At 35.6% G+C, this 57,671-nt stretch carries 58 protein-coding genes and 1 pseudogene (1 of these 59 running past the window's edge); 32 read left to right on the top strand and 27 right to left on the bottom strand.

Going from position 1 to position 57,671, the window contains the following annotated elements:
• From Q4493_RS17270 to Q4493_RS17260, 3 genes are all read left to right on the top strand, one after another.
• Nucleotides 1-757: the 3' portion of an aldo/keto reductase gene (locus Q4493_RS17270; protein ID WP_303455373.1), read on the top strand. It extends 296 nt beyond the left edge of the window; the window shows 757 of its 1,053 coding nt (coding positions 297-1,053); the start codon falls outside the window, past its left edge; its stop codon occupies nucleotides 755-757.
• A 202-nt stretch (nucleotides 758-959) separates the two neighbouring features.
• Nucleotides 960-2,063 carry a c-type cytochrome gene (locus tag Q4493_RS17265; RefSeq protein ID WP_303455371.1) on the top strand — a complete coding sequence of 368 codons (1,104 nt, stop codon included), beginning with the start codon at nucleotides 960-962 and terminating at the stop codon, nucleotides 2,061-2,063.
• Nucleotides 2,064-2,255: 192 nt separating this feature from the next.
• On the top strand, nucleotides 2,256-2,450 hold the full coding sequence (locus tag Q4493_RS17260) for a DUF1289 domain-containing protein (protein ID WP_303455369.1): 195 nt from the start codon (nucleotides 2,256-2,258) through the stop codon (nucleotides 2,448-2,450).
• A 144-nt stretch (nucleotides 2,451-2,594) separates the two neighbouring features.
• Here the strand turns inward: Q4493_RS17260 and yegD are convergent, their stop codons facing one another.
• On the bottom strand, nucleotides 2,595-3,953 hold the full coding sequence (gene yegD / locus Q4493_RS17255) for a molecular chaperone (RefSeq protein WP_303455367.1): 1,359 nt from the start codon (nucleotides 3,951-3,953) through the stop codon (nucleotides 2,595-2,597).
• A gap of 219 nt (nucleotides 3,954-4,172) precedes the next feature.
• Between yegD and Q4493_RS17250 the strand changes: the two genes are divergently transcribed.
• Nucleotides 4,173-4,553 (top strand): YkgJ family cysteine cluster protein, encoded by a 381-nt coding sequence (locus Q4493_RS17250; RefSeq protein ID WP_303455365.1) that lies wholly within the window; start codon nucleotides 4,173-4,175, stop codon nucleotides 4,551-4,553.
• 59 nt (nucleotides 4,554-4,612) lie between these two features.
• On the opposite strand, the gene Q4493_RS17245 is transcribed toward Q4493_RS17250, so the two are convergent.
• From Q4493_RS17245 to Q4493_RS17230, 4 genes are all read right to left on the bottom strand, one after another.
• On the bottom strand, nucleotides 4,613-6,442 hold the full coding sequence (locus Q4493_RS17245; RefSeq protein WP_303455363.1) for an SLC13 family permease: 1,830 nt from the start codon (nucleotides 6,440-6,442) through the stop codon (nucleotides 4,613-4,615).
• A gap of 254 nt (nucleotides 6,443-6,696) precedes the next feature.
• Nucleotides 6,697-7,881, bottom strand: a complete 1,185-nt coding sequence (locus Q4493_RS17240; RefSeq protein WP_303455361.1) for a DEAD/DEAH box helicase — start codon at nucleotides 7,879-7,881, stop codon at nucleotides 6,697-6,699.
• A gap of 4 nt (nucleotides 7,882-7,885) precedes the next feature.
• The gene (locus tag Q4493_RS17235; protein ID WP_303455359.1) at nucleotides 7,886-8,344 is read right to left on the bottom strand and encodes a DUF1456 family protein; all 459 of its coding nucleotides are present in this window, start codon (nucleotides 8,342-8,344) and stop codon (nucleotides 7,886-7,888) included.
• 30 nt (nucleotides 8,345-8,374) lie between these two features.
• Nucleotides 8,375-9,979: an ABC-F family ATPase gene (locus Q4493_RS17230; protein ID WP_303455357.1), complete on the bottom strand. Its 1,605-nt coding sequence runs from the start codon at nucleotides 9,977-9,979 to the stop codon at nucleotides 8,375-8,377.
• A 576-nt stretch (nucleotides 9,980-10,555) separates the two neighbouring features.
• Between Q4493_RS17230 and Q4493_RS17225 the strand changes: the two genes are divergently transcribed.
• Nucleotides 10,556-10,987, top strand: coding sequence for a hypothetical protein (locus tag Q4493_RS17225; RefSeq protein WP_303455355.1), 432 nt, complete (start codon nucleotides 10,556-10,558; stop codon nucleotides 10,985-10,987).
• A 257-nt stretch (nucleotides 10,988-11,244) separates the two neighbouring features.
• The gene (locus Q4493_RS17220) at nucleotides 11,245-11,559 is read left to right on the top strand and encodes a GIY-YIG nuclease family protein (protein WP_303455353.1); all 315 of its coding nucleotides are present in this window, start codon (nucleotides 11,245-11,247) and stop codon (nucleotides 11,557-11,559) included.
• Nucleotides 11,560-11,566: 7 nt separating this feature from the next.
• On the opposite strand, the gene Q4493_RS17215 is transcribed toward Q4493_RS17220, so the two are convergent.
• The 3 genes from Q4493_RS17215 to Q4493_RS17205 all read right to left on the bottom strand — a co-directional run bounded on the left by Q4493_RS17215 (nucleotide 11,567) and on the right by Q4493_RS17205 (nucleotide 14,985).
• The gene (locus Q4493_RS17215; RefSeq protein WP_303455351.1) at nucleotides 11,567-12,205 is read right to left on the bottom strand and encodes an FMN-binding negative transcriptional regulator; all 639 of its coding nucleotides are present in this window, start codon (nucleotides 12,203-12,205) and stop codon (nucleotides 11,567-11,569) included.
• A 22-nt stretch (nucleotides 12,206-12,227) separates the two neighbouring features.
• Nucleotides 12,228-14,249 carry a methyl-accepting chemotaxis protein gene (locus tag Q4493_RS17210; RefSeq protein ID WP_303455349.1) on the bottom strand — a complete coding sequence of 674 codons (2,022 nt, stop codon included), beginning with the start codon at nucleotides 14,247-14,249 and terminating at the stop codon, nucleotides 12,228-12,230.
• A gap of 136 nt (nucleotides 14,250-14,385) precedes the next feature.
• Complete coding sequence (locus Q4493_RS17205; RefSeq protein WP_303455347.1) at nucleotides 14,386-14,985, bottom strand: GNAT family N-acetyltransferase; 600 nt, start codon at nucleotides 14,983-14,985, stop codon at nucleotides 14,386-14,388.
• Between the two features lie 131 nt (nucleotides 14,986-15,116).
• Between Q4493_RS17205 and Q4493_RS17200 the strand changes: the two genes are divergently transcribed.
• A complete protein-coding gene (locus tag Q4493_RS17200; RefSeq protein ID WP_303455345.1) occupies nucleotides 15,117-16,523 on the top strand; it encodes a PLP-dependent aminotransferase family protein in 1,407 nt (468 codons plus the stop codon).
• Between the two features lie 80 nt (nucleotides 16,524-16,603).
• Entirely contained in the window at nucleotides 16,604-17,548 is a 945-nt protein-coding gene (locus Q4493_RS17195) for a response regulator (RefSeq protein WP_303455343.1), read from the top strand.
• Between the two features lie 63 nt (nucleotides 17,549-17,611).
• On the opposite strand, the gene Q4493_RS17190 is transcribed toward Q4493_RS17195, so the two are convergent.
• Together Q4493_RS17190 and fadR are read right to left on the bottom strand one after the other, a co-directional pair.
• A complete protein-coding gene (locus Q4493_RS17190; RefSeq protein WP_303455341.1) occupies nucleotides 17,612-18,145 on the bottom strand; it encodes an NUDIX domain-containing protein in 534 nt (177 codons plus the stop codon).
• Between the two features lie 142 nt (nucleotides 18,146-18,287).
• Entirely contained in the window at nucleotides 18,288-18,998 is a 711-nt protein-coding gene (gene fadR, locus Q4493_RS17185; RefSeq protein WP_303455340.1) for a fatty acid metabolism transcriptional regulator FadR, read from the bottom strand.
• 209 nt (nucleotides 18,999-19,207) lie between these two features.
• Here fadR and nhaB point away from each other — a divergent pair, with 209 nt between their 5' ends.
• Together nhaB and dsbB are read left to right on the top strand one after the other, a co-directional pair.
• Nucleotides 19,208-20,797, top strand: coding sequence for a sodium/proton antiporter NhaB (nhaB, locus tag Q4493_RS17180; protein WP_303455339.1), 1,590 nt, complete (start codon nucleotides 19,208-19,210; stop codon nucleotides 20,795-20,797).
• A 217-nt stretch (nucleotides 20,798-21,014) separates the two neighbouring features.
• On the top strand, nucleotides 21,015-21,533 hold the full coding sequence (gene dsbB / locus Q4493_RS17175; RefSeq protein WP_303455337.1) for a disulfide bond formation protein DsbB: 519 nt from the start codon (nucleotides 21,015-21,017) through the stop codon (nucleotides 21,531-21,533).
• Nucleotides 21,534-21,604: 71 nt separating this feature from the next.
• On the opposite strand, the gene Q4493_RS17170 is transcribed toward dsbB, so the two are convergent.
• Nucleotides 21,605-22,246: a LiaF domain-containing protein gene (locus tag Q4493_RS17170; protein WP_303455335.1), complete on the bottom strand. Its 642-nt coding sequence runs from the start codon at nucleotides 22,244-22,246 to the stop codon at nucleotides 21,605-21,607.
• Between the two features lie 185 nt (nucleotides 22,247-22,431).
• Nucleotides 22,432-22,581, bottom strand: a complete 150-nt coding sequence (locus tag Q4493_RS17165; RefSeq protein WP_303455333.1) for a DUF2986 domain-containing protein — start codon at nucleotides 22,579-22,581, stop codon at nucleotides 22,432-22,434.
• Between the two features lie 213 nt (nucleotides 22,582-22,794).
• Between Q4493_RS17165 and Q4493_RS17160 the strand changes: the two genes are divergently transcribed.
• The 5 genes from Q4493_RS17160 (at nucleotide 22,795) to Q4493_RS17140 (ending at nucleotide 29,307) form a co-directional block, all read left to right on the top strand.
• Nucleotides 22,795-24,090, top strand: a complete 1,296-nt coding sequence (locus Q4493_RS17160; protein ID WP_303455331.1) for a dipeptidase — start codon at nucleotides 22,795-22,797, stop codon at nucleotides 24,088-24,090.
• A 282-nt stretch (nucleotides 24,091-24,372) separates the two neighbouring features.
• Nucleotides 24,373-25,161, top strand: coding sequence for a type I methionyl aminopeptidase (gene map / locus Q4493_RS17155; RefSeq protein ID WP_303455328.1), 789 nt, complete (start codon nucleotides 24,373-24,375; stop codon nucleotides 25,159-25,161).
• A 62-nt stretch (nucleotides 25,162-25,223) separates the two neighbouring features.
• The gene (glnD, locus tag Q4493_RS17150; RefSeq protein WP_303455325.1) at nucleotides 25,224-27,848 is read left to right on the top strand and encodes a [protein-PII] uridylyltransferase; all 2,625 of its coding nucleotides are present in this window, start codon (nucleotides 25,224-25,226) and stop codon (nucleotides 27,846-27,848) included.
• 30 nt (nucleotides 27,849-27,878) lie between these two features.
• Entirely contained in the window at nucleotides 27,879-28,709 is an 831-nt protein-coding gene (dapD, locus tag Q4493_RS17145) for a 2,3,4,5-tetrahydropyridine-2,6-dicarboxylate N-succinyltransferase (protein WP_303455323.1), read from the top strand.
• A 250-nt stretch (nucleotides 28,710-28,959) separates the two neighbouring features.
• A complete protein-coding gene (locus tag Q4493_RS17140) occupies nucleotides 28,960-29,307 on the top strand; it encodes a hypothetical protein (protein WP_303455321.1) in 348 nt (115 codons plus the stop codon).
• A gap of 19 nt (nucleotides 29,308-29,326) precedes the next feature.
• Here the strand turns inward: Q4493_RS17140 and truC are convergent, their stop codons facing one another.
• Nucleotides 29,327-30,091, bottom strand: coding sequence for a tRNA pseudouridine(65) synthase TruC (gene truC / locus Q4493_RS17135; protein WP_303455318.1), 765 nt, complete (start codon nucleotides 30,089-30,091; stop codon nucleotides 29,327-29,329).
• A gap of 74 nt (nucleotides 30,092-30,165) precedes the next feature.
• Here truC and Q4493_RS17130 point away from each other — a divergent pair, with 74 nt between their 5' ends.
• From Q4493_RS17130 to Q4493_RS17120, 3 genes are all read left to right on the top strand, one after another.
• Nucleotides 30,166-31,194: a DUF3549 family protein gene (locus Q4493_RS17130; RefSeq protein WP_303455315.1), complete on the top strand. Its 1,029-nt coding sequence runs from the start codon at nucleotides 30,166-30,168 to the stop codon at nucleotides 31,192-31,194.
• A 6-nt stretch (nucleotides 31,195-31,200) separates the two neighbouring features.
• Nucleotides 31,201-31,500, top strand: coding sequence for a DUF3301 domain-containing protein (locus Q4493_RS17125; protein WP_303455312.1), 300 nt, complete (start codon nucleotides 31,201-31,203; stop codon nucleotides 31,498-31,500).
• Between the two features lie 776 nt (nucleotides 31,501-32,276).
• Complete coding sequence (locus Q4493_RS17120) at nucleotides 32,277-33,401, top strand: hypothetical protein (RefSeq protein ID WP_303455310.1); 1,125 nt, start codon at nucleotides 32,277-32,279, stop codon at nucleotides 33,399-33,401.
• Between the two features lie 681 nt (nucleotides 33,402-34,082).
• On the opposite strand, the gene Q4493_RS17115 is transcribed toward Q4493_RS17120, so the two are convergent.
• The gene (locus tag Q4493_RS17115; RefSeq protein ID WP_303455308.1) at nucleotides 34,083-34,721 is read right to left on the bottom strand and encodes a GNAT family N-acetyltransferase; all 639 of its coding nucleotides are present in this window, start codon (nucleotides 34,719-34,721) and stop codon (nucleotides 34,083-34,085) included.
• A 225-nt stretch (nucleotides 34,722-34,946) separates the two neighbouring features.
• Between Q4493_RS17115 and Q4493_RS17110 the strand changes: the two genes are divergently transcribed.
• Entirely contained in the window at nucleotides 34,947-35,747 is an 801-nt protein-coding gene (locus Q4493_RS17110; protein WP_303455306.1) for a hypothetical protein, read from the top strand.
• Nucleotides 35,748-35,761: 14 nt separating this feature from the next.
• On the opposite strand, the gene Q4493_RS17105 is transcribed toward Q4493_RS17110, so the two are convergent.
• Both Q4493_RS17105 and Q4493_RS17100 read right to left on the bottom strand, forming a co-directional pair.
• Nucleotides 35,762-36,304: a sigma-70 family RNA polymerase sigma factor gene (locus Q4493_RS17105; protein WP_303455304.1), complete on the bottom strand. Its 543-nt coding sequence runs from the start codon at nucleotides 36,302-36,304 to the stop codon at nucleotides 35,762-35,764.
• A 329-nt stretch (nucleotides 36,305-36,633) separates the two neighbouring features.
• Nucleotides 36,634-37,767, bottom strand: coding sequence for a ketoacyl-ACP synthase III (locus tag Q4493_RS17100; protein WP_303455301.1), 1,134 nt, complete (start codon nucleotides 37,765-37,767; stop codon nucleotides 36,634-36,636).
• A 152-nt stretch (nucleotides 37,768-37,919) separates the two neighbouring features.
• Between Q4493_RS17100 and Q4493_RS17095 the strand changes: the two are divergent.
• From Q4493_RS17095 to Q4493_RS17080, 4 genes and pseudogenes are all read left to right on the top strand, one after another.
• A pseudogene (locus Q4493_RS17095) lies at nucleotides 37,920-38,183 on the top strand (hypothetical protein).
• Between the two features lie 22 nt (nucleotides 38,184-38,205).
• On the top strand, nucleotides 38,206-38,421 hold the full coding sequence (locus Q4493_RS17090) for a dodecin (protein WP_303455299.1): 216 nt from the start codon (nucleotides 38,206-38,208) through the stop codon (nucleotides 38,419-38,421).
• Nucleotides 38,422-38,534: 113 nt separating this feature from the next.
• Entirely contained in the window at nucleotides 38,535-40,400 is a 1,866-nt protein-coding gene (locus Q4493_RS17085) for a bifunctional acetyl-CoA hydrolase/transferase family protein/GNAT family N-acetyltransferase (protein ID WP_303455296.1), read from the top strand.
• A 27-nt stretch (nucleotides 40,401-40,427) separates the two neighbouring features.
• Nucleotides 40,428-41,351, top strand: a complete 924-nt coding sequence (locus tag Q4493_RS17080; protein ID WP_303455294.1) for a histone deacetylase family protein — start codon at nucleotides 40,428-40,430, stop codon at nucleotides 41,349-41,351.
• A 108-nt stretch (nucleotides 41,352-41,459) separates the two neighbouring features.
• On the opposite strand, the gene raiA is transcribed toward Q4493_RS17080, so the two are convergent.
• Nucleotides 41,460-41,795 (bottom strand): ribosome-associated translation inhibitor RaiA, encoded by a 336-nt coding sequence (gene raiA, locus Q4493_RS17075; protein WP_303455292.1) that lies wholly within the window; start codon nucleotides 41,793-41,795, stop codon nucleotides 41,460-41,462.
• Nucleotides 41,796-42,019: 224 nt separating this feature from the next.
• The gene (locus Q4493_RS17070; RefSeq protein ID WP_303455289.1) at nucleotides 42,020-42,907 is read right to left on the bottom strand and encodes a LysR family transcriptional regulator; all 888 of its coding nucleotides are present in this window, start codon (nucleotides 42,905-42,907) and stop codon (nucleotides 42,020-42,022) included.
• Nucleotides 42,908-43,079: 172 nt separating this feature from the next.
• On the opposite strand from Q4493_RS17070, the gene Q4493_RS17065 reads away from it, so the two are divergent.
• The 4 genes from Q4493_RS17065 to lnt all read left to right on the top strand — a co-directional run bounded on the left by Q4493_RS17065 (nucleotide 43,080) and on the right by lnt (nucleotide 46,115).
• A complete protein-coding gene (locus tag Q4493_RS17065; protein WP_303455287.1) occupies nucleotides 43,080-43,565 on the top strand; it encodes a VOC family protein in 486 nt (161 codons plus the stop codon).
• A 191-nt stretch (nucleotides 43,566-43,756) separates the two neighbouring features.
• Nucleotides 43,757-44,287, top strand: coding sequence for an archaeosortase/exosortase family protein (locus Q4493_RS17060; RefSeq protein WP_303455284.1), 531 nt, complete (start codon nucleotides 43,757-43,759; stop codon nucleotides 44,285-44,287).
• Between the two features lies 1 nt (nucleotide 44,288).
• Complete coding sequence (locus Q4493_RS17055) at nucleotides 44,289-44,486, top strand: hypothetical protein (RefSeq protein WP_303455281.1); 198 nt, start codon at nucleotides 44,289-44,291, stop codon at nucleotides 44,484-44,486.
• 9 nt (nucleotides 44,487-44,495) lie between these two features.
• Nucleotides 44,496-46,115 carry an apolipoprotein N-acyltransferase gene (gene lnt / locus Q4493_RS17050; protein WP_368506792.1) on the top strand — a complete coding sequence of 540 codons (1,620 nt, stop codon included), beginning with the start codon at nucleotides 44,496-44,498 and terminating at the stop codon, nucleotides 46,113-46,115.
• Here lnt and Q4493_RS17045 read toward each other — a convergent pair.
• The 5 genes from Q4493_RS17045 to Q4493_RS17025 all read right to left on the bottom strand — a co-directional run bounded on the left by Q4493_RS17045 (nucleotide 46,112) and on the right by Q4493_RS17025 (nucleotide 49,603).
• Nucleotides 46,112-46,285, bottom strand: a complete 174-nt coding sequence (locus Q4493_RS17045) for a DUF3545 family protein (protein WP_303455279.1) — start codon at nucleotides 46,283-46,285, stop codon at nucleotides 46,112-46,114. The two genes, lnt and Q4493_RS17045, sit on opposite strands and share 4 nt — an antisense overlap.
• A gap of 104 nt (nucleotides 46,286-46,389) precedes the next feature.
• A complete protein-coding gene (locus Q4493_RS17040) occupies nucleotides 46,390-47,226 on the bottom strand; it encodes an HDOD domain-containing protein (RefSeq protein ID WP_303455276.1) in 837 nt (278 codons plus the stop codon).
• Between the two features lie 156 nt (nucleotides 47,227-47,382).
• Nucleotides 47,383-48,066 (bottom strand): glutathione S-transferase family protein, encoded by a 684-nt coding sequence (locus Q4493_RS17035; RefSeq protein WP_303455271.1) that lies wholly within the window; start codon nucleotides 48,064-48,066, stop codon nucleotides 47,383-47,385.
• 117 nt (nucleotides 48,067-48,183) lie between these two features.
• Nucleotides 48,184-48,507 (bottom strand): DUF6172 family protein, encoded by a 324-nt coding sequence (locus tag Q4493_RS17030; protein ID WP_303455268.1) that lies wholly within the window; start codon nucleotides 48,505-48,507, stop codon nucleotides 48,184-48,186.
• 139 nt (nucleotides 48,508-48,646) lie between these two features.
• Nucleotides 48,647-49,603 carry a DUF808 domain-containing protein gene (locus Q4493_RS17025; RefSeq protein ID WP_303455266.1) on the bottom strand — a complete coding sequence of 319 codons (957 nt, stop codon included), beginning with the start codon at nucleotides 49,601-49,603 and terminating at the stop codon, nucleotides 48,647-48,649.
• Nucleotides 49,604-49,749: 146 nt separating this feature from the next.
• Between Q4493_RS17025 and Q4493_RS17020 the strand changes: the two genes are divergently transcribed.
• Nucleotides 49,750-50,127 carry a GntR family transcriptional regulator gene (locus Q4493_RS17020; RefSeq protein ID WP_303455263.1) on the top strand — a complete coding sequence of 126 codons (378 nt, stop codon included), beginning with the start codon at nucleotides 49,750-49,752 and terminating at the stop codon, nucleotides 50,125-50,127.
• Nucleotides 50,128-50,136: 9 nt separating this feature from the next.
• The gene (locus tag Q4493_RS17015) at nucleotides 50,137-50,991 is read left to right on the top strand and encodes a hypothetical protein (RefSeq protein ID WP_303455261.1); all 855 of its coding nucleotides are present in this window, start codon (nucleotides 50,137-50,139) and stop codon (nucleotides 50,989-50,991) included.
• A gap of 88 nt (nucleotides 50,992-51,079) precedes the next feature.
• Here Q4493_RS17015 and yeiP read toward each other — a convergent pair whose 3' ends face one another.
• From yeiP to Q4493_RS17000, 3 genes are all read right to left on the bottom strand, one after another.
• Nucleotides 51,080-51,652 (bottom strand): elongation factor P-like protein YeiP, encoded by a 573-nt coding sequence (gene yeiP / locus Q4493_RS17010; protein WP_303455259.1) that lies wholly within the window; start codon nucleotides 51,650-51,652, stop codon nucleotides 51,080-51,082.
• 117 nt (nucleotides 51,653-51,769) lie between these two features.
• On the bottom strand, nucleotides 51,770-52,696 hold the full coding sequence (locus Q4493_RS17005) for a M14 family metallocarboxypeptidase (protein WP_303455256.1): 927 nt from the start codon (nucleotides 52,694-52,696) through the stop codon (nucleotides 51,770-51,772).
• 276 nt (nucleotides 52,697-52,972) lie between these two features.
• Complete coding sequence (locus tag Q4493_RS17000) at nucleotides 52,973-53,164, bottom strand: hypothetical protein (RefSeq protein WP_303455253.1); 192 nt, start codon at nucleotides 53,162-53,164, stop codon at nucleotides 52,973-52,975.
• A gap of 241 nt (nucleotides 53,165-53,405) precedes the next feature.
• Here Q4493_RS17000 and Q4493_RS16995 point away from each other — a divergent pair, with 241 nt between their 5' ends.
• Nucleotides 53,406-54,317: a LysR substrate-binding domain-containing protein gene (locus tag Q4493_RS16995; RefSeq protein ID WP_303455251.1), complete on the top strand. Its 912-nt coding sequence runs from the start codon at nucleotides 53,406-53,408 to the stop codon at nucleotides 54,315-54,317.
• Nucleotides 54,318-54,724: 407 nt separating this feature from the next.
• Here Q4493_RS16995 and Q4493_RS16990 read toward each other — a convergent pair whose 3' ends face one another.
• Entirely contained in the window at nucleotides 54,725-55,741 is a 1,017-nt protein-coding gene (locus tag Q4493_RS16990; RefSeq protein ID WP_303455249.1) for a WD40 repeat domain-containing protein, read from the bottom strand.
• A 146-nt stretch (nucleotides 55,742-55,887) separates the two neighbouring features.
• On the opposite strand from Q4493_RS16990, the gene Q4493_RS16985 reads away from it, so the two are divergent.
• Both Q4493_RS16985 and Q4493_RS16980 read left to right on the top strand, forming a co-directional pair.
• Entirely contained in the window at nucleotides 55,888-56,373 is a 486-nt protein-coding gene (locus Q4493_RS16985) for a VF530 family DNA-binding protein (protein ID WP_303455245.1), read from the top strand.
• Nucleotides 56,374-56,453: 80 nt separating this feature from the next.
• Nucleotides 56,454-57,311 carry a PA4780 family RIO1-like protein kinase gene (locus Q4493_RS16980; protein WP_303455243.1) on the top strand — a complete coding sequence of 286 codons (858 nt, stop codon included), beginning with the start codon at nucleotides 56,454-56,456 and terminating at the stop codon, nucleotides 57,309-57,311.
• Nucleotides 57,312-57,671 lie beyond the last annotated feature (360 nt).

Here is a 57,671-nt window from a genome sequence, read left to right as displayed (position 1 = left end):
TAATAGTGAAATCAGTAGTAAAACTATCACAGAAGCGGTTGATGCTTCATTAAAGCGTTTACAAACTGATTATATCGATTTATATCAATTACATTGGCCAAACTACACCTCACCCCACTTTGGCAATCACTGGCCTAACAACATTGATTACACGAGCTTTAACGCTGAACAACAAACCGAAAAAATGCTTGATATTTTACAAGGGCTATCAAATTGCATAACGGCAGGTAAAATTCGTCACTGGGGGTTATCAGATGATACACCATGGGGAATAAATCAGTATTTACGTTTGAGTGAACAACATAATTTGCCGCGTTTAGTTTCAATTCAAAATGAGTTTAGCTTATTACATACCAAAGATTGGCCATATCTGATTGAAAATTGTGTTCATGAAGATATTGCCTATTTACCTTGGTCGCCTTTAGCCACTGGTTTACTTACCGGAAAATATCTCAATGGCAATATTCCAGAAGGTAGTCGTTGGACTTTTATTCAACGCAATGGCTTGTTTAGAGATACACCAAATTCACATAAAACCGTACAAGCGTTTGTCGATTTAGCCAAACAACATAATATCTCGCCAGCGTCATTAGCATTAGCTTGGGTCGACCAAGTAAATGGCGTAACATCCACCATTATCGGCGCGACAAGTATGCCGCAACTAAAAGAAAACATTCATGCATTTAAAACCCCTCTATCCGATGAAGTAATAAATGATATTGGTGACATACTAAAACAATATCCGTCACCTTTTTAAGAGTAGTCGATTCACTTTTTTTCTATCTATAAGCGAGTCCTTAATCTTGAAAACCTGTTAAGGACTTTTTCTTCAGCTTTCCTCAAATGATGCTATTCACATTCTTTGTTACTAAATTTATCACCTGCCCTTGTCTATTTGCTTAGACACAGAATACTTTGTAACCTAGAATGATAATCATAAAAACCAAATAATTTTAATTATGAATCACAAAATAACCTTATTATTCTGCACTGCTTTACTCATCGTTACACCTACTGTAACCGCGTTTCAACATAATGGTGAAACATTGCCTCCGCCAAGAAAACTAACAGAAGAACAAGCAAAAGTTGCCGCTGATAATTATCAAAAATATTGCGCCTTGTGTCATGGTGAAGATAGACAAGGTCATGTTAATGATCATGCTCCATCGTTACGCAGTAAAAGCCTAATGGAATCAGGCGTTGCTCATCAAATATTAAGACCTATGTCTTACGGTAGAAAAGGCACCGCAATGGGCGGCTATCTTGATGAAGTAGGTGGACCAATGACATTAGACGAAACCTGGGATCTTACCTATTGGTTATTTGAGCAAGCGGGAGTCGAACGTCTAAAATTTTCTACTAATCCTGTGACCGGTGATATTAAAAAAGGTGAACAAGCCTATCTTGAAAACTGTACAACTTGCCATGGTGTTAACGGTGAAGGAGTTACCGCTCCCGCGTTGGGAAACCAATCTGCACTAGCGCATAATACGGATGAGTTTATTCGTCATGCGATCAGAAACGGGCGACAAGATACGCCTATGATAGCCTATAAAGATAAGTTGCCTGCTGAAACTATTGATAACATAACTGCATTTTTACGTAGTAAAGCACTAGGCTGGAAAGATGAAAAAACTATTTTAAAAGCCTTACCTAAACCAGAAGAATATGTGATTAATCCAACGGGTGAAGATCCTCAGTTCACCCTGACAGAAGGAAAATATATTACTTCAGATGTCTTACACAAGGCTTTATTAGCGAAACAGAGAATGGTGTTAATTGATACGCGAGTGACTTCTGTTTGGCAAAATGCTCATATTGAAGGCTCGATTCCCTTTCCATATTACACAGACACGGACATCAACAACACCGTCGCAGGTATTCCTAAAGACGTGCAAATAGTTGCATATTGCTCATGTCCTCGTGCCGCTGCGGACTATACCATTAAAAAATTAGCTAAATTAGGTTACACCAGAACCGCGGTGCTTTATGAAGGAATATTTGGTTGGATGAATCAAGGATTTCCTGTAATGCGTGGTGATATAAAAGGCATTCATGATTAACATAAGATTTCTGTAACGCCTATTATTACCGCTTTAGATGATTATTTTTCTTTTAACGCTTTTTTGGACGCATAAATAGATGAATAATCTCTAAGATAATCACTTTCACACCCTATCAATAAACTGCTATCATGCCGCCGTATAAAATAGTGGTTTATATATTGGTTCGAGAGAAAATAGAGTTAGCCTTGTATGTTTGTCGGAAATAATAATCGAGTTATCACCCCTTGTATTGGTCAGTGTCACTTAGACATCTCAAATGTATGTACCGGTTGTTATCGAACCTCGTCAGAAATTACCACATGGATAGATAAATCTGAAGACGAAAAAATAGCCATTGTTATTCGTTGTAAAAAACACATTGAAGCTAAACGTTCAGAAAACTAATAACGACAAAATAGCTATGCTCAACTATGTACATATTAGCCCAACTAAGTTCATATAAACCCAACTAAGTTCATATAAACCCAACTAAGCTCATAAAAACCCAATTAAACTCATAATGGCTAAAAGGTTCATCAGGGGCTTATTTTAAGCAAAAATCCTTTGTGCCCATCGTGCTAAGCCAACAGTAACACTGCCAAAATGATCGCCAATGATTAAAGGAATGCCTGGCATTTGTGCACTTAAATAATCATTTAACACGGGAGATTTCGCCGTTCCTCCCGTAACAAAAATCACATCCGGCTCACAGCCTGCTTGCGTGACCGCTTCTGACATCATTTGACTAATTTGTTTAAGTTGACTGCTGCTGGACTCAAGCATTAAGCCACGTGAAACTTCCACACCTAATTGCTCGTCTATTTCATCTAACGCTATTTTTGCTTTGCTTGCTTCTGTTAAGGCGATTTTTGCTTGCTCTGCCCCATTGACTAAACAATAACTTAACTTTTGGTCATGAACTTTTATTAATCGTTCAAATATATCAGGCTCCGCAGCGTCTCGTTTTAATTGCGCTAAAAATCTGCGATTAGCTTGGCTATAAAACTCGGTTTGTTCATTAACATTATTAATCGCTATCGCTTGATTAAAACTATTCACTGGCATAGGTTTACCCGTTTTAAGTAAACTATTCATACCTAAGCTTGGCATAATACCTTTTAAAGCGAGTTGAATATCAAAATCATTACCACCAATACGAACACCGCTATGTGACAATAAATGTGCACTTCTATCGGTACTATCTCTAAATTCTGGCCCCATTAATAGCATTGAGCAATCGGTTGTTCCACCGCCAATATCCACCACTAAAACTTTAGTTTCTTGACTAAGCGAGGCTTCATATTCAAACCCTGCCGCAACAGGCTCAAACTGAAATTCAACGTCTTTAAAACCGACCCGTTTTGCCGCATTCGTTAAAACGTTTATGGCTTGGCGATTACTCTCTTCGCCTTTTAAGCCTTGAAAATTAATCGGTCTGCCGATCACTGTTTTAGTCATATCTTTTTGCTCAGCATCTTCAGCTAACATTTTGATATTCAACATCATTGCCGCAACAATATCTTCAAATAAGTTAATTTGCGCGTCAACTAAACCACTTGCCCCTAAAAAAGATTTCGGCGATTTAATGTAATAACCTTCTTCTGGATCATCTAAATAATTATTCAGCGCAGTTTGGCCAAATGAAAGCTCTGGTGAAATACCATCAAGTTGTAGCTCTCTAATAATGTTTTGACTACGCTGTAAAGGTAACGCCCTTTTCGCTTTAAATTCAGCTTGGGAACTTTCAGGCAAACGTTGATAAAGCCAATGGCTAATAATATCGCGACTTGGTGCATATAATGTAGAAGGTGTAAAACGGCCATGTTCACCCAGGGATAGAATTTTTGGTTGATCATTTTTCATAACACCTACAGCACAGTTAGATGTCCCATAATCAAAACCTATCATATCGTTTATTCCACATTACTAAATAAAAAAAGGCTGCGTAGAATACTGGGGAATAATGATAAGTACAAGCCACGTTTTTAAGTTAACTGACTCGTTATTACATTTTTTAAGCAATTTAGACGCTTTTTAATCCGTTACGAGATTAGGCTTTTCAAGCAAGAAAAATTAAACGTGTTAGATATGATATAGTTTGAACAAATAATGAGTTAGGTGTATTAGTTGAAAGCCTGTAATCAATGTGGAAAATGTTGTATCAAGTATGGTGATGGCGGTATAGAAGCAACAGTTGAGGAAATTGACCTTTGGGAAATTTTTCGCCCTGATATTTATCAATTTGTCCGAGATTATAAAATTTGGTATGAACCAAACACTCAACAACCATTAAATCAATGCCCATTTTTAGAAATAGTCTCCACTGAAAATACAACTAAGCAGGTAAAATATACCTGTGGTATTTACGAAGATCGCCCAGAAGATTGTCGATTATACCCTAGCAGTATTACTGAAATGATCCGTGATGAATGTGAAATGATAGAAATCATTGATTTATCTCACCCTAAACAAGCAAAAATAGCCTTTGGTAAATTAATAAATCAGTAAACACTGATTGTTTTATAACCGTTATTAGGTCAATAGTCTTATTCAGAAAATAAATTCTGTTATAAATATATCCAGCTTAATAAAAATGACAGCGTCACCCACATTAATAAAATTAATGGCACACCAACGCGAATAAAATCAGAAAATTGATAACCACCGGCATTCATCACCAAAATATTAGTTTTATACGCCATAGGCGTGGCGTAACTTAAATTTGCACCAAATAGCACGGCTAAAATAAAGGGTTCTACCGGCAAACCCAGTTGAGTGGCCACTGAAATGGCAATTGGGGTACCGATAACCGCTGCAGCATTATTTGAGACAACATTTGTTAATACCGCTAACATCAACATCAAAGCAGAAAGTACTCCCGCAGGTGGCAAATCATACGCCAAGGCGACAAACATTTGCGCAATATAATCTGCTCCGCCTGTTTGCATCATTGCCGAACCTAACGCTAAAGAGGCAACAACAATCAATACTACTTGACTGCTTAGCGCCACCGACAAATCTCGCCAATCAAGACACTTAGTGACTAATAAAAATAATGTTCCGCACATGGCACTTATGGCGATAGGTAATATACCAAAAGCAGCAACAGCAACAACGAAAAATAAGACCGCTAAGGCCAAAGGTGCTTTTTGTGAATAAGGTAACTCAGCCGCGCCATCGATAATTAAAAACCCCTGATTTTCTTTTAATTCATCAATTTGTTCAGCTTCTCCTTGTACTAATAACACATCACCCGTTTGAATCGGCACATGTCCTATACTTCTGCGCCCTATTTCCATGGCATTGCCACCACGGTGCAAAGCAATAACCGATATACCATAACGCTTGGCAAACTGAACTTCCTTTAACGTTCGCCCGACTAAACCTGACTGTTGCACAACAACGATTTCTGCCAAGGTTTGTTTCTCAGCATTTAAAGGGTGGTTTTCATCAACTTTATGACTCCCCGAAAAAAGGGTGGTATGTGTGGCTGATTCAAATTCTTTTAATTGATCCGGATAATCTTTTACTAATAAACGGTCGCCAACTTTTAATACAGTATCAGGAAAAGGCACAATATTTTGATATTCAGGACTTCGCTGCACCGCTTGAATATTCATTTGACCGTCGGTCATTTTTAATACTTCAGCCACCGTAGTACCGTTAGCAATACTTTCTTCATTGATATTTAAATAAGCACTGAAAATACGCGGAGAGGTATCCGGTAATGAAGGTGTTCGTTTAGGTAGTAATTTAGGCGCTATCAACCATAAATAGGCTATGGCAATACTCGCAGCAATGAGCGCCGGAGTAGCGAAAGCAAACATGCTGATACGAGGTAAACCCATATCACTAGCAACACTGACCACTAATAAATTTGTCGAGGTACCTATGGTGGTTGTCATGCCTCCTACTAATGTTGCTAAACCCATTGGTAATAACATCCCTGAAGTATCAGTACGGGTTCTTAAAGCAACATTAGTTAGTATAGGTAAAAACAAAACGACAATCGGAGTGTTATTGACAAAAGCACTTAATAAGCCAGCAACAATCAAGGTGATCAGTAATGAAAGGCCAGGACTTATTTTCCATAACTTCGCTAAATAACGCCCAACAGGTACTAACGCCCCTGTTCTCACTAAAGCATGACCAATAATCATTAAACCACAAACCGTGATTAAGGCTTCATGACCAAAGCCAAAAAATAAAGAAGAGGCTTCTAAATGAGTACCGTTAATTTCAAAAGGAAAAATAGTAAACAATAAGCATAAAATGACTAAAACAGCCAAAGATGAGGTTTCAAGCGGAATATCATCGCGACGAAAAAAATATAAAGCAACAACGGTAACTAACAACATGGCTAAAGCATGATTATTTGGGATATCAGGTATATTCACTATTTTTCAACTTACGCTAGCATCACGAAAATAATTCGCTAAATTACCAATAACGTTAGCATTACCTTATTTAAAAAGCGACGCTGTTGCAAAAAAAAGAATCAATTCACATAAAGCAAATTGAAAACAAGTTGATAAAAGTTAGATAAAATGAAGAGTTAAAAAGGTATATAAAAAGTCATTATTCCTTTATTTATCTAGCGAAATTCTATAAAAATAAAAGCAAAATCCAAGGATAAGCTTTATCAAATAAGTTAATGACGATTTTTGGGTTTATAATTTAATATCGATACTGGAACGGCTTTTTTCACGGGAAATTCATCAAAAGCTCTGCGTGAAATGATATGACCTAAGCGGCTTTCAATGGCACATAATTCTCGAAAGTTATCTTTTGAAACTAATGAAATAGCTTCGCCGCTTTCGCCTGCACGACCGGTTCTGCCAATTCGATGTATGTAATCCTCAACTTTTGCCGGTAAATCATAATTTACCACGCGAGCTAAATCGCCGATATCAATACCACGTGCAGCAATACCTGTTGCCACTAAGTAGTCAATTTTTCCGGCTTTAAAGTCGTTTAAAATGCGCTCTCTTATTTCTTGCGTGCGACCACTGTGAATACATTCGGCTTTAATACCACGTTTTTCTAATTGACTAACAAGCTTTGCCGCACCATGTTTTGTTTCAATAAAAATCAGCGCTTGTTGCCAGTTAAGTGCTTGAATTAAATAACTGAGCAAGGCTGATTTATTGCTTTTATCAGTCGTAACTAACCATTGATCAATTTTCGGTTGCGAAGCATTATCGTGATGAAGAGAAATCTCACAAGCCTTGTCGTCAATGGCACGCTTTGCCAATGCACGGACATCATTAGAGATAGTTGCTGAAAACAATAAGTTTTGTCTTGTATTGGGTAAGCGCTCAATAATTTTATTAATATCATCGATAAAGCCCATATCTAACATTCTATCGGCTTCGTCTAATACTAAAACCTCTAACTCATCAAAATGCAATAGTCGCTGATGAGCCATGTCTAAAAGTCTACCGGGAGTCGCAACTAAAATATCCACCCCCCAAATCAGGCGCTGCTTTTGTGGCTCGATAGCTGTTCCCCCATAAACCGCCAAGGAACTTACTGCTAAGTACTTTGCATATTGCGCAATACTCGCTTCCACTTGTATCGCTAATTCACGGGTTGGTGTAAGCACTAACGCGCGAATACGTTTACCACGCAAGGTTTTATCGTGATTAAATTTTTCAAGTAAAGGTAAAACAAAACTAGCGGTTTTACCTGTACCGGTTTGCGCCGCGGCAATTAAATCTTTTCCAGATAAAACGACCGGAATTGCTTGTTGTTGAATTGATGTAGGCTTGTTATGTCCCAATTCAGTTAATGCTTCTAACAGCGGTTCAGATAACCCCAATACTGAAAATGACATAGCGTTATCCATGAAACTTCATTTGTAAGCCTTTTAAAAAGGTAGATAACACGTCATCAGAGCAAGTTTTGTAATGTTTATGATTAACGTTTCTAAAGAAAGCACTTAATTCGTATTTACCTAGGGTTAAACCTGCTAAAGATAAAATTTCAATGACCTCATCCGCTTTTAATGCTAAGGCAATTTTTACCTTATTAAAGATAATATTGTTGGTTAATTCGTTTTGAGGTACTGGTTGTGGACCGTCTTTCTCGCCACGTTTTTCAATAATTAAACCGTTTAAAAAACAAGCAAACGCGAGATCTGGAATTTCTTGATAATCAGCTTCATCTTTTTCTTTATAAAAATGTGCTAACTGTTCTTTGGCTACATTGCCTTGGCCGAGCGCAAAGACCGCGATAATTTGCTCGTCAGTGAGAGAAAATATTTTACTGATTCGACGCAGTAGATCGTTGTTTATCATAAGTTACTCTTTTAAAAATCTATATACTGTTTAAGCGACGTTTTTTGCTTGTAGTTGACTGTCTAAATATTCATCTAACGTACCTTGAAAATTTACCAGCTGTTTATCTTTGATATCGATAATACGCGTAGCTAAACTCGAGACGAATTCTCGGTCATGACTAACAAAAATCAAAGTACCTTCAAAGTCTTTCAAGGCATTATTTAAGGCATCAATGGCTTCAATATCCATGTGGTTAGTCGGCTCGTCCATAATTAATACATTAACGTCAGCCATCATTAACATACCAAATAATAAACGGTTCTTTTCACCACCTGAGCAATTGCGTGCTTTTTTATTAGCATCGTCATCGGTAAAAAGCATTCTGCCTAACATGCCTCGCACACTTAAATCATTATGGCAGGGTCTGCGCCATTGCGACATCCAATCCATTAACGTTAAATCGTTATCAAAAAAGGAACCACTATCTTGAGGGCAATAACCTACCGACGCATTTTCAGACCATTTAATGACACCTTCGTTTTGCTTTAATTCATTTACTAAGCAACGTAAAAAGGTGGTTTTGCCAACGCCATTTTCACCAATAATCGCTAATTTAGCGCCGGCTTCTAATAATAAATCACCTTTGCTAAAAAGCGCTTCACCATCAAAGCCATGACCTAAATTTTCAAGTTCTAACGCTTGTCGATGCATTTTTTTACCCGGTGCGAAAGCAATTTTAGGGGTAATTCGACTTGATGACTTCACTTCATCTAATTTAATTTTATCCATTTTTTTAGCACGAGAACTCGCTTGTTTTGCTTTTGAAGCATTTGCGCCAAAACGGTTAACAAAGTCTTGTAATTCTGCAATTTCAGCTTCTTTTTTCTCATTGCCTGATAATAATTGTTCTCTTAATAAAGCAGATTGCGCTAGATAAAATTCATAGTTTCCCGGATAAATACGCAGTTCGCCGTAATCAATATCAGCCATGTGGGTACAAACGGCATTTAAAAAATGTCGATCATGCGAAATGATGATCATCGTACATTTACGTTTATTTAACTCAGCTTCTAACCAACTGATTGTATGAATATCTAAGTTATTGGTCGGTTCATCAAGTAATAAAATATCAGGATTTGCAAATAATGCTTGCGCAAGTAGTACACGTAATTTCCAACCGGGAGCAACTTGCTGCATAGAGCCATAATGAAATGATTCTTCTATACCTGCGTCGAGTAATATTTCACCGGCTCGACTTTCTGCGGTGTAACCGTCCATTTCAGCAAATTCACTTTCTAATTCGCCGGCACGCATACCATCTTCTTCAGACATTTCAGGTTGTGCGTAAATGGCATCTCGCTCTTGCTTAACCTTCCACAATGCCATATCACCCATGATCACAGTGTCGATCACAGAAAATTCTTCAAAAGCAAACTGATCTTGCCCTAAAGTACTAACTTTGTTGCCGGCACTCACAGAAACATTACCTGAACTTGGAACTAAATCACCACTGAGTATTTTCATAAAGGTTGATTTTCCACAACCATTAGCACCTATTAAACCATAACGATTTCCATTACCAAATTTTGCGGAAATGTTTTCAAATAATGGCTCTGCGCCAAATTGCATTGTAATATTAGAAGTAGAGATCAAAAGTGAGTTCCTAAATATTGGCTCGGCTAATAACAGTTAAAAAACGTCAGTCACTAGCAGGAAATGTTTAACTACGTATTGTTTTACTACAACAACGTATTGTTAATTAATGGCAAAACGCTAACAGCTATCAGTATCTAGTTACGCTTTTATTTACCGGTAATTTTGAAGTCGCGCATTATACAGGAATACGCTTCCAAGCTATAGCCTATATTGGCTTTTTATGGATAAATTTTCACCATCACCAAACTTTCAAGTACTGAGTATTGAAATAATCCTCCAAATGCCTCGCTATAAGTCGTGTAACGCACTTTCCTGATAATAAGATACTATCATCCAACTCAAAGCATTGTAATTTTATTACAAAAACTTACTTTCAAATAATAAACCAACGCAAAACTTGCAAAAAAACAAGTGAAAACTATTACAATACCGCAACAAAAATGTAACAAACAAACAAAAATGTAATTTAATTACAGAAATACCTTTACAAGCAAAAATAAATTAGTATAATTACTCTATCTTAAGTGATTGGCACTTAAGCCAATTTATTTCCAACGTGATTTAGAGGTTTATATGAAAAATTTATTAACGGTTTTATCTGTAGTTTTATTCGCTTCAACAGCAAATGCTTCAAATTCAAATGTGAAATTTGTTTCATTAGATAGCTCAGTAGAAAGTAAAATTTGTATTTTAGCGGCAACAGATGGCTATAGAGCTGCGAAAAAGCAAGCTGATAAAATGAATAATGTTTATGCTTTTAACATTACTTGTAACGGTCAAAACATTCGTGATTTTTCAAATTCATTTAAAGCACAGCCTGTAAAATCAAACGTTAAAGCAGTTTTTATCAAACCAGCAAATAACTCTATTGAGTCAAAAATCTGTGCTCAAGCAGTAAAAACGGGTATTGAATCAGTGGTAGGTACTACAAAATATGACGTTAATGAAATGGTTTGTAACGGTTTGAGCATTAGTCAATTTGTTAAGCGTTATAGCAACACTTAATAAAGAAAAGTTTTAGTTTTTTTGTAACTCCCCTTACAAAGACTTTTTAGCCACGTAGTTTACGTGGCTTTTTTTTATCTGAAACTCACTGAACTAGAAAAACAAACATATTCAACTTACCTAAAAGTTTTCAAAATCTGGCAGTTTTATCATTCAACGTTAATGATAATGTTTTGATTTATATATAATAACGAATATACTGTTCAACAAGTTTTGCATATGGAATCAACTCAAAAGATTTGAATAAAAGTGCGTATATGAATGAAATTAAAGAGAAGGTTTCTAAAGGGAATGTTTACGTAATGAGACATTCGCTCTTTTCTGATGTGATCAGAATAGGTTGCACACCTGAATCACCAAACGAGTATGCGAAAACTTTATCAAAAACGACTCCAGGCGAATATCAAGTGGTATTTCAGCTTTATTGTGATAATCCATGCCAAATAAAAAAACAAGTTAGAGAGTATTTAGACGCTAAAAAATATGTCAATGAATTTTATCAAGTATCGCCAGAAATTGCAGAAAAATTGCTAAAAACAGAGTCGTTAAAAATTCCTATTATCCTTGCATAATAATGACCTAATCTATAGATATTGCTTCAGTCATTATTGATGCTAAATCTGTAAGCGGCATCTCCCCAGAAGTCGCTAAGCCATTAATCACACCTTGTTGATTTTCCAACGATTGATTTTGGCTCACTTTCCATTTCCCAGTGATAGAGGTTATTTCTACCTCAACCCCTACAATGGCAGATAACATTTTTTCTATATACATGCTTGGTGCATCGCTTACCGACCAAGGTGTAGGCTGATGTGCTTCCTGAAGGTTTGTTAGAGCGCTAACAACCGCTAATTTATTTTCGTTATTATGTAGAAACTTAATTGTCCCTTTAACATGAACAGCAACATAATTCCACGTAGGAACAGCGCGTCCATGCTCTTGTTTTGAAGGGTAATAATTAGGCGAAATGTATGCGTTTGGCCCATTAAAAACAATTAATATTTCTGCACCAGCCGGTACGGTTTTCCATAACGGATTCGCTTTGGCAATATGAGAGAAAAGTGCGCTCTCCCCTTCTTTTTTCTGTAAATAAAAGGGAAGATGATTAACTTCAATACCTGAAGCTGTATGGGTGATTAAACTCGCAAAGGGATATTGTCCAATAAGTTCGATTAACTTGTCTTTATTAAGTTCTTGAAAATGTTTCGGAATATACACTTATTAATGTTCCTAAAAAGTACTATAAGTTAAATTCATCAACAGATTTATCCAACTTCTGCGCTAAACTCGCGACTTCTTTACTATGTGATAAGGTAGAAAGTGATTTATCGTTACTGTACTGACTTAATTGCACAACATCGTTAATACTATGATTAATATCACCGCTTAAAGTATTTTGTTGATGAGCAGATTTAGCAATATCTAAACTCATTGTGTGCATTTGCTCAATTGCTTGAGTAATTAAATTCAATGTTTCCAATAATTTAATGGTATGTTCTTGACAATTTTCCGCCTCTGTTCTTCCTTCGTTAACTTCTAGCACAGCTCTTTGTGTTTTACTTTGTAATGACGTGATCATCACGTTAATTTCAGCCGTTGATTCTTGTGTTCGACTGGCAAGCATTCTGACTTCGTCAGCTACAACAGCAAAACCTCTTCCACTTTCACCTGCTCGAGCTGCTTCTATTGCAGCATTAAGTGCTAATAAATTAGTTTGATCTGCAATACTTTGAATGGTTTCTAAAATACCACCTATATTTGTTGATTCTTGTTGTAATTCATCGATCAAGTTACTGGTTGTATCTAAACCGGTAGATAAGCTCGAGATTTGTTGATTAGTATTATTTGCAATTGTTTTTAAATCATCACTTTGGCTAAGTGCGGCAGACATTTGCTCTTCAGCAGACTCTGCTTGTTGTAAAACATTATCAGCACTAATATTTAGCTGGGTTGTAATATCCGTTACTTCTTTAACGGTATTTTGCTGCTGCTCTAACGAATTTACAATTTCAGCCACTTCACTGCTTGATAATTCAGCAGCATTATTAAGTAAATGACAATTAGTACTAATTTCACCAACAAGAGAACGTAAGTCTTCCACGACTAAGTTGACATTTTTAGACAAAATCCCATATTCATCTTCCGATTCAACAGTAAGCTGGCGTGAAAGATCGCCTTTAGCAATATGCGCTAACGCTTTATTAATTCTCACGAGTGGCAAGCTCATTGAGCGAACCGTGACAAAAGAAATTATTGAACTAACAACACTGATGATTAACAGTAAAACCCAAGTGGATGTTTGCCCTTTATCAACATCGTTTAGCACTTTTGCCTGTAAAGTATTTACTTGATTATTAAAAGCTACAAGCAATTTATCTATGGCGACAACAGAACTATTTACTTGGCTTTCAGCGAGAAGCGACTGTTGATCAAGCTCACTCACTTGAGTTAATTGTCCTACTTTCATCTGAGATAAGCTTTGCTCACCTGAAATTAGTGGCGTTAAAGTTTCAAAATCCACATTTACCTTATCAATAATTTCAAAACTTTTATGCCCTTGGCTTAAGCGCTTTAAATAATCTAATAATGGTTTGGTATTATCAAAACCAATCACTACCGACTCTTCAACGCTTAACGCATTTTCCATGGTATTAATACTAGGAATAGTTTCAATCGACTCACTTAAACTGATTAGATAGCCTTCTACTTGCACTGATACTGAAGATAATTGCTCAAGCAAGTTTTCATTTTCAGGATCTTCAAGATACGATAATTCAACTAATTGATCTTCAACGCTTCTCAACGTTTCAACTAAGCCATCTTTTTGGTTTGTTATTTCAACTTGTTGAGAAAGTATCGACTCTTTATCGGCAAACATCACATCTACTGTGTTTGAATAAGGTAAATAGTGCTTTTTAAAGTCTTTCAAAAAACTAGCACTTTGATGATTAGCGAGTAACCTGTCTATTTTTGATACTTCTAAATTTAGCTCAGTACCTACATCATTAAACTGTTGTTTCAGTTCAGTTAATTTATTTTCATTAACAACATAAGGTATAAGCGATGATAATTTCGCTTGTTTTAATAGCAGAATTTGAACTTTACTGCTGTGGTTTTGCACAGGAATGGCAAATTGGTCGACTTGTGATGTCGCTGTTTTGATCCCTGAAAGTATTTTTATTGAGCTTATACTTGCCACAAATAGTAAGAGTACGACAACAGCAAAACCTATAATAACTTTATGAGTAACTTTTAATTGCATATAAACCAAATAATAAAGAAATACTAATAAATAAAGGATAGCTCAACTAGTAAACGCTTATCAAAGTTTATTTAACTATACAGGTATGAAACCGGTTACATATAAACTGATTTCATTACTACGGATATAATTGACATTATATTTTACTTTCTAAGTTACGCTTAACAACTGGCCATTCAGTGTCAATAATTGAGAAAATTGCTGTATTACGATAACTGCCATCAGATAAAATTCGCTGATTTCGCAATATTCCTTCAAATTTCGCTCCTAAACGCGCAATTGCGTTTCTAGATTTTTCGTTTTTTTCATGCGTTTTAAATTCAACTCGAATGGCTGCCAACTCTTCAAAGGCATATTTAAGTAAACAATATTTCGCATGAGTATTAATATAACTACGTTGGAAGGTTGGTGTGATAAAAGTAAAACCTATCTCAATATTCCTGTCTTCCGGTTTTATTGAACAAAAACGGGTACTACCGACAAACTCTTCGCTCGCTTTATCAAAAATAGCATAAGCAACATGATCACCTTTATTCATCATTTCTTCAGAATATATTAACCAGTTTTTAGTGACTTCTTTTGAAGTGCATTTATCGGGTAACGACCAACGCCAAATATCTGGAAAGGCGCCTGCTTGATAAAACTCATCAAGATGCTCAATACTTAAAGGTCGTAAGATAACTTTATCGGTAAATAAGGTAGTAGGTTGAGGATTGAACACTTCGTTTGTTTTCATGGTTTAGCTCCAAAATCAATAAGGCTATTATCTTTATTTGTGGTATAAACAAAACAACCAGAATTATTTTTTGTGCTAGACCAATGCATTCTTTAAACATAACAGTCACCACAAAGCATAGACAACAATACTTGAATATTGCGCACGCTATTCGTCATGCGATTACACAAGGTCATGTTGCTCCTTCAGAAAATTTACCTTCGGCTCGAATACTAGCTAAACAATTGCAGGTGAATAGGCATACTATTATGGCGGCATATCAGGAATTAATCGCGCAAGGATGGGTTGAATCTAAAGAGCGACAAGGTTATCAGGTAAGCAAAAATTTACCTGTTCACCAAGTTTCACAAACAGAGCAAACAGCATTTAAGAATGAAATTCACTATCAATGGCAGATAGTTAAAGACAACAGCACTAAATCACAAAAACCCGCTAGTCAGTTCTTATATAATTTTGCAGGCGGTAATCCAGATATATCAATTTTTCCTTTTAACGATTTTCGTTCACATATGAATGCCGCTTTAAGCCGTCCTGCGATAAAAGAGTTAAATTATGGTGATAATGCCGGTTTTCCCTCTTTTATCCATGAGACTGCTAAGTATTTGCGACGAGTACGATCAATCAAGGATAAAGAAATTATCGTGGTTAACGGTACACAAGAAGCGCTCTATATTCTTTCTCAAGTGTTATTAACCAAAGGAGATAAAGTGGCGGTTGAAAGTTTAGGCTATCGCCCTGCTTGGCAAGCATTTGAAAGCGCTGGCGCTGAATTAATCGGCATAAATCAAACAAACCAAGGTATTGACGTTAAACATCTAGAATCCATGTTAAAAAAACACAGTATTAAACTCTTGTATTTAACACCTTTGCATCAATACCCGACAACCACGACATTACCGGTAAGTGAAAGAATAAACGTATACCGTTTAGCCCAGAAATATAATGTCGCCATTATTGAAGACGATTATGATCATGAATTTCATTATGATACTCAACCACTTGCGCCAATGGCAGCAACAGATCCTTCAGGGCTAATCATATATTTATCAAGCTTTTCAAAGTTAATGTTTCCAGCAATGCGTTTAGGCATTATGGCGGTAGATAAGTCTTTAGCTCCTCACTTAATTAATTATCGGACGATGGTTAATCATAAAGCGAATATTATTTCACAAGATGCGGTGTCAAGATGGATGAAAGAAGGTGGATTTGAACGCCATTTAAGAAAAGCCACTCGAATTTATCAGAAACGACGACAATGCATGGTAAACCTTCTTACGGCCTTTCAACAGGAAGGCTTAGCAATTAATTTCAGTGTTCCCCCAGGAGGCATGGCTTTATGGGTTGATGTGGGGAAAAATGCAGAGCAAATCGCGCTAAAAGCAAAAGAGTTAGATATATTCATTTTAGCTGAAAATGCCTTTCATTTGATGGCTGAACGAAATCAAAATAGATTCATTCGTTTGGGCTTTAGTGGACAAAACGAGGAAAACATTCAACAAGGTTTATTACTCTTAAAACCGTTATTGCAAAGAGGATAAAAAAATAACGGCTGCCTTGCAAAACTACAACGGCTCTAGTAGCTTATTCACTTAATAACAATAATAACTGAAGGTATTTCATGTCAATTAATACAATTTATAAAGTTACATTACATCCATTTATTAACGAATCTATTGCTAGTTTAAAATCGATGACTAGTTTAACAGGTAGTTCAGGTGATGCTTTTTTAGATAAAGTTGAAGATTTTCGCTTTAAAGGTTATGCCGTTTGTTCAAATATTACCGGTTGTTTAGATGGGGTTATAATGATGCATCATTACCCGGAAACGGCAGTCGCCATTGGTAACTCAGTTTGCCAAAATATGTTCGACGAAAAATATGACTATCAAGAAATTAATGAAGAGTTAAGTAATGCCTTAGCAGAATGGGGAAATACTATTGTTGGGCGTGCTACTGACTTACTCAGTAGAAATAACTTGAAGTTTGATTTTTCCAGTCCATATTTTATCCATAATTTTGATGATATGGAAAAATACCTTGAAGGGGTGAAAGAAATTGTGACCGTGCCAATTAGCGTTGAAGGCGTGGGAAGATATTATTTTAATTTGTTGGTGCGTAATGTTAATTTTCAAACAACCAATGTTGAACGTGAACAAAGTACTGGCATTGCAAATCCTCATAGCAAACCATTACCTTTACACAGTAAAGTATTACTCGTTGATGACAGTGCCATGATTAGAAAAGCGCTAAAACGTTTCCTTGCAAGTTTAGGTTATCACGATGTTATAGAAGCCGATGATGGCCTTACTGCCGTAGAAGCCGTTAAAACCGAAAAGCCAGATTTTATGTTTATGGATGTTGTCATGACAAATATGAATGGCAATGAAGCCTTAAAAACTATTCGAGCCATCGGCTCTGATGTACCTGTAGTGATGTTATCTTCCGTGACTGATAAAGGTTTAGTGGATGAATGTCAGCAAAGTGGCGTTTCAGGGTTTATCTTTAAACCGATTCAAGCCGATAACGGTGCCGAAATCATCAAAAACTATTTAAAAATTGCCTAACTTCACTGGCTATTTTAACGGTTAACATGATTAATAAGCGCATAAATTATTCTTTTTATGCGCTTATTTTTTATCATCATTTGTCAGCAATTCCGAGACAATTAATTTAAGTAAAAAAGTTTCTCGCTCAATTGAGAGTCCTTTATTTTCACTGTGTTTTATAGTGTGCTCGTTATGTTTAATTGCCTCATGAATATTAATCCACACAGGACGCATGCCATTGTTAATTTCATGAGTTTCTAGTGCTGTCTCCTGTAAAACATCATCAATAGTACATACAAAACAATACGACAGCATATGTACAATATCAACGTCATTTTTATACCAAGGCCGATACTCTTCATAGACACCAAACGCTTGAATATTTTGAACATTGTGGGCACCGGTTTCTTCTTTTAATTCTCGAATAAGCCCGTCAATTTTACTTTCACCGTCATCAATACCGCCACCAGGTAAACTATAATCATGATATCGCTTGGTGTATAAAAGTAGAATTTCTTCTCCTTTAAAGACAATCGCTCGAGTCGCTTTGCGGGTAAATTGATTGCTTGATAACTTTTCTATGTCAGGATGAATGGTTGATTTTAATAGGCGCATTATTGATTAACAAAATAAAGTAAATGAGAATAAGATTGAATAAGGCTTGTTGTGATTGATATTTAGAAAAACAAAAGACTGCTGAAATCTCAGCAGTCTTTCTTTAAGCGAAAACATAAAAGTTTTAGTTTTTTCGCGTAAACTACTCTGCCAACTCTTTTAAAACATCATCTTTAAGTTCAGACCAAAGTTTACCTGACTCAATACCGTATTTGCGAACGGTATAAATTGACTCATCATGCTTCCCTTCATTGGCAAGCTCAATAAGTTTATCATAATACGTACGGGTAATTTCGCGGCCCTTAGGATGAGCAAAATACAAACTACCTATTCGAGAATAAAGCCCTCTAAAACCATTTAATATTAATAAATAAATAGAATTTCCAGAAGCAACGACTAATTCTTTATTTAAGAGATAATCAAATTCAGCGAATGCTTCACCTGTATCTTCTATCGTTTTATATGCTTTTAGTAATTTAATTGTTGCTTCAGGGTTGTTCTTTATCGCACCACGAACATAAATCGCACTAATGTTAGTACGAGCTGACATTAAATTATCGACGAGATCAGGAATACCGTCTTGATCCAGTTGTGCTAAAGTTTCTAAGATATTTAAGCTAGACGTTTCCCAAAAATTATTCACTTTTGTTGGTTTACCATGTTTTATCGTTAACCAACCATCTCGCGCTAACCTTTGTAGCACTTCTCGTAATGTCGTTCTTGTAACACCAATAAGCTCTGAAAGCTCTCTCTCGGCAGGAAGTATTGAGCCAGGAGGAAATCCGCCATTCCAAATAGATTCGACAATATACTGCTCCGCAAACCCTGCAGGACTGTGTGCTTTAATAACCATAAGGCTCCACGCAACTTCTAATAAAATAAATTAAACTGATTGTACCAGAAGAATTTTTTGGTACAAGAAAGTTATTTTAAAGTTAAGATGATTCTATTTTACAAGCTAGGCATTAATGCTTAAACTACTTAAAGTGTCTAATAATTAATAATAACAACAAACAATTAACGCTAGTTAGCCGTTTGTTCAACCTATTTAAAAGGGTCAATATGCAACAATCATCTATGAGTGCTTTTTATAAGAACTTCCTCGGAAACTCGCCAGAGTGGTATAAATTCGCCATTATTGCTTTTTTAATTATTAATCCAATCATCTATTTCTTTGTGAGTCCTTATATTGCAGGATGGGCATTAGTGATTGAGTTTATATTTACACTAGCAATGGCGTTAAAGTGTTATCCATTGCAACCAGGTGGTTTACTCGCCATTGAAGCGGTAGCGATAGGAATGACATCCCCCTCACAAGTGATGCATGAAATGATCGTAAATTTTGAAGTGATTTTGCTACTAATCTTTATGGTGGCAGGCATTTACTTTATGAAAAACTTATTACTGTTTTTGTTTACAAAAATAGTCACTAAGGTACGTTCTAAAACTTTAGTCTCGCTTTTATTTTGTTTTTCCGGCGCTTTCCTTTCAGCATTTTTGGATGCCTTAACGGTTATCGCGGTAATTATCAGTGTCGCGATAGGATTTTACTCGGTTTATCACAAAGTAGCCTCTGGTAAAGATCATACACATGACCACGACCATACTTTAGATCATGAAGTAACTGACTATTCACGTGAAGATTTACAACAATTTCGTGGCTACTTACGTAACTTATTAATGCATGCAGGTGTTGGTACAGCACTTGGCGGTGTTTGTACTATTGTTGGTGAACCACAAAATTTAATTATTGGTCAGCAAGCCGGTTGGGAGTTCGTTGAATTTGCAATCCGTATGTCTCCAGTTACTGCACCTGTTTTTGTTGCTGGCATGATCACTTGTGTGTTGTTAGAAAAATTAAAATGGTTTGGTTACGGCGTAACATTACCAACTAACGTTCATACAATATTGAATGATTTTGATATTGCAGAAAGTAAAAAACGTACAACAATTGATAACGCTAAGTTAGTTATGCAAGGGGTTATTGCTATTTGGTTGGTTATTGGGCTTGCGCTACATTTAGCGCCAGTTGGTTTAATCGGTTTATCCGTGATTATTTTAGCGACAACGTTTACTGGTGTTACAGAAGAGCACCAGATTGGCCATGCTTTTGAAGAAGCCCTTCCATTTACAGCTTTATTGGCCGTATTCTTTGCGGTTGTCGCGGTGATCATAGATCAACAATTATTTACACCTGTTATCACATGGGTATTAACGTATGAAGGCAATATGCAATTAGTGATGTTCTACCTAGCTAACGGTTTATTATCTATGGTTAGTGATAATGTGTTTGTGGGTACTGTTTATATAACTGAAATCCAAAAAGCCTTAGTAGCTGGCACAATTACCAGAGATCAATTTGATTTATTAGCGGTTGCAATTAACACGGGTACTAACTTACCAAGTGTCGCAACGCCGAATGGTCAAGCAGCTTTCTTATTCTTATTAACGTCTGCACTAGCACCGTTAGTACGTTTATCATACGGTCGTATGGTTGTTATGGCGCTTCCTTATACTATTGTTTTAACCATTGTTGGCTTATTAGCTATTTCTTCAGGTTTTCTTGAAGAAAAAACGGCTGAATATTATGAGTCTGGTTTGATAAATCATCATAGTGCTGATGAAATATCACCAATAAAAAGTGGTCATTAATAGTTTCAATTAATACCCCTCAAAACGCCTAATGTATTTTCATTAGGCGTTTTTTTACCCTGAAAAACAATAATATTTACACTTTATACCAAAAGCCATAGTGAAATTTTTTCGCTAGTTTTATACTCTTATTATAAAAATAATCAATTATCTGAATTCAGTCTAAAGTAAGATAATCTTTAAACTCATTTCAGATAAGTTTTCATTAGGACATTCCGTGCAATTTTTAAGTAACTTAATCTCTAATAAAAAAGCCTGGCAATTACTTGCTATCAGTGCTCTAGCTTTTGAAATCACCGCTTTATTTTTTCAATATATCTTGGAATTAAAGCCTTGCATTATGTGTATTTATCAACGCGTTGCGATCTGGGCAATATTTTTTGCTGGTGTTATAGGTAGTTTCACTCATCAATATATTTTTGGTCGTTTGGTCTCATACTCACTGTGGGGGACTGGCGCTATATGGGGACTATTAATTGCTTTAGAGCATGTCGAAATGCAAAGCGCGACTATGTCATTTTTATTTAGTTGTGAATTTGTACCTAACTTCCCTAGTTGGGCGCCACTTCATGAGTGGATACCGGCACTTTTTGCCGCGACAGGAGATTGTGGAAATATTGATTGGCAATTTCTAGGATATAGCATGCCACAATGGATGATCGTAGTTTACGGAATTTATACTACGCTGTTTGCTGCGGTTTTACTTGCCAGACTTCAGCAACGTAAAATGTTTTAGCGATAAAACGATTAATAAAGGGGTTTATTGACTAATTGTACGTTGACAAACCCCATCTAGAACAGCTGAAATTAATTAAACATGCTTTTCATACTGTCTGCAAAAGCAACAAACTTTTCTTTGATGGTACGTTTTAATTTAATATCGAGGCCGCCAAAAATACAAAAACCTTCAATAATAATGGTCGGTGCGTTTCGATCCGCAATTGAGGGAGCTTTATTGTTAACACCACCAAAAACACAAAACGCTTTAGAGACAACATTTACATATTCTGGTACATAAATATTATCACCACCAAATAAGCAAAAGACTTTAATCGTGGTTACTTTTTGTGAAAACTTAGACTCACTGAAATCAATATTACTACCGCCAAAAATGCTGATTGAACGTAGTTCTTTCGGAACAGTCCATGCCCCGCTACGATCACTACCACCAAAAATATTAACTAAATACTCAATATTTTCATTGTCGCTTGGAGCTACCTTCGCATAAAAATCACGTTGTTTATTTTCTTGATATTCTTTATCAACGTTTAAGTCTAAATCTTCAGCTAATGCAGCTATTTTTTTATGATCTTGACTTGCCATTGCAGTATCTAAGCGTCGCTCAAATGCTTCATAGGAAAGTTTCCCATGGCTATAATTCATAATCAGTTGATCAATAACTTCTTCACGAACGGTATCAATCGGTCTATCTTCTATTGCAACAGGCATCATTATTTCCTTTTACTGGCCAGTAAACATGTAAGGTAAAGACAAGCAATTTGTGAACCAAAGATTAAGTAAAGTAATATCAAATAGTTAGCTAAAACCACTCTATTCAAACAAACTGATTTCAAGAATAATTCGTATAAACGATAAAATTTTAGTCAATTACACAATATTCTTTCAATGGACAGTTAAGCGTTTTTATCTAAGCTTTCAGCTTCAGCCATCGCCGCTCTTTCAGCTTTTGAAATATAACGAGGTTTATTACTTTTTTGTAATTTTGCATTGGCTTTTTTCAGTTTACTTTTTAAGGCATTATTAATTTTCTTTTTTCTATTCATTAGCTATTAATTACCACATTAATCGATTGAAGATAATTCTAGCAGAAATGAGATCCAAGCGATAATCACCTAGGTATAAAGTAAAAATTTTCCACCTTTGAACGTTAAACGAATAACTTAAACTGATTAAATAGCATTTCATCGCAATTCACTGTATTTGTTTTAGAAACAATTTATGCTCACCCATACCGTAAAAAATATCAAGAAAAGACTATGACATTAAAAACTTCTATTTTTGCTTTAACAACATTGTTCATAGCAGGATGTAATACCACCTCTCCTACTTTAACTGTAGAAGAGCAAGCGAGAGTTATTCATAACAAGATTATTGTGTTAGATACTCATCACGATTTCAGCAATGCTAATTTTTCAGAAGATAAAAATTACACCATGCGTTTAAAAAGCCAAGTTAACTTACCTAAAATGCAAGAAGGTGGCTTAGACGTTTCTTGGTTAATTGTTTATACCGGCCAAGGTGAACTTACCCCTAAAGGTTATAAAGCGGCTCATCAAAAAGCCATGGAAAAATTTGCTTCTATTCACCGATTAACGAACGAAATAGCACCCGACAAAATTGAGCTCGCCTTAACGTCAGATGATGTTCGCCGAATATTAAAAAGTGGTAAAAAAGTCGCGATGATCGGTGTTGAAAACGGCTACCCAATTGGTACTGATATCAGTAACGTAAAAAAATTCTATGACTTAGGCGCTCGATATATGTCATTAGCTCATAATGGTCATAGCCAGTTAAGTGATTCAAATACAGGTGATGCAAAGCAAGAATGGTTACATAATGGCTTGAGTGATTTAGGTCGTGAAGTTATCGCAGAAATGAACAAGTGGGGGATCATGATTGATATTTCTCATCCTTCAAAAGCCGCCAATATTGAAATGATTAAACTATCAAAAGCCCCTGTTATCGCTTCTCACTCAGCAAGTAGAGCTATGTATGATCATAGCAGAAACCTTGATGATGAAGAGTTAATGTTACTAAAGGAAAATGGCGGTGTTGTGCAAACGGTTGCCTTTAGATCCTATTTAAATGGCGAGAAATCAAAAGCATTCGCCGTCGCTAAAACCAAAATTTTACAAAAAATAGCGGAAAAAGAAGGTAAAAACATTTTAACTCGTGCACAGCGTAAAGCACTATCCGCTGACGATTTAGATCAGTACTGGGACTTTTATGACCGAGTCAGTCAGTTAGGCGAAACTGAAATAGAAAAAATCAGTCAAACAATTCAACAAGTTAATGTAAGCGATTTCGTTGACCACATTGATTACATGGTAAAGCTTATCGGTATTGATCATGTAGGGATTAGTTCAGATTTTGATGGCGGCGGCGGTGTTAATGGTTGGAATGATGCATCCGAGACTTTTAATGTAACGCTTGAACTCGTCAAAAGAGGTTACAACGAGCAAGAAATTGAGAAGCTGTGGGGCGGTAACTTATTACGTGTTTTAGATGACGTAGAAAACGTTGCCTTAAGCATCCGAAACAAAAGCGAGTAAAGCCCAAAAAAACACTCAAATCACAAACCATATTACCAACAATATGGTTTGTTGATTCACTCAGCACTTTCAGTAATGAAGCTTAGTATTATTTTCTATTCAACAATGAATGCGAAATCTAGGCTAATTCACCCTCTTTATTTTTAATATGCTAAGCCTTATTTATAGAAAATATTAAGATAATGGATAAAACCAAGCTGACACCATTGTCTATCCCAACAAAAAACGGGTAAAATTAATCTACATTACTATTTAAAGAAAACGATCCCTTTTGAGGTATAAATGACCATCGTTATAAAAAATCAGGAAGAAATCGCAAAAATGCGCGTTGCCGGAAAATTAGCCGCTGATGTGCTAGAGATGATTGAACCACATGTAAAAGCTGGCATCACTACGGACGAATTAAATACCCTATGTGCTGACTATACAGAGAAGGTACAAGAGGCTATTTCTGCCCCGTTAAATTATCACGGTTTTCCAAAGTCTATTTGTACTTCTGTCAATCATGTTGTGTGTCACGGTATTCCTAATGATACCCCTCTTGCCGATGGCGACATCATCAATATTGATATTACCGTTATCAAAGATGGTTTTCATGGTGATACCAGTAAAATGTTTTTAATTGGGGATGTTTCTGCTGAGGACAGTCGATTATGTCGCATCACTCAAGAAGCACTTTATGTCGGATTAAAGAAAGTTAAGCCAGGAAATACTTTTGGTGAGATTGGCGCTGCCATTCAAAAGTTCATCAAAAAGTCAGGTCGCTATTCTATTGTTAAAGAATATTGTGGTCATGGTATTGGTAGCGAGTTTCATGAAGAGCCGCAAATTGTACATTATAAAAATAATGACAAAACTAAAATGCAAGAAGGCATGTGTTTCACTATTGAGCCGATGATTAACTTGGGTCGCGCGAATACAATTTTAGATAAAGAAGATAATTGGACCGTGTACACCATAGATGGCAAAAAATCGGCACAATGGGAACATACCATTGTCGTAACAAAAACAGGTTGTGAAATTTTAACCTTACGCAAAGATGATACTATCAGCAGAATTTTGCATAATTAATTTAACTTTACCGTCTGCCCTTTTCAGGCTTTTTATTCGTTTAGCTAAGAGAATATCTGACATTGCATACTCAATCATTAGTACCATTAGAGTTTATTGAATCACTTTCTATCAGTTCTCCACAGATGTCATCAAAAGAGATTTGTCAACTGAACGATGCTTTTCATCAATGGCAAAAAGAGCAATTTGTTATCGATGACATCACGAATATTTTAAACGCACGGGTAGAGTTTGTCGATCAAGTACTCACAAAATTATGGTGTCAGCATAACCTAGATGAATATCAAATTAGCCTTATTGCTGTTGGTGGCTATGGACGAGGTGAACTTCATCCCTTTTCAGACGTAGATATTCTCCTACTCACTCAAGATGAATTAGAAACCGATCTTGAAGAAAAGATATCAGCATTTATCACTCAGCTTTGGGATGTAAAACTAGATATTGGTCATAGTGTTCGAAGTATAAAAGAATGCCTTAAGCAAGCCGTTAACGATGTCACCATTGCCACAAATTTAATGGAAATGCGTCAAGTTTGCGGTAATGAAGCGTTAACACAACACTTACAACCATTACTTAACGAAGATGTATTTTGGACATCAAAAAAATTCTTTGTTGCCAAACGTGAAGAACAACTCGAACGTCATAAACAATACAATGGCGCCGCCTACACACTCGAACCTAATTTAAAAGCAAACCCCGGAGGTTTAAGAGATATACAAACGATTGGCTGGGTTGCCAAGCGCCACTTTCTCGCTGATTCATTAGAAGAATTAGTAGAACATGAATATTTAACTAAAAATGAATACTTTGAATTATTAGAGTGTCAAGATTACTTATGGCGTATGCGCGGCGCTCTGCATTTCATTGCTGGTCGTAGCGAAAATCGATTACTATTTGATTATCAAGCCGATGTTGCAGACATGATGGGCTTTGGTGCTGAAGGAAAAATTGCCGTTGAACGAATGATGAAACGTTTTTTCCGCATTATTGGCCGGGTAGCAGAATTAAATAAAATGTTACTACAATATTTTGAATATGCCATTATTCAAAATAAAGTACACGATAAAACTACGGTCCTTAACGACGATTTTGTTATTCTCGACGGGCAAATCAAAGTAAACAATCATCGTACTTTTATGCGCTCAACGAAAATCATGGAAATGTTTTTGTTGATTGCTGAGCACGAAGAAATTACCGACTTACACCCTAATACGTTGCGTTTAATGAGAAATGCCCGACGCCGATTAGTCTCAGGCATGATGGATTACGAACGGTGTCGACAACTGTTTTTAGAAATCATTAAACACCCTAGAGGCTTAGGTTTACCCTTTACGTTAATGCATCGTCATTCAATTCTTGGCGCATATTTACCTGCATGGCGTAACATCGCGGGACAAATGCAATTTGATCTTTTTCATGCATACTCGGTAGACGAGCACAGTTATCGTTTGATCAAAAATCTCTACCGATTTAATCAAAAAGAACACAATGATGAATTTCCACTTTGTAGTAAAATTGTCCAAAGGATCAGAAAGCCTGAATTGTTATTTTTAGCAGGGATTTTTCATGATATCGCTAAAGGTCGAGGGGGAAGTCACGCTGATTTAGGGGCGATAGACGCATTAGAGTTTAGTAAAGAACATAAATTAAGTGATCACGATGGTCGAATGATCTCTTGGTTAGTTAAGCATCATTTATTAATGTCGGTTACGGCACAACGAAGAGATATATCAGATCCAGAAGTAATCGCTAAGTTTGCCAACGTTGTACGAGATGAAGCTCATTTAGATTACTTATACTGTTTAACCGTTGCTGATATGCGAGCAACCAACGAAAGCTTATGGAATAGTTGGAAAGAAAACTTATTAGAAGAACTGTATAACAGCACCAAACGAGCCTTTAGACGTGGCTTGGAAAAACCGGTTGATTTACGCGCTAAAATACGTGAAAACCAGCAACAAGCTGTAAACTTATTAACAGAAAAAAATATTACTCAAGCTGATATCAAAACCATTTGGTCACAGTTTAAAGCGGATTATTTTTTACGCTATGCTCCTGAGCAAATAGTTTGGCATACCGAGCATATCCTCAAGCATAACAAAGATAAACCTTTGGTATTAATTAGCCCATTTCCTTATCGAGGTGGCACTGAAGTATTTGTTTACACGAAAGACAAAGCAAATATCTTTGTTAATATCGTGTCTTTATTAGGCTCTAAATGTTTTTCTATTCATGATGCAAAAATTATCAGTAGTAAAACAGGCTATACAGCCAATACTTTTGTTATTTTAGATCAACAAGGCAATGCAATTGACGATAAATATCGCGCATTAGAATTAACCGAATCATTAACAACGGTATTAGAAAGTAATGCACCTGTTATTAAGTTTAAACCTATCTCAAATAGGCTTAAGCAATTTCATGTGCCAACAAAAGTAAGCTTTATAGAAACAAAGTCAAAGAAAAATACTTTATTGGAAATTACCTCGTTAGACAGACCAGGGTTATTAGCGCAGTTTGCTAATGTATTCCAAGAATGTAAACTACATATCCATTCCGCCAAAATAACCACTTTCGGTGAAAAAGTAGAAGATATGTTTATTGTTTCTACACTCGATGAAAAAGCATTAACAGCCGAAGAACAAAAAATATTATCAACCAAGTTGTGTAATGACACAGCAATGTAACCTTTTATTTTAAGCTATTTAGGAAAAAATATGTCTGAATTACAAAATATCATTGAACAAGCGTTTGATGATCGTATGAACATTAGTCCAGCAACCGTAAGCACTGAAGTAAAAAATGCGGTACTAGATGCCCTTGCTGCACTAAATGATGGCTCAGCCCGCGTCGCTGAAAAAATTGCTGGCGAATGGGTTGTGCATCAATGGCTTAAAAAAGCGGTATTGTTGTCATTTCGTATTTGGGATAATGAAGTGATTGATGGCGCTGAAAGTACTTTCTTTGATAAAGTTCCTATGAAATATAGCGATTATACTCAAGAAATGTTTGAAGCAGATGGCGTAAGAGTTGTTCCTGGCGCTTCGGTAAGAACTGGTAGTTATATTGGCAAGAACGTTGTGGTTATGCCCAGCTTCGTCAATATTGGCGCTTATGTTGATGAAGGTTGTATGGTTGATGGTTGGGCAACGGTTGGCTCTTGTGCACAAATAGGTAAAAACGTACATTTATCTGGTGGTGTAGGCATTGGTGGTGTGTTAGAACCATTACAAGCAGGCCCTACTATTATCGAAGACAATTGTTTTATCGGCGCTCGTTCAGAAATTGTTGAAGGAGTTGTTGTTGAAGAAGGCGCGGTTATTTCTATGGGTGTTTATATTGGACAAAGCACGCGTATCTTTGATCGTGAAACCGGTGAGGTTCATTATGGCAGAGTACCTGCGGGCTCAGTTGTCGTTCCAGGAAACCTTCCGTCTAAATGCGGTACATATAGTTTATATGCTGCAATAATTGTTAAAAAAGTAGACGCAAAAACGCGTGCTAAAGTTGGCATAAACGCACTACTTCGTTCGGTTTCTGATGAGTAATCACTGCGTATGATTTGCGAAATAACGCTAGTGTGATGCTAGCGTTATTTTTTTGACGGTTTAAAAAATAACGTTCAACTTTTCAAAACATCATGCTACTTCATTACATATTCCAACCAATTACACCTGATTAGTTTTATATATACTTCAATAACTTACAATACAAAATAATAATAAGCACTACTTTATTTATATTTTGGCATACCGCTTGCGATATCACTATTGTCATGAACAAATAATCGCGTGCTATATGAAAAAACTAACATACTTAATACTATTTTTTGTACTTTTTACTGCTATCGGTTGTAGCAGTACTAAAACGGTTCAATATCAAGCTATCGAGAAAAAACCGTTAGTGTCAGATCACTATTTAATGATGTCATTATTAAATAGACCCGTAACAGAAGATCAGAAATTAATGTTAGCTTTTGCACAAGTGCAAGATGAATATCAACAGCAGTTAGCACCAGTTTTTGTTAATGCTGTAATGATCACCGGTAATAAAGACGAACAGTCTTCTCTTCAGCGTCCTACTTCTATCTATAGCAGTCTGATCGCTGAAGATATTAATGCTATCCGAATGAGTGGTCCTTATTAATCACTTACTTAAATCTTGATTAAGCCGTGTTTTCAATGTCATCTCTCAACCATGACAACTGCTCAAAAACATCTTGCCATTGTTGATCAAACTGACAAGTAATGGTGAGCAAGTTTTGGTGAATGGGGTGGGTAAACGTTAACGACTTTGCAATGAGCATTAATCGTTTAAAACCGAAATGTTGTATGAAAAATGGGTTTTGTTTGTTATCGCCATAATTTATATCACCAATAATAGGATGACGTAAATGAGCTAAATGTCGGCGAATTTGATGCCTTCTTCCGGTTTCAGGTAATAACTTAAGTAAACTATAGCGAACACTGTCATATCGACCTAAAGATATTGGCAAGCTTGCATGAGCGACTGCTTGATACTGAGTAACAGCACTCTGCGCTTCTTTATCCGGATTTACATGTTTATCACCTAATTTATCTAACTTTTCTTTTAAGGGATAATCAATAATATCTTCACCGTATAAATGCCCTCTAGTTAGTGCGAAATACGTTTTTTGAATGGTTTTATTCGTAAAGGCGTGCCCCATTAGACGAGCCACCTCTTCAGTTAAAGCAAATAATAAAACCCCAGAAGTAGGTCTATCTAATCGATGTAATGGATAAACATATTGCCCGACCATATCCCGCACTAGTTGTAAGGCAAAATATATCTCGTCTTTATCCATAAAACTACGGTGAACAAAAAGTCCAGGAGGCTTATCGATTGCGACTAAGTATTCATCTTGATAAAGAATGGTTAACTCTGGCTTTTCAGTAATAATAACGGACAATTTTTTCTAACGATAATGGAGTTTAGTTTCCATTATCTCTATAATGCCGCCATTATTCGATAGTTAATTTACTTATGACGACCATTGCTTCTATTTCCGAACTTTTGACTCTTTCAAAATGCCAATTTCGTGTTTACGATCTAGGAAGAAAAATTGATAAATTATCTAAAGAAACATTTAATAAAGTAGAGCTTAACCAACTCCCCTATCCATCTCCTTTCCAAGGTCATGCACATTTAGCCATTGCGTTTTGGCAGAAACAATCACCACAACCGTTTTTATGGTTTGTAAAACTACCTTTAGATGAGAGAGGTTTATTGAATCAAGGTGCAAGGAACCACTTTGTCGCGATAATTGTGGAAGCACTTGGCGCTGATTTATCCGTAGATCCCACAGAAAAACAAGAAGAACTATTAAAAAGCAATCCTTATATATTCACTCCGTCACAATATAAATTGGCAATGTTAAATAGTTTAATTTCATGCGATTTAAAAGCGCCAGCTAGCCAACATTATCAAAGTTTCAAAGATTACTTAACTGAACAAAACTGGCTGAAATGGCAGGAAATAGGCGTACAAGGTATCACTGATTTTGTCGCGAGAATTGAAGATAAAGGCCATGATGAATTAATCGCAAACGCATTAGCTAGTCTTCCTTTTGAAGTATTGAGTCCGTTATGCGGTGCCCTAGAGAATAAGCCGTTATCGCTGAAAATTATTGAGTCTTTGCTTAATTTATTATCAAATACTGATACAGAAAGTCCAGAAAAACAACAAATGCTATTGCGCAGTTTAGCTTCATCTACTCAACACCCATTAGTCGATAGTTATTTTGTCAATTTATTAAAAAAAGCACCATTAGCTACTGATTTATTAATTTGTATTTCAGGTAGATGTTGGTCAGCGTTAAGCAATGAAAAACGTGTTATGCAATTTTTAGAGCATTTAGTTGCTAAAAATAATGCAGAGCTATTTACGGCTATCTTTAAAGATTTAGTTGCAATCCCTACTATTCGTCCGATATTGTTTCAATGTATGAGAAGCACAGAACGCAGTGAAACGCTTTCTCTTGCAATCGGGCAATTGTTTACTTCACAGAGTTAAAAATTAATGGAAAACATTTATATCTTATTAGCGGTATGTTTAGCTTTTTGGTATTTTATTTACTTAAGAAAAGTGGCTGAATTTGCCCGTTTACATATTAATAAATACTGCGAAAAAGAAAAACTGCAATATTTAAGTATCGCCCGAAAATCAAGTCGTTTACGTTTTAATAAGCGACTAGGCATATATTGGCTCAGTATTTTTGAATTCGAATTTAGTGGTGATGGTGAGTCAATGTATACAGGAAAAGTATCTTTGCAAAATTATAAATTGCTTAATATTGATATACCGGCATATCGCATTTAGTCAGCATTTTATCAAACGATTACCCTACTAAATTAACACAGCTCAAACGCACAAAAAGAAAAAGCGACAATAGTCGCTTTTTCTTTTTGGTTAGGTACTTCCTGTTCCATTATTCGCTCTGAGCCTTCCTGGCTTTAATTCCTTTTACTTATTCCTTTACTTAGATAAACCATTCCTTAGTTCAAACAATGGATATTTCCTTGATTCAACTTCCTGTTGAACAATACATAATAAATTATGTACATTTATCCTTAGTGAACATCTTGTTCGACATTGTTTGGTATAAACATCCTTTGTTTATTTTTCCTTTATCAAATCAACTTTGTTGATTACTATTCTCGAGCTTTACAAAGATAAATGCCTTCCTTTGCTTATCTTTGTTTTGGTTTTCCATAACCATTGTCTTCCTGACAAGTTAAAGTGTAGCAACTACCACGCTGTATTTAAGTAAAGATAAAACAAAATTCACCATTTATTTTGTAGGACTTAAGTACAAATCAAATTTTATGTTTAAATTTTAGTGACTTAGAATAATAAATTTTATAATAACTTACGCCGCTAGTTATCTAACTGACACGAATATTGACAATGTCTTACAAGGATATTTGTTAAACTCCTAATAAGATAAACAAGGCAAATTTAACGATATATTCCCTGACATTTATCAATAAAACGATTACCCTATCCCATTATGTAATCCAATTTTGTTTAGTTATTACGCTTTCATAGGGAAAGAGTTAATTAAGCGTAAACCTTTTTATTTTCTTGGAGCTTTCGTGTTTTTTTTACAGTCATTATTTTGCTGGGTTGGTGCAGATAACCGATATCGTTTTTCACTTATCGTTGCTTTCAATTTTTTGTTTTTTATTGTATTTAGTGGCATTTTTCATACGTCATTTATTCTCAGCTGTTTTATCTTAATAATATCTACAGCTGCCTTAACCTGCACAATTAAACGTCGACTTAACGATGCAAAATTGACCAAAAACTGGCTTTATACTCCTTCAATAACATTTGCAATTATAGGTTTGGTAATTATCAGCTTTAATCATCAAGCTCTGTACTGGTTAATACTTCTGCCTGCGGCCTTATCTAGTATTTTATTAACTTATCCTGGTCGAAATAATACCCAATATAATTACGGTTACATTGGCCCTATTAACTTATCCTCCGAAAGAAGCCCAACAAATAGAAGCCAAAGAATTGAACCAACTCTGACCAATCAACATCACCTTCAATATACAGAAAGTGCTAATAGTTTCAGTTATCACAATTCACAAGCAGATCAAGAACCATCTTATGATGAACAAGCAACGACAAAGCATTCAGCTCAAGATATTGGTGAGCTGATCAGAGAAAAACTTTTAAACAATCAAAATAGTAAATACGTCATTTTAGGTTTAGTGGCTATTATCTTGATTGCGATGATCACTAGTTTTATTTTATCTTTGACCACGTCAACTGAGCTTTCAACTTCACCTTCAACACACGATAAAGCGATCAAAACAAATGACACACAACTTATAGTGAATGAGCGTACCAATAAAATCACTTTACCTGATGATTTTTCATTAATGACAACCCCTTTTAATGGTTTGATTGTTCACTGGCAAGCCGATAATTCAAACGAATTACAATTATGGGATATTACACAAGCAACAGGTGATAACAGCTGTCGAAGTATCACGTTTAATAATAATGATAGTTATCGAACAACAAGGGTTTACGTTGAAAATACGAATGAATACATTGCTGAGTTTTCTCCGCTAGACACGAAGGAGATACTGAAAGACATAGCAATAAGAAGCCGCTTTTCATTATGCGGATATTCATTTTCGTTGAAAGGTAGTCAAGCAACTTTAGGTAAAAATAGTTTTTATGCTGAATTAATAACACAATAATTTTTGTTATTTAACAATAAGCAAAAATAAAAAATGCGGCTCTAAGAGCCGCATTTCTTTAACTAGCTTAATGCATCCTGCATAATTTAGTTTCCCGCATTTTCATCCTTAAATGACTATCCTTAGCCTTTCCTTACTTAACAAATCCTTTGAGGTCCTAAAGTCCATTTAAATAGCATCGTCCTGAGCTATATTTGTCGTCCTTACGCGTCATCCAAACGCTCTTCCTTGACAAGTACATCCTTATAAAATCCTTTCGACTCCTGTCGATGACTTTATCCTTAAGTCTCCCGTTATTATCCTTAATAAGCTAACCTAAGCTTGAGAACTTCATGTCCTTTGTCTTCCTGACATGATTAATATTACGCGCAAACAGAAACTTTCGTAGTGTTAAAAATAAAATAAATAAATATTGAAACACAACCAAAATACGAATTAACAATTAAAACATTTATAAACAAGCACTTAAGATATGTATTTAACAATTAAGTAACAATAAAGACATAATATCTTACGAGAATGTGAGAGATGTCTTACAAAATATTAAGAAGGAGTCTTAACGTGAGGAGCACAGAGAATATAATGTAGAAAACGGTTATCAGATAAAAGCATACTGTTATGTAATAAAAGACATGAGGAATACCAATTCGTAACTTAGGTTTTCCTCATTTAAGGTATTATTTATTTTCGATAATGAATCATTAATGAGCCTGAAACATTACCTACATCAACATTCTTTATAAATTCATAATCGACGGCTTTAAAAAATTCTTGATATTTTTTTGATGTTGCATAAACCGCGACTCCTTCACTCGTAGAATATTCATCAAGTAATGTGTTAACTGCAGCCATTAAGTAATGTCCAAAACCATGATGTTGATGAAGAGGATGAATAGCAATAAAAGAAAGAAAATGAAATTCTTTCATTGGCACAGCATCAAGTACTTTTTCTTCTTTTTCTATCATTTGCTTAGTGCTGAAATATCCCGCCCCAAGTAACATTTTCAATCGCCAATGCCAAAATCTATCTGCCGCCACACCTGTTTTCCGGCTATTCAAACACGCTACACCTACCATAGTGTCGCCTAAATACAAGCCGATAATGGGTTGCTGAGCTTGCCAGAACGCATTCAGCTCTTCTCTGATAGAAGAACGCAAACGTTGCTCATAATCACTTTTTTCACTATTGAAAATCTCTAAAAAAACGGGATCATCATGATATGCTTGATAGAGCAAAGACACCGCAAGCTTGAGATCTTCAGCAGAAATATAAGCCGCTCTAATATCTTCTTTTGTTGCATTAGTTGCTGTTTGTGACATTCATTATCCTCTTATAGTTATGATAGGAATCTCATAACAATAACAGGTTAATTAAAAAAAGGTCAAATTAGCCTAACAAAAAGCAAGTTGTAAAATGAACTAAATAGCATCACTTTACTCTGAAGCTGTAGACACATTTATTAACGTAAATTCATTTGACCTCAAAGATAAAAATTTACACTATAAGTAAAAATAATCAGAACATAACAATTAAAAGGATCTTCTGTGAAATTAAACTTTTCATCTATTACTCTGATCACATCAATTTTCACGCTATCGAGCTTTAATGTATCCGCTAATGGGCTCACTGACTTACAATCAAGTTTAATAAAGTTAACGGGAAATACGCCAATATCGGCTGTCGTGGAATCAGCTTATACAGAAAAACGTGGAAAGAAGAAAAAGCAGAAAACTAGAAAAGGCCTCATTCAAGTTAATTTAACTGAAGATAATCAAGGGTTAAAACTCATTTATAGTAATGAAACAATTAAAAAGCTTGAGCTAGAAGCTGAACAAAAAGAGCAAGATGAAGACGCCAATACCCCTACTTTAAATGCCGTGAATGGTGTTGGCGTTGCCGAAATGAGTAGTATGTTATCTGCCGCCCCTAATTTGTTACGGACTTTAAAAAAAGCCACCTTTATTAATGAAGAAATTGTCACACATAATGAGGTAGACGTTCGTCAACTTAATTTTTCATTACCTTTAGAAGCAATCATAGATAATAAAGAAGTACATGAATACGTTGATGAATTTCAAAGTGAGTTTAGCGTATTAATCAATAAAAGTGGCGTTCCTATTGAATCATCAATAACCTTTACTGGCAGTGGTAGTGCTTATATTTTTTTTTCTATGGATTTAACACAAACCAATAGGTTTACGTACAAGCTCATCAATAATCGATTAGTTAATATTAAGAAAACATTTCAGAGTAAACGCAGTTCTACCTGGGGAGATACCGAATCTGAAGGCTATAAAATTTTAGTCCCGCAAGTCGAAAATTCAGTGTTAACTGCTTTAAATTAAACAAAGGCTATCATTTATTGGCAGCCACACCTTCGTTTACAATAATGAGCAATGCCATGTTCAGAAAAGTCAAACTCACAGCAGTTTTTTAACTTTGCTTTGAGTTTACTTTTGCCACGACCTATTCTTGATTTGGTTGCCGATAAAGTCAGTTGATTTTTTTCAGCGATAACAGATTGTTTATACCCGTTAAGCTCACTATCTTCTAGGATTTGACGATATTTTTCATCGAGTTCATTAATTAATAGCTCAAGACATTTATTTAAACTGTTATGATTTGAATGGATTTGTTCATCGGTGGTTAGATCATCTAAGATGATTTGTTGATTCATGTTTTGTCTAACGTTATTTTTCCGATAATAATCATAAATGGTATTTCGACAAATCGTATAAAGCCATGAAAGCAATTTTTCTTTATCTTCAACTTGTTCTATACGTTGATGAACCTTAATAAATACTTCTTGTAATATATCTTCAGCAATGTCTTTTGCTCCGACTTGCTTGACAATATAATTTAATAATTGCTGATGAAAATCACGCCACATTTGCTCAACCAAAACAATCACCTCCAGGTATATCAGCGCTAAATCATCATAAGCGCTGATATGTCATATTTAATTAAATAACTTGCTCTTTATAAACACTCTCCTTAAATGGTTAATGTTCTTTGTCCTCATTGCAGCAACTATCACTTTGATTTGTTTGACAGTGACAATCGCTATTACATTGACAATTTTCACATTCAATACATGTACACGCATCACAACTACAGGCTGATTTTTTCGCTTCATTTAACATAAATAATCCTCTTTAACAGTTAATCTCATCTATAAAGACGGTCAAAAAATAAAAAGGATGCAATTAATTATGTTTTACGTGTGATTTCTTAAGAATGATTCGTCTTTTTACTGTTGATAATATTTTCTACTAATTCTAATCCCGAATAATTACAAGGCGGTAACTCAACTTTAGACTCCTTCACAGGTGATGTTCGTTGACCAAATTTAATAATATGAGCACTCCAGGTTAACCCGCCACCAAAGGCAGGTAAAAGAATATGACTCTCCGACGTTACTCTTTGTTCTTCAATCGCTTCAACGAAAGCAACCAGAGCTGTTGCTGCAGACATGTTGCCATAGCGATGAATATTAATAAAAACATCATCTTTATTTAACGACAGTTTTTTGGCCAGAGAATCAATGATCCGTAAGTTCGCTTGATGAGGTACCACTAAGTCAATATCTTGCGAAGTAAAGTTTAATTTTTCTAACGTTTTATCACAGCCCTGAGCCATGCCCGCCACTGCTTTTTTGAAAATTTCTTGTCCTAGAAATGCCCATCTTGAATCACCAAGGACTCTTGCTTTATTAGCATATTTCATCCCCCAACCTTCTACAGCTAAAATATCACGCGATTCGCCAAAACAACCTAATGACTCAGCTAAAACCCCTGCCTCTTCTTCACTAGCTTCTAGGTATAAAGCAGCAGCTCCATCACCAAACAACACTGCAACATCCCTATTAGACCAATCCATAATCGGTGAAATAACTTCGGCGCCAATCACTAAAGCCGATTTCACCACACCACTTTTGATCATAGCTGTAGCGGTAGATAAACTATACATACCACTAGTACACGCTGTGTTTACGTCCATACAAGCAGCATTATCTGCGCCTAATAAACGCTGAACATTAGATGCGGCATTAGGGCATAATTCATCAAATGTAGTACTACCAAAAACGATTAATTCAACATCTTGCGCCGTTTTACCTGCAGCAGCTAACGCTTTCTCACAGGCAACATAAGCAAGTTCGCTAACATGTACATGTGAAATTCTCCGCTCTTTCATGCCCGTGCGAGAGGTGATCCACTCATCATTAGTTTCTAAAAATGTCGCTAAATCGTCATTAGATAAAACCGCCGGAGGTAAGCACTTCCCCCACCCTTTAATTGCTGCATATGTCATAGAATACCTATTTATCATTTTTTCGCTGACGCCTTGCATCAACTTACTGTTCATACCAGTTACTTTCCTCAGCATAAAGCCTGTGAAACTCAATGTCTAGGTTGAACACCATTAGGGTTTTAATAATATTTGACTATATTTAGAGGATGTTGATCTTTCGCGGTGAAATTGTGTTCAAGATAAAATCGTTTTAATCGCGGCGAGTAATGAGTAGCCTAGTTATTCTAAGCAAATACTACTCAGCAAAGCGTAAAATAATTTTAGCCGAATCCTTCGGACAGCGTTTGTTGGCCATTTTTAATGGCGTTGCCCCACAAGGATGTGGGGTAAGGTGACTTTGCAGGAGCATAAAGTCTTTATCGCCTTTTTATATGGAACAACCCTATTACAAAGGCTCTGCCTTGTATAAATACCCAACAAAATGCGGCAAAAACAATCTCGAAAGATCAATAGTCCCTAATGTAATTTAAAAATAAAGTTAAGGAATTCACAATGTCAAATCATCACACCTATAAAAAAGTTGAAATGGTTGGTTCTTCAACAACCAGTATTGAAGATGCAATTAATAACGCTTTAGCAGAATGTAATAAAACCCTTAAGAACATGGACTGGTTTGAAGTAACGGAAACACGTGGTCATATCGTTGATGGTGCGGTTGGCCACTTTCAAGTAACACTAAAAATAGGTTTTAAAATAGAAAACAGCTAGTTAACGATAAAAATACATCTTAATCTTGTGTTATATCAAGTATAATGCTGTCGATAAATATTAACATTGGCCTTCAATCATTCATTTGCGTTATTTTAGGAATATGAACATTTATGTCACTCACAAATAAAGCAGGAACTCCGGTTCAATGGGGAGATTTTTTAAAGTCGGGTAATCGGGTGTTTATTGGTTCAAATGCTGCGGTTCCCAATATATTAATTCAAAACCTCATAGATCACAGTGCTAAGCTTCATGATATTGAAACTGTTCACATCCTTACGTTTTCCGATAATATTTGGGCTTTACCTGAGCACAAGGAGCTCTTTAAAGTTAATTCGCTATTTATTGGGGGTAAAAATGTTCGAGAAGCCGTGGCAGAAGGTCGAGCAGATTACACCCCTTGTTTTATTTCAGAAATTCCCACACTTTTTCGCGAGAATATTTTACCACTCGATGCGGCGTTAATTATGGTGAGCCCACCTGACGAATATGGTTATTGCTCGTTAGGTGTAAGTGTTGATGTGGTAGCCTCAGCAGTAAAATCAGCAAAATATGTAATCGCTCAAGTAAATCCAAACATGCCCTGTACTAATGGCCATAGTTTTATACATATCAACCAAATACATGCTTGGCTTGATGGTAAAGAGCCTTTGCCAGAAATCCCTGAGCCCGACATTGACCAAGTTTCAGAGCGAATTGGACAATATGCGGCAATGCTAGTGGAAAATGGTTCAACCATTCAAATTGGTATAGGTAAAATTCCCGCGGCGGTTTTACGTTATCTTGCCAATCATAAAGATTTAGGTGTACACAGTGAAATGATCTCCGATGGCATTATTGATTTAATGCTAAGCGGCGTAATAAACAACCGAAAGAAAACATTTCACAAAGGCAAAACCGTTGTTACATTTTGTATTGGCTCACAGCGATTGTATGATTTTGTCCATAAAAATCAACATGTTGAATTTTACCCATCTGAGCATATAAACTCTCCGGTTAATATTGCTAAAAATGACAATATGGTTTCTATTAACAGTGCTATTGAAGTTGATTTAACCGGCCAAGTAGTGTCCGATTCAATTGGTTATCATTTTTATAGTGGCATTGGCGGCCAAGTTGATTTTGTGCGAGGTGCTTGGCTGAGCAAAGGGGGGAAACCCGTTATTGTCCTGCCCTCAACAACTAAAGATGGTAAAATTTCACGTATTGTTCCGCATGTAACAGAAGGTGGTGGTGTAGTTACCTCAAGAGGCCATGTAGCTTATGTGGTAACAGAATATGGTATTGCAAATTTAATAGGTAAAAGTATTCGAGAACGTGCCTTAGAGCTGATCAGAATTGCTCATCCCAAATTTAGAGAACAGTTGTTAAAAGATGTGCGTAAAAATTATTGGGTGCCTGAGTATCAAGATAATACCCCAACATCTGTCCCCGAATTAGGCGCCATTGAATTTAAAAAATACACGTTTTCAGGTGATAGCTATATTTTAAGACCGTTAGGCCCTGCCGACGAACGTAAACTGCAAGAGTTTTTTTATTCTCATACTAAAGAAACCTTAATGATGCGATATAATCATCACGCAACACAAATGACACGGGAAAAATCTTGTAATTTAGTTAGTGTTGACCAACATAAAGATCTTGCCTTATGTTTTACTCAACAAGAACATCTTGGTGAAGTGATACAAGCAGTTGGGCGATATTATTATATTGAGTCAACGAATGCTGCAGAGGTGGCCTTTGTGATCAGAGAAAGCCAACGGGGCAAAGGTATGGCAACGACACTTTTACTTCAAATCATCAAAATAGCCAAAAAACGAGGACTTGCAAAATTACTTGCCTGTGTCAGACGAGACAATGCTCCTATGTTGAAAGTTTTTGAAAATACTGGTTTTATTCGCGGTTACTCGGAAGACTTCGATGAAGTTGCTTTAACCTTTGATTTACTCGATACCGATAAAGCAAATGAGACACAATAATAATTATAAATGTTTTAAGGAAATTTTATGACGGTTGGACTACTTAGCCATCATCGCTGTAACGGGCATAATATGGGAGAATATCATCCAGAATCTCCTGCTCGCTTAGGCGCTATTCAAGATCAACTAATTCGTAGTGGTTTAGAATACGTTGTCAAACAAATTGATGCCACGCCACTTGATCGTCAGTTGTTATCACTTGCTCACGATGAAGATTATATAGAACACATTTTTGAAAATGCGCCTAAAGAAGGACTTTTCAGACTCGATGATGATACCGCGATGAGCTCAAAATCATTAGAAGCAGCGCTTTATTCGGCCGGTGCTGCAAAAGATGCTGTAGACTTAGTTATGTCTAATACTCTTTCTTCTGCATTTTGTATTACTCGCCCACCTGGGCATCATGCTGAACGCAATAAAGGCATGGGATTTTGTATTTTTAATAATATCGCAATAGCTTCAGAATATGCCAAGAAACACTATAAATTAAAACGGGTTGCTATTGTTGATTTTGATGTGCATCACGGCAACGGTACTGAAAATATCATCAAAGATAAAAAAGGCACATTATTTTGTTCTTCGTATCAATACCCTTTTTATCCTTTTGAAATGCAAGAAAATGATACACCACCTATAATTAATACCCCGCTTGCCGCCACAACAAAAGGTCCAGAATTTAGAGAAATAATTGCCGAGAAATGGTTACCGGCACTGAGAAAATTTAAGCCTGAAATGATCTTTATTTCCGCCGGCTTTGATGCGCATATTGAAGATGAAATGTCGCAAGTAAGTTTAACCGAACAAGATTATCGTTGGGTAACCGATGAGGTAAAACTAATTGCAGAGCAATACAGTAAAGGTCGAATCATTTCTGTGTTGGAAGGAGGCTATTCCTTAAGCGCGTTAGGCCGCTGTGCTGTTGCACATATTAATGGCTTAATTGGTCATTAGCCTTAAAAGATTTTCATGAAGTAAAGAAAAAGGCTATTCAAGTCATTGAATAGCCTTTTCGCATTAATCAACCTTAATTAACTTAAGTTAAGTTAAACAGCCAGAAGCTTAAACAGGCATAAATCCATCAGACTGTTTCACCTGATACTTTTCATTTAGTTTCTTTTTCAGGACACCTTTTCGATGTTTAAGCGCCGCTTGCAACTTTTTAGACGCGGCAGCTATAGCTGAATATAATTCTTTTCCAGACGCTTTCACTGAAACTTTTTGTCCTTCATACAAAGTAGTTACTTCCAGTTTTTGTTCATGGGGTTCTACAGTGATAACGGAGTCGATTGTCATTAAATCGGGGAAATGTTTTGCTATTTTAGCAAATTTGTTTTCGATAGCTTGTTTAATTGCTTCAGTAATTTCAACATGGTGACCTGATATAGTTATTTTCATAATACAACCTTCTTAAAAGTTAACAGTATATTGAGGAGATAATCAGTATGACTTAACGCCTATTAAATATACTCTGGGCTAACTAAAATAAAACAATGGTAAAAAGAGTTTATTTTTAAAACAAATGTATATAAATATTTCAAGGTTATAGTGAAAATGAATAAGTAGAAGGGCCACTGCGATGAGCGCCTAACTGGTTTCCTAAAAACCCTCAGAACACTTATTTATTCCATCATAGTTTGCAGAAAATTGTGTAGCGTATTGTATCGTTTAGGTAATTCACGGCCTTTTTTTTGTACGCGATATAACGCTTCTATCACAGGTTTCGCGGGCTTGAAAATCGTTATTAATGCTTTATTTTCAAAACTTTCAACCGCACTTTTGGGCAAAACAGTAAAACCTAAACCTTTAGCAACAGGCTGTAATATTTGATTAATTTGATTGATTGCGCCAGCGTTAGGAATATCGTTAAACTCTAATTGATGTAAGCTAACTTCCTGACTTTGTAAAAAATATAACGATAAATAATGTTCGGCATCTGGGTGAGCAATTAATCCAATGTTTTTTAATGTATTCCCAATGTCCCCCTGTATTTCAACAGCCTTTGGCAGCACTAAGCACAATTCTTCTTGACCGACTTCTAATGCATCAAATAATTTTTTATTCGGAACGTCTGTTACTAAGCCGTAATCAATCAGACCTTGTTGAATTTCGGTTAAAATAATGTGATTGGGCGCGGCTTTTAACTGTATGGTTAATAAAGGATACTTAGCCTGCAATGCTAATAATTTAGGATACAAGGTTAATGCTAACGCGCCAGAGCAAGCCAATGAGCAACAGCCTGAATATGGATCATCAAACGATAGTTTTTCTAGCAGGGCTAACTCATTTTTCGCCGATTCATTGGCGTAGTGATAAACCATTCTCCCCTGCTCTGTTAATTCAAAGTTTTTTTTACCTCGTTTAATCAATGTATAACCACACGTTTTCTCAAGTTTGCTAATGTGTTGACTCACTCCGGGCTGCGTCATAAATAGTTTTTCTGCCGTTCTTGTGAAATTGCCTGTTTCTATCAAAGTTACAAACGTCTTTAACCACCTTGGATTTATCATTGATTTCTCCTCAACCATTTCACGACAATCCACTAAGTCGAATTATCACAACAAACCACCATAACATATAATTATCATAACAATCACAAATCATAATTATATGTAATTAAAATATATCATTAGAATGGTTTTATCGAAAAGAAAGTCACTTAGTAAATAATTGGAGAATAAAATGAAAATGAATCATATCGGTATTATGGTGGGAGATATGACACAAGCAGTTGAATTTTATACGCAAGTGCTTGGGTTAACGATTGTCATGAACAACACCAAAGTAAAAGAAGAGCGTGAAACCGCCATTGGAAAAATGTGTATTGCAGTATTTGGTGAAGGCTTTAAAGGGTTTAATATCGCCCATTTACTTACCACTGATGGCATAGGTGTTGAGCTATTTGAGATGAATGATCGAGAGCAGCGCCATGAAGTCAACTTTGCACGTTTAGGCATTTTTCATTTTTGTTTACAAACCGATGACTTTGAACGTGTTATGACAAAAACCGAAGAATACGGCGGAAAAGTCAGAATGGACGTGATGCGCTATCACCCAGAAGATGATGCTAAACCAGCTAAAATGGTGTACTTAGAAGATCCGTTTGGTAACTTATTTGAACTTTATTCTCATTCCTATGAAGAAACTTACGCAACTGACTATGAATAATAGCGTACCGTAAACTCCACTTTTAAAGATAACTTGAGCTTTATTTGCTCAAGTTATCAATCACTAAGGAATTATTATCAATACTGCTATTATCAATACAGCATAATGTCGACTAAATATTTCACTAGCTTGTGATATCCATTCACGGCTACACTATTACAATGAAAATCATCAATAAAATTCGCTGACTCATGTCAATATTGTCAAAAGTTGAACAACAAGACGAAGTATCACTTCTTTTAAGGTTCTTTCCTAGGTTTTTACTCTTTATCGTTATTTTTCAAAGCTTAGTTTATTTCATTCATAGTGATCTGTGGTTATCGCAATTCATACAACTTGCACTTGCCAATAATGTCGCTTATATATACCAATTATTTGTAGGATCAATCATAGTTGACGGTAATTTACTTAAACATATAGATTCAACTAGATTTTTAATAGTAGATAACGAATGCACAGGCTTAATGCTGATTGCCAGTGTTAGCGCAGTCATTATGGCGTTAAATCAGCCTATTAATAACAAAATTTTTATGATAATTATTGCGGTACTGATATTACATGTAGAGAATATCATACGAATTAGCCATTTAATGTATGAAATTAAAGAAGAAAGTAATGACTTTGATTTTTATCATCTGTATATTTGGCAATTCATTAACTTCGTCACCGCCCTATTAGTAGTTGTAGGAGTTGAACGATTACCTGGAAATAAAAAGCCGTAAAATGAAAAACATTATCGCTGCCATTTTTATTATCATATGTTTAACCTTTCCTTCGTTAGTCCTCGCTAGTGGTGGCGGCGGAGGTGGTGGTGGCGGCGGAGGTGGTGGTGGCAGCGGTTCAAGCGTTCCAGTACTGAATAACGCTTTGCAAGTCATTTTCGTGGCTTTTATCGCTTTACTTTACCGTCATAAAAAATAGGTTTCACTTATACTAACTCCTCGTAACACCATAAATACCACTAAAATTGAAAATCAATTTTATAGCCTATTTCTTGGGCTAATCTCTGTTTTATTCTTTTACCTCGCCTTTCCTAGCGGTGGTTTTGCCATATTAACTTGGTTTACCATGGTGCCAATTATTATTGCACTAAGCAAAGTTACGCTACGTAATGCTTTTATGTTGGGATTGTTATCCGCTACTTTAGGTTGGTTATGCAGCATTTGGTGGGCCGTTTACGGTGTTGCTGCAATCACGTTTTCTGCTCCTAATATTGTATTACCTATTGTCTTTATATTTTGTCTAATCTCTGCAATACCTTATGCATGTGCATGCTGGCTGCACGTACGCTTTCAATTTGGCCAAACACTATCGGGCGCTTTTTTCTCGGCAACAATTTTTACGGTCGTCGTAAATTACGTTCCTCATATATTACCGGGTAACCTCGCACATGCTTTATACCTTCAACCCATATTTACTCAATTAGCGGATTTAGGAGGAGTCGCGTTAGTCTTTTTTCTTATTCATTGCATCAACATACTCATTGCTAACGGCATTAGTCTATTAAAAACTAATAAAACCAAATCACTGCAATGTTTTGTCATGGCATTAGTTTTATTTATGACAAATCTTGGTTATGGCTTCTATAAAAAGTATGAGATTTATACTGACACGCCAGCAGAAATAAAGCGCTCAAGGCAAGAGGAAAATGTATCTCAAGAAAAAAGCCTACGCTTAGCTATTGTGCAACCAAATATCAATATTACTAATAGAACACGTGCTGATTGGCTAGAGGCACAAGAAAAGCTCAAACAACTGCTTTTAAAGATAGAAAAAGAACAAAACATTGATTTAATTGTATTTCCTGAAGTACCTGTTCCTATTTCTTATCGTTATTACAAAGAGGATCAAGACTTTTTCAAATCCTTGTTAAAAAACACTTCGCTATTGTTAACATCCATTAAACCCCTTGCTGAAACTGACAACAATAACGCTGGTTATTTTAATACCATGGAGCTTATTGAAGAGAATTCAGTCAAACAAGATTATGCTAAGCAAGTGTTGTTACCCTTTGGGGAGTATCTACCTTTCGAGAAACAATTACCTTGGTTAAGAGAAATATTTCCATTTGCGCCGAATTATCAACCAGGTAATCAATCAACTTTATTTGAGATAAAAAATTCTCAAGGCAGTAGTTTCAAAGCGATACCTCTGATTTGTTATGAGGCTGTTTTTTCAGGGGCAGCTGCCAAAGGTGTTGACCAAGGCGGAGAGTTTTTGATCAATAGTTCAAATGATGCTTGGTTTTATCATACCGCAGGCAAACGAGTTCATTTGGCCCTTTCCCTCTTTCGAAGTATTGAATATCGAAAATACCTTGTGAGAACAACTAATACTGGACTTACTGCTGTCATAGGTCCATTTGGGAATATTATAAAAGGCTCACAAATTAAAGAGAATATTCAAGGTTATTCTGTTATTGATATACCGATAAATAACCAAACAAGTTTTTATCAGCAACACCCCAATTTAATTAAAAATATTTTGTTATTACTTAGCTTTTCTATTGTGATTTTTACTAGAAAAAAACCAACAGAAGCTAACATTTAAAAAGAATATTGTTCCATTTCCTCTATTTGCTTTTTCAAGCGACGCTTTTCTTTAATGGATTCAATTTCGCGCCATTTTCGTTTGCTTGTTTTTCCTTTATTTCTTGTTTCTTTTTCAGAAAAATCTTCATCATTAATAAAATCAAAATCATCCCAATTAAATTTGTTCATTTGTACTCTCCACAATAATTTATAGGGGAAAGATAAAAGTAAAAGATGACAATTATTTTACACTTAAATGAACAATCAATGACGGTTAAATGAAAACAAAGAAATTAAATAACATTCAATGCTGACATAATTGCCATACCTTCTACATTACAAAACTCAAGCGCTTGCTCAATGTCATCAGGGGTTAATGACAGATCTTCTAATAAATGTTGACCTAAAAAAGTTTTCTTTGAATACATACCAGGATGGGAGTTGATCAATGCCAATCGGGTCGTGATAAAAAGTAACGTTGATTTTTTATCAAGGTCTTCATTATAGGCATCTTTATATAATGCAATGGGATCAATAATACTTGTTGGTAATTGCCATAATGATAATAATTCAGCACTGCATTGTGAAAACGTAAAACCAAAAGCATCAAGTTGGCGATCCCATGGCGTCTCCTCTTTATCATACCCCTCACAATACTGAACTTTTTTCGGGCTTGTGTGAACAATTGCCAGCTCACCAATGTTATGTAAGAGTCCTGATAAGAACATGGAGTCAGCATTTTCAAGTTTAATTTTTCTTGCTAAAAATTTAGTTAGTAACGCACAATCAACACTAATTTCCCAAAATTTGTCCATATCAACAATATTAGGATCTAAGCCTGAAAATGCCGCGGTGACACCATAGGTTTCAATTAACGTGTGTACTTCTTTAATTCCTAAAATCATCAGTGCTCGGTCTATAGAATCAACTTCTTTAGGGAAGTTAAATAACGCACTGTTGGCAATTTTGAGTAAATTTGAGGCTAAAGCTGGCTCTAACGAGATTAAAGCAGAAATGTCTGCAAGCGTTGCGCTATCGTCAGCAAGTAATTCTTTAAGTTTAAGATAAATATCAGGTAATACACATAATTCTTGAGCTTTCGTAGCATATTCATGAGCACTTATTGACATATAATTCTTCCATTTTTTACCGCATTATTTTCTTTAAAAATAACACCAATGATTAAGAAAGGATAGTCGATGACTGGCTTTGTGAAAAATTTTCCTTTAAAGAACAACACTCTTTCACATCAGTCAATTTTTGTCAGCAATTCCAGTGATTAATAATTACCAGTTTTTCGGAGCAATCAATATTTTATTTACGCTTTCACGTGCCATTAATGAATTTAGATAGTTGCGCACAGTGAGGGAATCATGAATCAAATTAAACGGAGCAGGTAACCCAGATAAATAATGAAGTATGGGGGCAAGTAAAACGTCCGCAATAGATAACTGCTCATTATTGAGCGTATCACTTTGCTGAAGTTCATTTTCTATGATGACAAGTGCCTCACGAGCTGCTTGTTGCCTAGATTCAACTACATCAAGTCTCACGTTACCTTGATCTCCTTTCGGAAAAACAAACTCTAATAAATAATCTCTAATCAACGCTTTATCTAGATAGATTGAAATAATGGCACTAAACGCATCGATTCGCGCCATTTGATGAGTAGTGAAATTCAATGACGATTTTGGCATAAAAGTCGTTTGAATGTAGCGGCATATCGAAGCTGTTTCACAAAGAATGAAGGTTTGATGTTTAACAATAGGAAACTTTCCATAAGGGTGTAATTTAAAGTGCTGCTCACTTTTAAGTTCCACCATTTCACCTGCAAAATTTAAACCTGTGCAATAATCAATTTGATACTCTTCACATAACACCATAATGCTACGAACAAAATTTGAGAAACTTGGACCATAAATTTCGACCTTATTAAACGCTTTAATTTCAGCAGAAGCCTGACTTGTCATTCAAAGGTTCCTTAAAGCCAATGTCATTTTAATACAAATTCAAATAAGTTTGTAACTTAGGTTATATTCTTCTTTATCAATGATAGTTGCTATTTACTTTTACTGATGGAAGAAACCTTACTCTTCAAAATCAGCTTCATCAATCTCACTTTCTGGGGCTTGAAATTGGCGATTAGCCATTTTAACCATTACTTCAACATAAAATGACTCTTCACCTGAAGCAACCGCTGCATCTATTGCTTTATTAATAGCTGAAACATGGACGACATCAGCCGTAGGTTCAGTTAAACCAAATTTGCAATCAAAGTCCCAATAATCAGCACCTTCAGGTAAGGTTTTATTTCGCTCTCTTTTTATATATTTTTTAATTTCACTTTTAATAGCATCAACTCGACGAGCTGGTTTAATTTTAGGGTGAGTGATTTGAAACGTTTTTTTCATGTAAATCCTGTCAATAAAATAAGCAAAAGACCCTTAAATAGCCTTAAGGATAGGTTGAGTATTTTACGCTGTATTTTAAATGATAGCTAATAAAGAACTTATTTCTAGAACATTATTTTTTTAATAATAACTCTAGCACTCAATTACTTTTTGAAAAATGCCGTTGTGACTTCATTTTAGCAAAGCTGAAAAACATCATATAAATAAATAATCCCGCAAGTAACCCTATAAAGCCTTCAAAGATAAAAGGCATAACAATATCGGTTAATCTCCCACCAAAGCTATGGCACCATTGAACAAAAGACTCAAGGTTGTGATGCAACCAAGTAAAGCTATGAACTAAAATTCCACCACCAACAAGAAACATCGCAATTGTGCCAACTACCGTTAAAGTTTTCATCAATAAAGGAGCAAATATTAATATTCCTCGCCCAATACTTCGTTGCAATGTATTAAACCTTCCTGAGACTGATTTTCGTAATAAATATAACCCTAAATCATCGAGTTTAACTATGGCAGCAACAAAACCATAAACACCGATGGTGAATGCAATAGCTAAACCAGAAAGTACTAAAATTTGAGTCTGAAAAGGCTCTTCTGTCACTGAGCCTAATACAATCACAATAATTTCTGCCGACAAAATGAAGTCTGTTCTAATTGCTCCCTTAATTTTATTTTTTTCTAATGCCACTAAATCGACATTTTTATCGGCTATATGTTTAAGTTTTTCAATATGTTTAGTTTTAGCATCGTCATGGTTTAAAAAAAATTTATGGCTAATTTTTTCTGCTCCTTCAAAGCATAAGAACAAAGCCCCCAAAATCATTAGCACGGTAATTAAGGGAGGATAAATAGCACTTAAAAGTAACGCCGCAGGTACCAAAATCAATTTATTTAGCAATGAGCCTTTTGCAACCGCCCATACTACCGGAAGCTCCCTTTCAGCTTTAACTCCTGATACTTGCTCGGCATTTAAGGCAAGGTCATCACCTAACACACCCGCAGTCTTTTTCGCGGCAACCTTAGACAAAATAGCAACATCATCTAAAACTGTCGCAATATCATCAATTAGGACTAATAAGCTTGAACCCGCCATTTGCCTTCCTTTAAACATTAAAACCAATATTATAAATCACTTATAGCATGAATGAGCTGTTCTCACAGTTTATCTAGAGTTTTTCTTGCAAAACCAAAAAACCAGTTGTACCATTACATCGAATGGAACAACTAACATGAGTGATTATGGATATTGAAATTAATATTGAAGATTCGCTACCAATATTTGCACAACTAGTAGAGCAAATTAAATCAGCCGTACAATCAGAAAAAATTAAACCGGGTGATGCGCTACCGTCAATTCGGCAATTAGCCAATGATTTGGATATAAATAGCAAAACTGTCGCTAAGGCATATCAATTATTGGAAAGAGATTCAGTCATAAAATCAAAAGGTTATAGAGGAACATTTATTCATGAAGAAGCAATCCACCATACAAACTTTGATATTAACCATTGGATCACAACAAAATTGGCAGAAACAGTGTCATTACTAAGAACATCAGGGGCAACTGATTCTGAAATTAGAAAAGCTTTCACTAACGTGATGAACAACAAACATTAAGGAACAATCATGAGCATAATAGTTATTATACTTTTAGCATTAATTAGCCAAGTATGGTTAATTTCGTACTTTTATCCCAAGCAAGTTGTTAAACGCATTAATTACGTGCTAACTCATTGCCCGGAACATGAGTTTCCTAAGCTATACCCAGTTCCAAGCAAACGCATCAATACAATAAAGAATATTTATTTAGCTGTTAATTGGCTGTTTGCATTTTTCGGTCTAGGGCTTATTTTTTATTTCGCTTATGTCGTTACAGACTTTAAACAACACTTAAACATATTAGATGATTTACCTTTACTCTTTGGTATGGTTCAATTTTTGCCATTATTTATATTAGAAATATTAGGTCATAAGCATCTAAAATTAATGCGTAACCAATATAGCCAAAGCAATAGGAAAGCAGTTCTTCAACCTAGACGGGTATTTAACTTTGTATCGCCTTATCACGTTGGTTTAGTCGTATTTACCTATTTCATTTTTATACTTTTTGAACTGTATCTAAGTGATTTCACCTTTAATAGTGATGCAAGTATAAAAATTGCGACGGTTACTCTAGTGAATGTTTTATTTACTATTATAGCGATGGCAAATTTATACGGTAAAAAACGAGATCCTTATCAGAGTGAGCATGAAAGAAATAAGCAAACAGCGTTTGTATTTACTTCTTTTGTTTTTATTAGCATTTTTATGACTATTTACTTAATGATGCATTCCTGGGTGAATATTTATGAATTGAATTACGTTGAGATATTAATTAACAGTCTGTATTTTCAAGTAATGGCTCTGTTTAGTATCGGTGCATTATTAGGCCGTTTAAAAGTAGAACAAATAAACTTTAATGTTTACAAGGCTAGCCATTAGATTTTTTGCATGTTCTAAGCAAAAAAGGATATATCTATAATAGATATATCCTTTTTTTGAAGATTTCACAGTAAACTTTACGCAATAATTATTTATCAGCACGTCCCATAAATTTACGCTCTTCAGTATTGATTTTAATTCTATCACCGGTCGAGATATGTTCAGGAACTTGCACCGTTAAACCCGTTGATAAAATAGCAGGCTTGGTTCTAGCAGTTGCAGAGCCACCTTTTATTGATGGGTCTGTTTCAATAATTTCAAGTTCCACGCTAGCAGGGACATCAACACCTACAGGCGAACCATCCACAAGAATAACAGACAAACCTTCTGTCGCTTCAGTAATAAACACCACTTCATCTTCAATAGATGATTTATTTAGGTTATAAGGCGTATAGTCTTCATTATCCATGAATACGTATTCGTCACCATCAATATATGAGAACATTGCCGCACGGCGACTTAAATCAGCAAAGTTAAGCATTTCTGAATCTTTAAAGGTTTCATCAACCTTTCCGCCAGTGACTACATCGTACATTCTCATACGATATAAACTACCACCTGCTCTTCCTTGCGGGACAGAACGTTCAATATCTTTAACAATTAATACTTTACCATTGTGTTCAATTGCTGCATTTTTTTTAATATCACTTGCCTTAGGCATAAACTTTTTCTCTATAAAATAAATTAAATGGAAAATACCATGTTTAGTTGTATTATCAAGCGCTAATACGTTTATATCGTGCGTTAAATCAACAAAACGCTCTTATTACTCTAGAGCCTAAAGAGTTTCATGGCATAAAATATACTCTAATCCACCGGTTATTACGGCCGCTTGAGCGACATTACATTGCTGACTACTTACGGATGGACTATCTGGATACACTTCAGTCGTCGTAACATATTTAGCGTCGGACAACCCCATACATAAACCATATTTTCTGGCGGAATAATTAATCACCCCGTGTTGAGTCACTGGACTACCAATCAATTGGTTATTTTCATCAGCCTCTGCAATATGAGTGACTTTTGAAACGTTCTCAATAATCGCTTTTTGAAACTCAGCTTGAGGTTCAAGTGTGTTACCCACTAAATAAAAGCCATCAGGAATATTCCAATTATCGTGAACAGTTGCATCACGAGCAGCTAGTGCAGGTCTAAACTCAGCGTTATCTGAATCAGTGGTTTCATGTAAATCAAAATGAGCAATTAAGGTTACCTTTAACGATTCTAGGTAAGACATTAAAGAAGCAGACTCTTCAGCAGGACTGTTTTTATAGAAAGACCGGTTCGGATCAATAGCATTAGGATTCCAGCGGTTAATAGTTTCATATCCCCATGGACTCAAACACGGCACGATAAGAAAATTAAAAGTTGACTCATATCGATGTGCATGTTCTTTTGCAAATAATAAAGCGCCTTGAACTCCACTGGTTTCATATCCATGCACGCCGCCCGTTACCAGCACTGTTTTTTTAGCAGGATCAAATGTTTTACTTTTTAAGATAAACAAGGGGTAACGGTTTTCATCAATAGGCAAAGCACCATATTGTTCGATCTCAAAATTATTCGCTAAGTCATTAATTTTCGTTATAACGTCATCGTGGTAGGAACGCTTTATTGATTGAAGCTCAAACCATTGCTGCTTTTCTTCCTTTCCCCAAGCTTCACCTGGCTTACCTATAGGGTAAACGTGCTGTTTATTCATGTACTGCCTTCATTTTCGAATCTGGATGGGTAATTTTTCGAGAGTTTAGCGTTTAAAAAGTGGATTTTCAATCAGAACTATTTCAGCTTTATTGAATGCCTAAACGAAAAAACAGTGAAAAATAAATAAAGAAAAAGCATAGCGTTAATCATTAAAACCAAGCAATATTTGCATTATTTAAAGATAAAACAAACAGTAAAAATAAGGTTAAAAACTTAAGATTAATGAAAGCTCCAGTTTATCTTCAGGTGTAGGTGTATAACCGTAAAATGAATGCTAATGTTTATTTTGTTCATCTTCTTCGTCATCGTCATCGTCCAGAATATCAGGGGTTACTGTATCAACCACTTCAATCGCCCCTCCCACCACAGCAGACGCAACACCAACGGTTGCTGTAACGACAGTACAACCAGCTTGTAAGATTAGTATTAAAAAAAGAAAAGTGATTTTAAGGGTAAAATGTGCCATTTAGTTTCCTCGTTTAATTGATAAATAATGTGTCACAAAGAATATCTAAATACCAATAAAAACACACGAACCTTTACCTAAACAGAAATCACTAACGCTTGTGAGCTTTAATGGTTAACATAAATAAAACGAATGATTAATAGATAAATTAAATTCATCAATAACATTCACATTATCAAGCATACTATGGTAAAAATGCAGACGTTACTTTTTACTTGCTTAATTTAAATGGAATTCAATTGTGGCTAATCCTAAAGCTAAAAAACTCCCTCCCCTACATTTACTCTCGATATTTGAATCCTCCGCGCGCTTGGAAAGCTTTAAGTTAGCGAGCGAAGAACTCTTTCTAACACCTTCAGCAGTCAGTCACCAAATCAAATCTTTAGAAGAATACATTGGAACGCCTTTATTTATTCGAAAAAGCAGAGGAGTAAAATTAAATTCAGCCGGTAAATTGTATTTAAATTATATTCAACAAGGGCTAGATCAAATTGAACAAGGTACAAAGGCAGTAAAACGCAAATACTTATCCCCAAATCTTAAAATTTCAACGTTTGCAACCATGGCAACAAATGTCATTTTGCCTCAGTTAGGCTTATTCCAACAAGCACATCCTGAGATAGGTATTCGCATTGAAACAGGGTTAGACCTCACTGATTTTCGCTACGAAGACTTTGATTTAGCCATTAGAATAGGCAACGGAGATTGGCCGAATGTAAGCATGAAAAAGCTTGTTGATATTAAAGTTGCAGCTTTATGCTCTCAAGAATTTGCCGATAAGCACCAATTAACATCGATAGAGCAAATAAAAGATATTCCGTTAATTGATTTAACGAGTATGGATAACATTTGGCAAACCTGGGCTGAAGCTTCCGGACTCGAAAAAATTACTGTAGAGCATAATTTAACTTTTAACAGTTATGAATCATCATTACATGCCGCAGAACAAGGACTAGGGCTATGTTTGGCTCTAATACCAATAGAAAACTCATTAATAAACCGAAAGGTGTTAATCGATCCTTTTAATCAAACAGTTCCTTTTGGTCGGGCTCTTTACGCAGTTTACCGTGAAGAAGACAAAGACCGACATGATATTCAATGTTTCTTAAATTGGTTAATAAAGTCACCTAATATGATCGATTCAAATGTTTAAACTTCAATTAATAAATAGATGAATCACATTCATCTTTAGTGTGAATATAATCCTTTTGAAACTCACCTAAATTACCACTAACATGCTTGCATCAATCAATTACTGAAGTGAAGTTAGAGGGAATTATGCTTTTATCCATTATTAAATATCTTTATCGAGGGTTATCAACTTTAATCGTTTTTATCCCTATAACCCTAAATGTTATTTATCCATCAAGTATTGTTAGTTCGTTAATTTATATACCTTTATTATCACTGACCTTAACACTATTTTTTATATATTTTGAAAAACAGATGTCACAATATTATTGGTCGATAAAAAAACACGCATGTTTAAATAAAAAACAAGCAAACAATAAAGGATTTAGAGAAAAGTTTTTCTTATGTAGTTATTGTAACGTTAATAACTTACCTAAATAATGAAGCTGGCCATAACTCTAATACCGCATCAGAACTGAGCGTTAGAACATCATCGTTCTCATTTACAGCAAAATCTAATACGGTACTGCCAAAATTATAGGCTTTAATTTCACCCTGACTGATTTCTTTACCTGACATAACGTCCCATAATGAAATTTGATATTTAGATGAAGAGGTTAATAATTTTTTAGCGCTCGATAAAAATAGTGCTTCTCTGAAGTAACGATTTCGTTCGAAATAACTTAAAGATGAAATTTCTTGACCTTTATTAATAGAGAAAAACGTTTGATTATTTAGGGCATCTGACACAAATAATCGTTGAGATAAGTCATCAAATGCCAAGCTAGTGATCCTAAAAGGCTGCTCATTGCTCCAAATCACTTTACCTGATGCTAAATCCCACTTTATTACTTGACCATCAAGTGAAGCTGAGACAAGTTTTTGTTCATTATCACTAAAATTTAAATGATTAACGGGACCATCATGTAATGCAAATTGCGATTTCAGACTATTACTTATATCTACAACAACGATACTGCCTTCAGTAAGACCGATAATAACTTTCGTACCCATTGAGTTAATTAATATTTGGCTAATTTCTGCGTCAGGATCAAAACCTTTGACTCGCCAAGTAAGAGGTTTAAGATTTCCGTTTACCGAAATGAGTGTAACCGAGTGTTTACCTGCAACAACAAGCCACTGGTGGTTATTTGCTAACATCACATAATACTGCTGGTGAGTGAACATAGTGCTCGGCCATTGTTTAATATGCGAATAAGTCGAGTTTTGCCAAAGTGAAACGGTGTTTTTAACGTCTAGAATAACTGAATATTTACCATCACTTGATATATCAGCGTCAACTAAAGCAGATGAGGTCAATTGATGTTGACCATGAGCACGTAAAACATCAGGTTTTTCACAACCAATGAATAAAAAGCTTAATAGCAGAATATAAAGAATGAATAACGTTGGTTTAATTTTTATACGATTTAGCACATTACCCATTATTGTAAACCTGATACAACTATCATACAAAATAGCATAACGAATTAATCTCAATTATCTAACTATTATTTTGCTTCATTTTCTGATCTTAACTGCTCAGCAGTATATAATTAAATCATTCACTTAATAATATATTCAATAAATTTATGAGCACCGACAACGAACAGTTAAACAACCCATTACATGGTTTAAAACTTGATACCTTATTAAATGAATTAGTCAGTCACTACGGCTTTGAAATACTAGCGGAATATACCAATATAAATTGCTTTAAAAACAGAGCGACTATCGCTTCTAGCTTAAAGTTTTTGCGGAAAACAGAATGGGCACGAGAGAAAATTGAACGGTTTTATTTATATAATTACAAGAATTTACCTAAAGCAGATGATACACAATACGAAATTCCGCCTCGTCAACGTATTATTCCAGCTCATCAAAAGCCACGCGAGCCTAAACAATTAATTTTAGGTCAAGCTCCGACACCCAAAACAAAGCGAACCAATAACAATCACTCATTTAACAAAAATGAGCATAATAAAAATCATAAAAAAGTTGATACAAAACAACGTCAAATAAGTACTGACTATCATACAGACAAGCCTTTTGATCCTTGGAGCAATTCGCCAAAATGATCACAATGAATCTAAGAAAGACAGCAATACTGTCTTCTACGATCACCTTAATCAAAACTGACTTTAAGTGTCGCTATTAAATGAAAACACCAAAACGATTACAACCTCTGATTGATGACGGCTTAGTTGATGAAGTGATCAGTCAATTAATGAGTGGAAAAGAAGCCACTGTCTACACAGTTCGCTGTGGCGATGAAGTACGCTGTGCAAAAGTATATAAAGAAGCGAACAAACGTAGTTTTAAAAAAGCGGCTCAATATCAAGAAGGCCGTAAAAGTAGAAATAGCCGCAGAGCCCGTGCCATGGAAAAAGGCTCTAAATACGGTAGAAGCCAACAAGAAGAAGCTTGGCAAAATGCCGAAGTGGATGCTTTGTATCTTTTAGCAACTGCAGGTGTACGCGTTCCAGAGCCATACGGCTGTTTTGATGGCGTGTTATTAATGGAGTTAATCACCGATGAAGAAGGCAATGTAGCATCACGTTTAAATGATGTTGTTATGGATGCAGAGCAAGCTAGAGAAGATCATGAAATTGTAATGATTTATATTATGCGAATGCTCTGTGCAGGGGTGGTTCATGGTGATCTTTCAGAGTTTAATGTATTAGTCGATGAATACGGGCCCGTGATTATTGATTTACCCCAGGCAGTAGATGCTGCGGCAAATAATAACGCCCGTAAAATGCTAGAACGAGATGTTAATAATATGACCACATATTATGGTCAATTTGCTCCAGATCTACTTAAAAGCCATTATGCAAAAGAAATGTGGGCGCTATACGAAAAAAGTGAGCTGACTCCAGAAACTCACCTAACAGGTAAATTCGAAGAGAATAATGAATCTGCCGATGTGGATATGGTAATTGAAGAAATAAAAGCCGCTTATGAAGAAGAGCAAGCACGGCTTGAACGCATTCGAGACGCAGAACAAGCAGAGTAATAATTAACGACTTAATTAATGCCTTCTAATTATAAATATTCAAATAGACTTTTATAAATACAGGTAAAGATTATTCATGAAAATAATCTTTACCTTATTCAGAAAACCCTCCCACACACTTTCAACCTTCGACGCTAAGCATTTCACTTATGAAGAGTATTAAAAATTTTACTCCTTTAGTGAAAGTAGTGTTTTAACGAATAGAAAGTATAACTTGAGATAGATATATTAAATCCAGATAAGCAAAAAACCCGTCACTTTCGTAACGGGCTTTCTTAATAGGAGCCTAGCAATGTCCTACTCTCACATGGGAACTCCCACACTACCATCGGCGCTAACGCATTTCACTACTGAGTTCGG

It is taken from the genome of Colwellia sp. 1_MG-2023 (assembly GCF_030546755.1).
Lineage (GTDB): Bacteria > Pseudomonadota > Gammaproteobacteria > Enterobacterales > Alteromonadaceae > Thalassotalea_H.
Note: the sequence above shows the minus strand (reverse complement) of the source record. Positions and strands in the feature narration are given on the sequence as shown.

Bases quoted from the DNA above. Each gene is read 5' to 3' on its own strand.
- Q4493_RS17265 (WP_303455371.1), top strand. From the start codon at position 960: ATGAATCACAAAATAACCTTATTATTCTGCACTGCTTTACTCATCGTT.
- Q4493_RS17260 (WP_303455369.1), top strand. From the start codon at position 2,256: ATGTTTGTCGGAAATAATAATCGAGTTATCACCCCTTGTATTGGTCAG.
- yegD (WP_303455367.1), bottom strand. From the start codon at position 3,953: ATGATAGGTTTTGATTATGGGACATCTAACTGTGCTGTAGGTGTTATG.
- Q4493_RS17240 (WP_303455361.1), bottom strand. From the start codon at position 7,881: ATGTCATTTTCAGTATTGGGGTTATCTGAACCGCTGTTAGAAGCATTA.
- Q4493_RS17235 (WP_303455359.1), bottom strand. From the start codon at position 8,344: ATGATAAACAACGATCTACTGCGTCGAATCAGTAAAATATTTTCTCTC.
- Q4493_RS17225 (WP_303455355.1), top strand. From the start codon at position 10,556: ATGAAAAATTTATTAACGGTTTTATCTGTAGTTTTATTCGCTTCAACA.
- Q4493_RS17220 (WP_303455353.1), top strand. From the start codon at position 11,245: ATGAATGAAATTAAAGAGAAGGTTTCTAAAGGGAATGTTTACGTAATG.
- Q4493_RS17210 (WP_303455349.1), bottom strand. From the start codon at position 14,249: ATGCAATTAAAAGTTACTCATAAAGTTATTATAGGTTTTGCTGTTGTC.
- Q4493_RS17205 (WP_303455347.1), bottom strand. From the start codon at position 14,985: ATGAAAACAAACGAAGTGTTCAATCCTCAACCTACTACCTTATTTACC.
- Q4493_RS17195 (WP_303455343.1), top strand. From the start codon at position 16,604: ATGTCAATTAATACAATTTATAAAGTTACATTACATCCATTTATTAAC.
- Q4493_RS17190 (WP_303455341.1), bottom strand. From the start codon at position 18,145: ATGCGCCTATTAAAATCAACCATTCATCCTGACATAGAAAAGTTATCA.
- fadR (WP_303455340.1), bottom strand. From the start codon at position 18,998: ATGGTTATTAAAGCACACAGTCCTGCAGGGTTTGCGGAGCAGTATATT.
- nhaB (WP_303455339.1), top strand. From the start codon at position 19,208: ATGCAACAATCATCTATGAGTGCTTTTTATAAGAACTTCCTCGGAAAC.
- Q4493_RS17170 (WP_303455335.1), bottom strand. From the start codon at position 22,246: ATGCCTGTTGCAATAGAAGATAGACCGATTGATACCGTTCGTGAAGAA.
- Q4493_RS17165 (WP_303455333.1), bottom strand. From the start codon at position 22,581: ATGAATAGAAAAAAGAAAATTAATAATGCCTTAAAAAGTAAACTGAAA.
- Q4493_RS17160 (WP_303455331.1), top strand. From the start codon at position 22,795: ATGACATTAAAAACTTCTATTTTTGCTTTAACAACATTGTTCATAGCA.
- map (WP_303455328.1), top strand. From the start codon at position 24,373: ATGACCATCGTTATAAAAAATCAGGAAGAAATCGCAAAAATGCGCGTT.
- dapD (WP_303455323.1), top strand. From the start codon at position 27,879: ATGTCTGAATTACAAAATATCATTGAACAAGCGTTTGATGATCGTATG.
- Q4493_RS17140 (WP_303455321.1), top strand. From the start codon at position 28,960: ATGAAAAAACTAACATACTTAATACTATTTTTTGTACTTTTTACTGCT.
- Q4493_RS17130 (WP_303455315.1), top strand. From the start codon at position 30,166: ATGACGACCATTGCTTCTATTTCCGAACTTTTGACTCTTTCAAAATGC.
- Q4493_RS17125 (WP_303455312.1), top strand. From the start codon at position 31,201: ATGGAAAACATTTATATCTTATTAGCGGTATGTTTAGCTTTTTGGTAT.
- Q4493_RS17115 (WP_303455308.1), bottom strand. From the start codon at position 34,721: ATGTCACAAACAGCAACTAATGCAACAAAAGAAGATATTAGAGCGGCT.
- Q4493_RS17100 (WP_303455301.1), bottom strand. From the start codon at position 37,767: ATGAACAGTAAGTTGATGCAAGGCGTCAGCGAAAAAATGATAAATAGG.
- Q4493_RS17090 (WP_303455299.1), top strand. From the start codon at position 38,206: ATGTCAAATCATCACACCTATAAAAAAGTTGAAATGGTTGGTTCTTCA.
- Q4493_RS17085 (WP_303455296.1), top strand. From the start codon at position 38,535: ATGTCACTCACAAATAAAGCAGGAACTCCGGTTCAATGGGGAGATTTT.
- Q4493_RS17080 (WP_303455294.1), top strand. From the start codon at position 40,428: ATGACGGTTGGACTACTTAGCCATCATCGCTGTAACGGGCATAATATG.
- raiA (WP_303455292.1), bottom strand. From the start codon at position 41,795: ATGAAAATAACTATATCAGGTCACCATGTTGAAATTACTGAAGCAATT.
- Q4493_RS17070 (WP_303455289.1), bottom strand. From the start codon at position 42,907: ATGATAAATCCAAGGTGGTTAAAGACGTTTGTAACTTTGATAGAAACA.
- Q4493_RS17065 (WP_303455287.1), top strand. From the start codon at position 43,080: ATGAAAATGAATCATATCGGTATTATGGTGGGAGATATGACACAAGCA.
- Q4493_RS17060 (WP_303455284.1), top strand. From the start codon at position 43,757: ATGTCAATATTGTCAAAAGTTGAACAACAAGACGAAGTATCACTTCTT.
- Q4493_RS17055 (WP_303455281.1), top strand. From the start codon at position 44,289: ATGAAAAACATTATCGCTGCCATTTTTATTATCATATGTTTAACCTTT.
- Q4493_RS17045 (WP_303455279.1), bottom strand. From the start codon at position 46,285: ATGAACAAATTTAATTGGGATGATTTTGATTTTATTAATGATGAAGAT.
- Q4493_RS17040 (WP_303455276.1), bottom strand. From the start codon at position 47,226: ATGTCAATAAGTGCTCATGAATATGCTACGAAAGCTCAAGAATTATGT.
- Q4493_RS17035 (WP_303455271.1), bottom strand. From the start codon at position 48,066: ATGACAAGTCAGGCTTCTGCTGAAATTAAAGCGTTTAATAAGGTCGAA.
- Q4493_RS17030 (WP_303455268.1), bottom strand. From the start codon at position 48,507: ATGAAAAAAACGTTTCAAATCACTCACCCTAAAATTAAACCAGCTCGT.
- Q4493_RS17025 (WP_303455266.1), bottom strand. From the start codon at position 49,603: ATGGCGGGTTCAAGCTTATTAGTCCTAATTGATGATATTGCGACAGTT.
- Q4493_RS17020 (WP_303455263.1), top strand. From the start codon at position 49,750: ATGGATATTGAAATTAATATTGAAGATTCGCTACCAATATTTGCACAA.
- Q4493_RS17015 (WP_303455261.1), top strand. From the start codon at position 50,137: ATGAGCATAATAGTTATTATACTTTTAGCATTAATTAGCCAAGTATGG.
- yeiP (WP_303455259.1), bottom strand. From the start codon at position 51,652: ATGCCTAAGGCAAGTGATATTAAAAAAAATGCAGCAATTGAACACAAT.
- Q4493_RS17005 (WP_303455256.1), bottom strand. From the start codon at position 52,696: ATGAATAAACAGCACGTTTACCCTATAGGTAAGCCAGGTGAAGCTTGG.
- Q4493_RS17000 (WP_303455253.1), bottom strand. From the start codon at position 53,164: ATGGCACATTTTACCCTTAAAATCACTTTTCTTTTTTTAATACTAATC.
- Q4493_RS16990 (WP_303455249.1), bottom strand. From the start codon at position 55,741: ATGGGTAATGTGCTAAATCGTATAAAAATTAAACCAACGTTATTCATT.
- Q4493_RS16985 (WP_303455245.1), top strand. From the start codon at position 55,888: ATGAGCACCGACAACGAACAGTTAAACAACCCATTACATGGTTTAAAA.
- Q4493_RS16980 (WP_303455243.1), top strand. From the start codon at position 56,454: ATGAAAACACCAAAACGATTACAACCTCTGATTGATGACGGCTTAGTT.